Origin of the sequence: Enteroscipio rubneri (assembly GCF_963929405.1) — a bacterium.
Classification (GTDB): Bacteria; Actinomycetota; Coriobacteriia; order Coriobacteriales; family Eggerthellaceae; genus Enteroscipio; species Enteroscipio rubneri.
The window spans coordinates 456399-514069 of sequence record NZ_CAWVIN010000001.1; the positions used below are offsets into that span (position 1 = coordinate 456399).

At 63.4% G+C, this 57671-nt stretch carries 44 protein-coding genes and 1 tRNA gene (2 of these 45 cut by a window edge); 31 read left to right on the forward strand and 14 right to left on the reverse strand.

Annotated features, from left to right (window positions below):
• Positions 1–1078, forward strand: the 3' portion of a protein-coding gene (locus ABGT83_RS02035) for an NYN domain-containing protein (RefSeq protein WP_346685676.1). It extends 467 nt beyond the left edge of the window; the window shows 1078 of its 1545 coding nt (coding positions 468–1545); its start codon lies off the left edge, out of view; its stop codon occupies positions 1076–1078.
• A 196-nt stretch (positions 1079–1274) separates the two neighbouring features.
• Positions 1275–1853, forward strand: a complete 579-nt coding sequence (locus tag ABGT83_RS02040) for a DUF4230 domain-containing protein (protein WP_346685677.1) — start codon at positions 1275–1277, stop codon at positions 1851–1853.
• A 274-nt stretch (positions 1854–2127) separates the two neighbouring features.
• Here the strand turns inward: ABGT83_RS02040 and sstT are convergent, their stop codons facing one another.
• Positions 2128–3414 (reverse strand): serine/threonine transporter SstT, encoded by a 1287-nt coding sequence (gene sstT, locus ABGT83_RS02045; RefSeq protein ID WP_346685678.1) that lies wholly within the window; start codon positions 3412–3414, stop codon positions 2128–2130.
• Between the two features lie 264 nt (positions 3415–3678).
• On the opposite strand from sstT, the gene ABGT83_RS02050 reads away from it, so the two are divergent.
• A tRNA-Leu gene (locus tag ABGT83_RS02050) sits at positions 3679–3763 on the forward strand.
• Positions 3764–3912: 149 nt separating this feature from the next.
• Here the strand turns inward: ABGT83_RS02050 and ABGT83_RS02055 are convergent.
• Complete coding sequence (locus ABGT83_RS02055) at positions 3913–4275, reverse strand: hypothetical protein (RefSeq protein ID WP_103264824.1); 363 nt, start codon at positions 4273–4275, stop codon at positions 3913–3915.
• 467 nt (positions 4276–4742) lie between these two features.
• Between ABGT83_RS02055 and tig the strand changes: the two genes are divergently transcribed.
• The 7 genes from tig to thrS all read left to right on the forward strand — a co-directional run bounded on the left by tig (position 4743) and on the right by thrS (position 14990).
• The gene (gene tig, locus ABGT83_RS02060; protein WP_346685679.1) at positions 4743–6233 is read left to right on the forward strand and encodes a trigger factor; all 1491 of its coding nucleotides are present in this window, start codon (positions 4743–4745) and stop codon (positions 6231–6233) included.
• Between the two features lie 157 nt (positions 6234–6390).
• Positions 6391–7011, forward strand: a complete 621-nt coding sequence (locus ABGT83_RS02065; protein ID WP_103264827.1) for an ATP-dependent Clp protease proteolytic subunit — start codon at positions 6391–6393, stop codon at positions 7009–7011.
• 17 nt (positions 7012–7028) lie between these two features.
• The gene (gene clpX / locus ABGT83_RS02070; protein WP_103264828.1) at positions 7029–8408 is read left to right on the forward strand and encodes an ATP-dependent Clp protease ATP-binding subunit ClpX; all 1380 of its coding nucleotides are present in this window, start codon (positions 7029–7031) and stop codon (positions 8406–8408) included.
• Between the two features lie 107 nt (positions 8409–8515).
• Positions 8516–11182, forward strand: coding sequence for a valine--tRNA ligase (locus ABGT83_RS02075; protein WP_346685680.1), 2667 nt, complete (start codon positions 8516–8518; stop codon positions 11180–11182).
• Positions 11183–11377: 195 nt separating this feature from the next.
• Complete coding sequence (locus ABGT83_RS02080) at positions 11378–12046, forward strand: hypothetical protein (RefSeq protein WP_346685681.1); 669 nt, start codon at positions 11378–11380, stop codon at positions 12044–12046.
• A gap of 245 nt (positions 12047–12291) precedes the next feature.
• Positions 12292–12834, forward strand: a complete 543-nt coding sequence (locus ABGT83_RS02085; RefSeq protein WP_346685682.1) for a zinc ribbon domain-containing protein — start codon at positions 12292–12294, stop codon at positions 12832–12834.
• A gap of 242 nt (positions 12835–13076) precedes the next feature.
• Positions 13077–14990 (forward strand): threonine--tRNA ligase, encoded by a 1914-nt coding sequence (thrS, locus tag ABGT83_RS02090; RefSeq protein WP_346685683.1) that lies wholly within the window; start codon positions 13077–13079, stop codon positions 14988–14990.
• Between the two features lie 115 nt (positions 14991–15105).
• Here thrS and ABGT83_RS02095 read toward each other — a convergent pair whose 3' ends face one another.
• The gene (locus ABGT83_RS02095; RefSeq protein ID WP_346685684.1) at positions 15106–16749 is read right to left on the reverse strand and encodes a cation:proton antiporter; all 1644 of its coding nucleotides are present in this window, start codon (positions 16747–16749) and stop codon (positions 15106–15108) included.
• Between the two features lie 246 nt (positions 16750–16995).
• On the opposite strand from ABGT83_RS02095, the gene ABGT83_RS02100 reads away from it, so the two are divergent.
• Together ABGT83_RS02100 and ABGT83_RS02105 are read left to right on the forward strand one after the other, a co-directional pair.
• On the forward strand, positions 16996–17319 hold the full coding sequence (locus tag ABGT83_RS02100) for a heavy metal-binding domain-containing protein (protein ID WP_103264834.1): 324 nt from the start codon (positions 16996–16998) through the stop codon (positions 17317–17319).
• Positions 17320–17464: 145 nt separating this feature from the next.
• A complete protein-coding gene (locus tag ABGT83_RS02105) occupies positions 17465–18325 on the forward strand; it encodes an ion transporter (RefSeq protein WP_346685685.1) in 861 nt (286 codons plus the stop codon).
• A 19-nt stretch (positions 18326–18344) separates the two neighbouring features.
• Here ABGT83_RS02105 and ABGT83_RS02110 read toward each other — a convergent pair whose 3' ends face one another.
• A complete protein-coding gene (locus tag ABGT83_RS02110; protein WP_346685686.1) occupies positions 18345–20246 on the reverse strand; it encodes a sensor domain-containing diguanylate cyclase in 1902 nt (633 codons plus the stop codon).
• Positions 20247–20464: 218 nt separating this feature from the next.
• Positions 20465–21409: a patatin-like phospholipase family protein gene (locus tag ABGT83_RS02115; protein ID WP_346685687.1), complete on the reverse strand. Its 945-nt coding sequence runs from the start codon at positions 21407–21409 to the stop codon at positions 20465–20467.
• Positions 21410–21636: 227 nt separating this feature from the next.
• On the opposite strand from ABGT83_RS02115, the gene trxA reads away from it, so the two are divergent.
• Positions 21637–21945 (forward strand): thioredoxin, encoded by a 309-nt coding sequence (gene trxA / locus ABGT83_RS02120; protein ID WP_103264838.1) that lies wholly within the window; start codon positions 21637–21639, stop codon positions 21943–21945.
• Positions 21946–22160: 215 nt separating this feature from the next.
• On the opposite strand, the gene ABGT83_RS02125 is transcribed toward trxA, so the two are convergent.
• The gene (locus ABGT83_RS02125; RefSeq protein WP_103264839.1) at positions 22161–22769 is read right to left on the reverse strand and encodes a 4Fe-4S dicluster domain-containing protein; all 609 of its coding nucleotides are present in this window, start codon (positions 22767–22769) and stop codon (positions 22161–22163) included.
• A 13-nt stretch (positions 22770–22782) separates the two neighbouring features.
• On the reverse strand, positions 22783–25557 hold the full coding sequence (locus ABGT83_RS02130) for a molybdopterin-dependent oxidoreductase (protein WP_346685688.1): 2775 nt from the start codon (positions 25555–25557) through the stop codon (positions 22783–22785).
• Between the two features lie 251 nt (positions 25558–25808).
• Between ABGT83_RS02130 and ABGT83_RS02135 the strand changes: the two genes are divergently transcribed.
• The gene (locus ABGT83_RS02135; protein ID WP_346685689.1) at positions 25809–27311 is read left to right on the forward strand and encodes a helix-turn-helix transcriptional regulator; all 1503 of its coding nucleotides are present in this window, start codon (positions 25809–25811) and stop codon (positions 27309–27311) included.
• Positions 27312–27326: 15 nt separating this feature from the next.
• On the opposite strand, the gene ABGT83_RS02140 is transcribed toward ABGT83_RS02135, so the two are convergent.
• The gene (locus ABGT83_RS02140; RefSeq protein ID WP_346685690.1) at positions 27327–28106 is read right to left on the reverse strand and encodes a MerR family transcriptional regulator; all 780 of its coding nucleotides are present in this window, start codon (positions 28104–28106) and stop codon (positions 27327–27329) included.
• Between the two features lie 176 nt (positions 28107–28282).
• On the opposite strand from ABGT83_RS02140, the gene ABGT83_RS02145 reads away from it, so the two are divergent.
• A complete protein-coding gene (locus ABGT83_RS02145; RefSeq protein ID WP_346685691.1) occupies positions 28283–29623 on the forward strand; it encodes an MATE family efflux transporter in 1341 nt (446 codons plus the stop codon).
• Positions 29624–29723: 100 nt separating this feature from the next.
• On the opposite strand, the gene msrA is transcribed toward ABGT83_RS02145, so the two are convergent.
• Entirely contained in the window at positions 29724–30917 is a 1194-nt protein-coding gene (gene msrA / locus ABGT83_RS02150; protein WP_346685692.1) for a peptide-methionine (S)-S-oxide reductase MsrA, read from the reverse strand.
• Between the two features lie 321 nt (positions 30918–31238).
• Between msrA and trxB the strand changes: the two genes are divergently transcribed.
• The 4 genes from trxB (at position 31239) to ABGT83_RS02170 (ending at position 35666) form a co-directional block, all read left to right on the forward strand.
• Positions 31239–32195 carry a thioredoxin-disulfide reductase gene (trxB, locus tag ABGT83_RS02155; RefSeq protein WP_346685693.1) on the forward strand — a complete coding sequence of 319 codons (957 nt, stop codon included), beginning with the start codon at positions 31239–31241 and terminating at the stop codon, positions 32193–32195.
• A gap of 154 nt (positions 32196–32349) precedes the next feature.
• A complete protein-coding gene (gene prfA, locus ABGT83_RS02160) occupies positions 32350–33423 on the forward strand; it encodes a peptide chain release factor 1 (RefSeq protein ID WP_204600461.1) in 1074 nt (357 codons plus the stop codon).
• Between the two features lie 237 nt (positions 33424–33660).
• Positions 33661–34683, forward strand: coding sequence for a N5-glutamine methyltransferase family protein (locus ABGT83_RS02165; protein ID WP_346685694.1), 1023 nt, complete (start codon positions 33661–33663; stop codon positions 34681–34683).
• A gap of 149 nt (positions 34684–34832) precedes the next feature.
• Entirely contained in the window at positions 34833–35666 is an 834-nt protein-coding gene (locus tag ABGT83_RS02170; RefSeq protein WP_346685695.1) for a purine-nucleoside phosphorylase, read from the forward strand.
• 21 nt (positions 35667–35687) lie between these two features.
• On the opposite strand, the gene ABGT83_RS02175 is transcribed toward ABGT83_RS02170, so the two are convergent.
• Both ABGT83_RS02175 and ABGT83_RS02180 read right to left on the reverse strand, forming a co-directional pair.
• Positions 35688–36899 (reverse strand): DUF3825 domain-containing protein, encoded by a 1212-nt coding sequence (locus ABGT83_RS02175; protein WP_346685696.1) that lies wholly within the window; start codon positions 36897–36899, stop codon positions 35688–35690.
• Between the two features lie 155 nt (positions 36900–37054).
• The gene (locus tag ABGT83_RS02180) at positions 37055–38119 is read right to left on the reverse strand and encodes a PTS transporter subunit IIC (protein ID WP_346685697.1); all 1065 of its coding nucleotides are present in this window, start codon (positions 38117–38119) and stop codon (positions 37055–37057) included.
• 196 nt (positions 38120–38315) lie between these two features.
• Between ABGT83_RS02180 and ABGT83_RS02185 the strand changes: the two genes are divergently transcribed.
• Positions 38316–40952, forward strand: coding sequence for a cation-translocating P-type ATPase (locus tag ABGT83_RS02185; RefSeq protein WP_103264851.1), 2637 nt, complete (start codon positions 38316–38318; stop codon positions 40950–40952).
• A 230-nt stretch (positions 40953–41182) separates the two neighbouring features.
• The gene (locus ABGT83_RS02190; RefSeq protein ID WP_103264918.1) at positions 41183–41989 is read left to right on the forward strand and encodes an MBL fold metallo-hydrolase; all 807 of its coding nucleotides are present in this window, start codon (positions 41183–41185) and stop codon (positions 41987–41989) included.
• A gap of 28 nt (positions 41990–42017) precedes the next feature.
• Here the strand turns inward: ABGT83_RS02190 and cysK are convergent, their stop codons facing one another.
• The 3 genes from cysK to ABGT83_RS02205 all read right to left on the reverse strand — a co-directional run bounded on the left by cysK (position 42018) and on the right by ABGT83_RS02205 (position 44661).
• Positions 42018–43040, reverse strand: a complete 1023-nt coding sequence (gene cysK, locus ABGT83_RS02195) for a cysteine synthase A (protein ID WP_239926402.1) — start codon at positions 43038–43040, stop codon at positions 42018–42020.
• Positions 43041–43069: 29 nt separating this feature from the next.
• Complete coding sequence (locus tag ABGT83_RS02200; protein ID WP_346685698.1) at positions 43070–43627, reverse strand: gamma carbonic anhydrase family protein; 558 nt, start codon at positions 43625–43627, stop codon at positions 43070–43072.
• 134 nt (positions 43628–43761) lie between these two features.
• A complete protein-coding gene (locus ABGT83_RS02205; protein WP_346685699.1) occupies positions 43762–44661 on the reverse strand; it encodes a hypothetical protein in 900 nt (299 codons plus the stop codon).
• A 609-nt stretch (positions 44662–45270) separates the two neighbouring features.
• Between ABGT83_RS02205 and ABGT83_RS02210 the strand changes: the two genes are divergently transcribed.
• The 10 genes from ABGT83_RS02210 to serA all read left to right on the forward strand — a co-directional run.
• Positions 45271–46098: a cytochrome b/b6 domain-containing protein gene (locus ABGT83_RS02210; RefSeq protein ID WP_346685700.1), complete on the forward strand. Its 828-nt coding sequence runs from the start codon at positions 45271–45273 to the stop codon at positions 46096–46098.
• Entirely contained in the window at positions 46095–46616 is a 522-nt protein-coding gene (locus ABGT83_RS02215; protein ID WP_346685701.1) for a hypothetical protein, read from the forward strand. Before ABGT83_RS02210 ends, ABGT83_RS02215 begins: the two co-directional genes overlap by 4 nt.
• Entirely contained in the window at positions 46613–47401 is a 789-nt protein-coding gene (locus tag ABGT83_RS02220; protein ID WP_239926404.1) for a 4Fe-4S dicluster domain-containing protein, read from the forward strand. Before ABGT83_RS02215 ends, ABGT83_RS02220 begins: the two co-directional genes overlap by 4 nt.
• 18 nt (positions 47402–47419) lie before the next feature.
• Positions 47420–49489: an aldehyde ferredoxin oxidoreductase N-terminal domain-containing protein gene (locus ABGT83_RS02225; protein ID WP_346685702.1), complete on the forward strand. Its 2070-nt coding sequence runs from the start codon at positions 47420–47422 to the stop codon at positions 49487–49489.
• 8 nt (positions 49490–49497) lie between these two features.
• Positions 49498–50856 (forward strand): aminotransferase class V-fold PLP-dependent enzyme, encoded by a 1359-nt coding sequence (locus ABGT83_RS02230; RefSeq protein WP_346685703.1) that lies wholly within the window; start codon positions 49498–49500, stop codon positions 50854–50856.
• Positions 50857–51354: 498 nt separating this feature from the next.
• Positions 51355–53037 carry a dihydroxy-acid dehydratase gene (ilvD, locus tag ABGT83_RS02235; RefSeq protein WP_346685705.1) on the forward strand — a complete coding sequence of 561 codons (1683 nt, stop codon included), beginning with the start codon at positions 51355–51357 and terminating at the stop codon, positions 53035–53037.
• Positions 53034–54947: a biosynthetic-type acetolactate synthase large subunit gene (gene ilvB / locus ABGT83_RS02240; protein ID WP_346685707.1), complete on the forward strand. Its 1914-nt coding sequence runs from the start codon at positions 53034–53036 to the stop codon at positions 54945–54947. The genes ilvD and ilvB overlap by 4 nt, the downstream gene beginning before the upstream one ends.
• Entirely contained in the window at positions 54944–55429 is a 486-nt protein-coding gene (ilvN, locus tag ABGT83_RS02245) for an acetolactate synthase small subunit (protein WP_103264860.1), read from the forward strand. Before ilvB ends, ilvN begins: the two co-directional genes overlap by 4 nt.
• Before the next feature lie 129 nt (positions 55430–55558).
• Entirely contained in the window at positions 55559–56554 is a 996-nt protein-coding gene (gene ilvC / locus ABGT83_RS02250) for a ketol-acid reductoisomerase (protein ID WP_103264861.1), read from the forward strand.
• 319 nt (positions 56555–56873) lie between these two features.
• Positions 56874–57671, forward strand: the 5' portion of a protein-coding gene (gene serA / locus ABGT83_RS02255; RefSeq protein ID WP_103264862.1) for a phosphoglycerate dehydrogenase. Its footprint extends 786 nt past the window's final position; the window shows 798 of its 1584 coding nt (coding positions 1–798); it begins with the start codon at positions 56874–56876; the stop codon falls past the right edge of the window.

The window sequence follows — 57671 nt, forward strand, 5'->3', positions numbered from 1 at the left end:
CGGGCGCTCCAAAGGCGGTCGCTCGGAACAGTCCGGTGCAGGGAGCGTGCAGAATGCGGGCCCGTCGATCGAGGAGATCGAACAAGCCGTGGCGAACATCGTCACGGACAATCAGAACAACGGCAAATCCACGGGCCTCGGCGAGGTGGGCAGCCGCCTCTTGAAGCGCTATCCCGACTTCGACGTACGCAGCTACGGGACGAACCAGCTGAAGAAGCTCCTCGACGAGTTCGCCGGCATTGTTGTCATCAAGGATGGCAGCAACGTGTCTGTGGAGCTCGCCGAGGACAAGGACCAGACAAAGGACGCACGCGAGAAACGCATCGAATCGTCCGCACGCGATAAAGGCGAGCGCGATGCCGACCGGCGTTCGGAGCGCGAGCCCAGACCATTGCGGAACTCCCGAACTGTTGGGCGGGATGTGCCGAGGAGCGCACCGTTCGTACCGGATACGACGCAGACCGACGAGGACGCGCCCGATGATGCGTCGAAGGAGGATCTGCTGAAGCAAGGCGGCCAAAATGCGATCCCCGAAAGCACGGCTCCGGTTTCTCGGCCGTCGAAGGGAAGGCGCGCTCCGCGAGGCCGTTCCGCGCGCATCGAGCGAAAAGAAGAAGGAGCTCTCGAGCGCGAGCAGTCGGTGGAACCTGCTTTCGAGCAGGATACGGGATCTGAACAGCCTGAGCTTGCAGCTGAGCCTTCGACCTCGGCATCGCAGCACGGAGCGGTCGGGTCGAGCGAACAGCGCGCCGTTGACAATAGGCCGGGCCGAGCGGTTCGGAGAAAGACGGCGGCGAAGCGAGTTCCGCCTGCCGGCGAAGAAAGCGTCGCGGATCCTCAGAAGATGCTGCAGCCTGCCGTTTCCGACGGCCCTGAGAGTTTCATTCGCCAAATCGTTGACGATGCAGGTGAAGAGGGAGTGGAGCTTTCGGTGCTCGGCAAGCGGGTTCGCGGGAAGTTCCGCGCGTTCAAGCTGCGCGACCTCGGCTACACGCAGTTTCGCTCCTATGTCGGCGATTTGGATGGCATCGAACTCGACCAGCGTGGCAAAGTCTTTTTCGCTTGCGTCGCGCGCTGAAAACTTCCTGCTTGCCGGGCGGTTGAGGAACTCCGCCGAGCGTCTCGTTCGTTCAGCTGTTCGTTGATGTAGAGGGAAGGCGCAAAGCGAAAGGCCAGGTGGGATCCCTCCGAGCTGGTGTGAGCGTCGATCGGCGAAGTCGCCCCACCTTTGCCGTGCTATGCTGGCCCGGCAACCGAATCGATCGAGGAGGATCATGAAAAAGTTCGTCATGGGCATCTTTGCTGTCGCGCTTGTGGCGCTCGGCGCGTTGGGTGCGTTGGGCTTCCAGCGATTTTTCGAACCAAGCGTCGCATTGTCTTCGACGTCCATACAGGAGCAGCTTTCTAACTGCAGTGAGCTTGCTACGGCGAAGCTCGAATACCGAGGGCTTGTGCGCTACGAGGATGGCGACATCGATTTCATCAACAAGAAGCGCTTCTCGATGGTTTATGATGCCGAGGTGCGCGCCGGCGTCGATCTGTCTCAGGCGGACGTCGAAGTGAACGGACATAACGTTACCGTGACCCTGCCGGCGCCTCAGCTGTTCGGTATCGAGATCGATCCGAACTCCATCGAGTTCTACGACTCTTCGTTCGCTTTGTTCAATTGGGAGAACAAAGATGATACCGCGAAGGCCCTCGTTATCGCCCAGCAGGACGCCGAGGGCAAGGTGAGCCAGTCGAACTTGCTTTCCGAGGCACGTGGTCAGGCCCATGCGCTTGTGGAGAGCTTGCTCTCTCCGTTCGAGGAGGGCGACAACGTCTACGTCGTGAGCATCGTGGATGCTGCCTGATTCCCCGGCCTGCAAGTTGGCCGCTCCCTGCTCCCGGCTTTCCGCTGCGGCAGACTAACGGGTACGAACTTGCGGGTGGATAGCCGTTGCCGGCGCGATAGTGGCTCGTGGACGCGCCGATTTTGCGCAATGGGTCGTCTTCTGGACCGGTCCATCACGGTGCTTCGTGCGATCCATCAGCAAGAACGCCACCCGTACCTCGAAGGGGCGGATGGCGTTCTTGCAGGTTTGAAGATCCCTGCTCGCAGCGGAGGCAGGGGGTTTCGGTTGTTTGTTAGGCTAGCTCGTTCTCGCTGAAGGTGTCCTTTCCTAGCTTGAAGTCCTCGCCATCCGCGTTCATGCGGCGATATTCGGCTGTGGCGGTGAACAGCACGTCGGAGGACGAGTTGAGCGCTGTTTCGCACGAGTCCTGGATCACGCCGATGATAAAGCCGATGGCTACCACCTGCATGGCCACGTCGTTGCCGATGCCGAACAGCGAGCAGGCCAACGGGATGAGCAGCAGCGACCCCCCGGCGACGCCCGATGCCCCGCATGCCGACACCGCGGCGAGGACGCACAGGATGACGGCCGTGATCGGATCGACTGAAATGTCGAGCGTATGCGCGGCGGCCATGGTCATGACGGCAATGGTGACGGCCGCCCCAGCCATGTTGATGGTTGCGCCGAGCGGGATGGACACCGAGTAGTTGTCCTTGTCCAGACCCAGCTTGCGGCACAATTCCATGTTCACGGGGATGTTCGCGGCGGAGCTTCGGGTGAAGAAGGCGGTAAGGCCGCTATCCTTCAGACAGCGGAAGACGAGCGGGTAGGGGTTTTTCCGAACGCACGCAAACACGAGCAGCGGGTTCGTGATAAGCGCGATGACGAGCATGCAGCCTACGAGCAGCAGGATGAGCGAGCCGTACTCGGCGAATATCTCAGGACCGTTCTGCGATACCGACGTGTATACGAGTCCCAGGATGCCGAACGGCGCAAGGCTGATTACCCAGCGCACCACTTTCGACACGGCATCGGCCACATTGGTGAACACCTCTTTGGTGGATTCGCCGGCTGCTCTGAGCGCGATGCCCAGCACGAGCGCCCACGCCAAGATGCCGATGTAGTTCGCATTAATAAGGGCGTCGACTGGATTTGAGACGATATTCATGACGAGCGTGGTCAGCACGTCGGCCACGCCGGTGGGCGAAGATTGCTCGACTGCGGGTTCAACGAGCGTAATGGTCATGGGGAACAGGAAGCTGCCGATCACGGCGACGAGTGCCGCTATGAGCGTGCTCACTATGTAGAGCAGCACCACCGTCTTCATGGATCCGGCGGCTTTCGCGTTAGCAAGTGCGCTGATGACGAGGAAGAACACGAGGATAGGCGCCACCGCCTTCAGCGCCGAGACGAACAAAGTGCCCAAAAGCTCGACGAACTCGATTCCGGCTGGCGCGAATAGGCCCAGCGCGCCGCCGATGACGAGGCCGATCACGATTCGTTTAATCAGGCTGATGCTGTTCCATACTCGGCCGGCTCTCTTGACGAGCTCCCAAATCTTGTTCCCTTGATTCTCCATGCGGTCCTCGTTTCTCCTGTGCGCGGACGCTCGCGCGAGTATGCTCCGATCGAGAAGCGCGGTCGTGCGGGCGTGCATGCGTCGTTCTGCACTGCCTGGCTCATGGTAGCAGAAACTTTACGTTGTCGGGAGTCCGGCTGGGCAAAGCGGTCGGAGCGCACGGGCGATGCCGGTGAACGTTCATGGGGGCGACGGAGAGTTTTCGCGCTGTGCGTTCCCGTCTTTTTTGGTATGATGGTCGCCGCGTCGAACCGACGTGAGCGTGCGGGCGTGGCGGAATTGGCAGACGCGCCAGATTTAGGTTCTGGTACCGAGAGGTGTGAAGGTTCAAGTCCTTTCGCCCGCACCATGAAAAAAACGAGGCCGGGATCGTGTAAAGCGTCCTGGCTTTTTTACGTCTTGCTGCCTGGATCCGGCCGCGCCTCCGTGGCGATCCGCGCAGGTTCGCCTGCCCTCGAATTATCCGAATCGGAGAGCGGCGAGGTGCGCCCGTGCGCCTTAGGCGACGAACCGCCCGAGAAGGAAGCCCGCGACGGTGCAGGCGGCGGCGAACAGCGCTGACAGTGCGACGAGGCGCGCATCGCGGCGCTGTTCGCGCAGGCGCTCTGCTTCTGCGCGTCTCAGCTCGGGAAAATACGAACGGCCGTCGGAGGTTATGGTCACCACGACCCCTCGTTTGTCGTCCTGCTTTGCGGCAAGGGCTCCGTTCTCGATGAGCTCGCGTTGCAGGTCGTCATCGGGCCGGTAAGGGAAGGCGCAGCGGTACACCAGCTCGCCGCCGACGCTGCACGTGGCGTGCTCGTAGTCAAGCAGACGCGCCAACTCGCGTTCCTGCAGTAAGTTGAGGGACAGATTCGACATGACATCCTTCGTTTGAGCTTCGTTTTTTGTCGACCTTCATGATACCGTGACTCGCCGATCAATGGTAGCGGGAAAACCAATATCTACGAGGCGGCCTGCCGATGGGAAAGGACGAACGGTCGTACGCCCGGATGCCGCTCTTGCAGCCGGCGCGATGCCATGCATGCTGCCCGTACCGTGCGGCTGGCGCTGCCTTGTAGCAGCCCGTCGCGTTCGACGGACCTCGGGCCCTCGGCTTTCGGCCGGAAAGAGTTATTCGAGGCATCCCGAAGGGCGTGATCCGTTCGTCAGTTCTTCGTGAACGATCTTCCTCATCCGTACTATATATGCGATAATTCCGTTTTGGTGTGCTCAGAGCGCGATCCGGCAGTCGAGTCTGCGGGCCGCTGCGGGCCGCGCATCCGAGCGGGGGCGAGCGCGCCGCAAGATGCCGAAAGGCGACCATAGAAACGATGGAGGATAGTTACGTGGAAACAAAAGTTGAGGCATTGCAGGATAACCGCACGAAAGTGACCGTTACTGTCGATGCCAAGGATATCGACGCCCGCATCAAGAAGACCTACAAAGATTTCGCGCACAAGTACAATTTCCCCGGGTTCCGCAAAGGCAAGGCCCCGCGCCCGATCATCGACAACGCCCTGGGCAAGGATGCTGTCCTTGCGACGGTGACCGACGACCTCGTCAACGGATCTTATCCTCTCGCCATCGACGACTGCGGCCTGTACCCTGTGTCCAAGCCTGAATTCGACGAGACCGACCTCGTCGAGGGCGGCAAGCCTTTCTCGTTCTCCTTCACCGTGGCTGTCAAGCCGGAGCTTGAACTGTCCGGCTACGATCCGGTCGAGATCAAGCTGCCCGCCGAGGGCGCATCCGATAAGGACGTTGAAGATCAGATCGACGCGCTGCGCGAGCACTACTACTCGTTCGAGGACTGCTCGGCCGCTACGAAGGTGAAGGCCGACAGCCATATCGATCTGGCTATGAAGGCGACAGACGACAAGGGCGAGGAGATCCCCTCGCTCACGACCGAGAACCGTCCCTACAGCCTGGGCGGCAACCTGTTTCCGCCCGAGTTCGACGAGCAGCTCGTCGGCCTGAAAAAGGGCCAGACGACGACGTTCTCCATCGATATGCCCGACGATCCTCCCATCATGCTGGCGGCTCTCTCCGGCAAGACCTCGAAGATCGATTTCGAGGTCGAGGTGAAGGTTGTCAAGAAGAAGATCCTTCCTGAAGTTACCGACGAGTGGGTGAAGGAGACGATCGGCTTCGACGATGTCGCGTCCATGCGCTCCACCATCGCCGATTCCATCGCCCAGCAGAAGTCCGCCATGATGCCGCGCATCAAGGAGAACGCGGTCCTGGTAGCGGTTGCCGAACGCCTCGAAGGGGAGGCCCCCGAGAGCATGCGCGAGGAGGCCGAATCCACGCTCATCCAGGACTTCTTCCAGCAGCTTCAGAGTCAGAACATGTCCTTCGATCTGTACCTAGCCCAGCAAGGTATGACGCCTGACCAGTTCAAAGAGGATGTTAAGCTCCAGGCGGCCGATATTGCCGCCCAGGATCTTGCGCTCGACGCCTGGGCTCGTCACTTCGGTCTGGAAGCCACGGAGGAGGACGTGCTTGCGGAGTTTGCCAAGAGCGGCGCGGAGAAGCCCGAGGCTCTCAAGGCGGAGTGGCGCGAGAACGGCCAGCTGCATCTGGTACGTCAAGGCGTGAGCCGCACGAAAGCGGTCATGGACCTGATGGAGAAGGCCGTTGTCACGGAGGTCGAGCCCGGAGCCCAAGACGAAAAAAAGAAGCCCGCGAAAAAGGCTTCTTCCAAGAAAGCCGCGAAGGCCGACGAGGCCCAGGATAACGGCGACAAGAAACCTGCTGCGAAGAAGGCCTCCTCGAAGAAGGCTACGGAGAAGAAACAGCCCGAAAAGCAGGAGGAGGGCTCCGAAGCCGCAGAATAGCATCTGCACCACGCCTGTCCCCGACGCGCCTTCTCCGGCGCGTCGGGGACAGGTAACGATACGGTTCCCGGGCCTTGCGCAGCGCGACGTTTAACCGCACTATGACAGAGATGCAAGCAGGCCGCCGAGCGGCCGCAAGAGATAAGCGAGGCATACCATGTTTGACACGAAATCAGCATTGATTCCCTACGTCATCGAGCAGTCGCCGCGCGGCGAGCGCAGTTACGACATCTATTCTCGCCTGCTCAACGATCGTATCGTGTTCCTCGGCGAGGCTATCGACGACCATGTCGCCAACTCGGTGGTAGCACAGCTGCTGCACCTGGAGAGCGCCGACCCCGATAAGGACATTTCTCTTTATATCAACTCGCCGGGCGGCTCGGTCACGGCGGGGCTCGCCATCCTCGACACCATGGACTTCATCAAGTGCGACGTGTCCACGATCTGCTTGGGCGAGTGCGCTTCCATGGCTGCGGTGCTGTTGTCCAACGGTGCCAAGGGCAAGCGCTTGTGTCTGCCGAACTCGATGGTGCTCATCCATCAGCCGTCGGGCGGCGCCCAGGGCCAGCAGACCGAGATCGCCATCGTGGCCGACTTCATGCTGAAGACCCGCAACCGCCTGAACAAGATCTTGGCGGACAATACCGGCCAGACGCTCGAGACCATCCAGAACGACACCGAGCGCGACAACTACATGACCGCAGAAGAGGCCGTCGCCTACGGATTGGTCGATCGCATCACTTCTTCGCGCGCTCTCACTGCTAGCTCCAACGAGTAGAGAAACGAATAGGATACATGAACGATAGACGCGACGAGTTCGGAAGCCGAGGCGACGAAATCGTCTGCGCCTTCTGCGGCAAGCAGCCGCACCAGGTGGCGGCGATGATATCGGGGCCGAACGGCATATTCATCTGCGACGAGTGCATATCGGTGTGCGCCGACGCCATGATGCGCGACTTGGGGCTGAGCGTGCCCGGCTCCGACGATGGGGATGCAGGGCAGGATGCGCGGTCCGAGGCGGGGCGCCATGCGCGCGGGTACGCAGCCGAAGCCGCATCGACGGCGGAGCCTGCGCCGGAGGACGTACTGGCCGAGCTTCCTACGCCGCACGAGTTATACGCCGAGCTCTCCGAGCATGTGGTGGGCCAGGAGCAGGCCAAGCGCGCGCTCTCCGTGGCCGTATACAACCACTACAAGCGCATCAGCCTGGGTGCAGATGCCGAGGACGGCGACGTAGAGTTGGCCAAGAGCAACATCATGCTCTTGGGTCCCACGGGTTCCGGCAAGACGCTTTTGGCCCAAACACTTGCGCGCACGCTGAAAGTCCCGTTTGCCATCGCCGATGCAACGACGCTCACCGAGGCCGGCTACGTGGGTGAGGACGTTGAGAACATCCTGCTCAAGCTCATGACGGCGGCCGACTTCGACATCCCGCGCGCCGAGATAGGCATCATCTACATCGACGAGATCGACAAGGTGGCACGCAAGGCCGAGAACCTGTCCATCACGCGCGACGTGTCGGGCGAAGGCGTGCAGCAAGCGCTGCTCAAGATCGTCGAGGGTGCGGAGGCGAGCGTCCCGCCGCAAGGCGGCCGCAAGCATCCCCAGCAGGAGCTGCTGCACATCGACACCACGAACATCCTGTTCATTCTTGGCGGCGCCTTCGTGGGATTAGCCGATATCATCGCCGCACGCGTCGGCAAGAGTGGTCTCGGCTTCACCGCCGAGCTGCCGGAAAGCCAGAAGCAGGCCGAAGCGGAACTGCTCGCTCAAGTGCTGCCGGAGGATCTCAACAAGTACGGTATGATTCCCGAGTTTGTGGGCCGCATCCCCGTGGTAACGTCGCTGAACGAGCTGTCGGAGGAGGATCTTGTGCGTATCCTCACCGAGCCGAGGAACGCGCTCGTGAAGCAGTACACGAAGATGTTCGAGTTCGAAGATTCTGAGCTTTCCTTCGAACCCGATGCTCTGCGCGCCATTGCACACGAGGCAGTGGAGCACGGCACGGGTGCGCGCGGCTTGCGCTCGATCTGCGAACGCGTTCTCATGGATGTGATGTACGACTTACCGGAACACGAGGGCGCAACCGTCGTCACGGTGCGGGCGAGCGACATCGAGGGCGAGACGCAGCCGGAAATCGTTTCGGCGGAGGAGAGCGTGAACAAGAGCGCATAGCGGGCTTCACGCAGTTGGGCAGAAGGCAGGATTTCGCAGGGCGCTCTTTCATGAGCGCCCGTTCGCGCATAAGCGCAAAGCAGGCAAGCGAGACGAGAGAGCGGACCATGGCAGAAAAGAAGATCGACTATGATTTCGCGGCGCACGAGCGGCCGCTGTTCGACGCGTGGAAGGACGCCGGCTACTTCCAGCGCGGCGAGGGCTTCGGCGCCAAGAAGGGGCAGCCCTACACCATCGTCATCCCGCCGCCGAACATCACGGGCGTGCTGCACATGGGCCACGCCCTCAACGACACCATCCAGGACACGTGCATCCGCCGAGCCCGCATGCAGGGCCGTCCCACGCGCTGGATCCTCGGCACCGACCACGCCGGCATATCCACGCAGACGAAGGTGGACAAGAAGCTGGCCGACCAGGGCATCAGCCGTTTGGAGATCGGTCGCGAGGCGTTCATCGAGGCGTGCTACGACTGGTACAAGGAGTACGGCACCACCATCGTGAACCAGATCAAGGGCATGGGCTGCTCGTGCGACTACGACGACGAGCACTTCACGCTGGAGCCGTCCTACGTGCGTGCCGTGCGCAAGCTCTTCGTGGACTGGTACCGCGACGATCTCATCTACAAGGGCAAGCGCATCGTGAACTGGTGCCCCCACTGCACGACGTCCATCTCCGACGACGAGGCCGAGTACGTGGACGAGGCGGGGCACCTGTGGTACCTGCGCTACCCGCTGACCGAGCCCGAGGACGGCCTGGAGTACCTCGTGGTGGCCACGACGCGCCCCGAGACGATGCTCGGAGACACGGGCGTGGCGGTGAACCCGAAGGACGAGCGCTTCAAGCACCTCGTGGGCAAGACGGTGAAGCTGCCGCTCGTCGACCGCGAGATCCCCATCTTCGCCGACTGGCACGTGGACAGGGAGTTCGGCACCGGCTGCGTGAAGACCACGCCCGCGCACGACCCGAACGACTGGGCCATGGGCGAGCGCAACGGCCTCGAGCGCATCAACATCTTCGACGAGACGGCGCACGTGGTGGAGGGCTACGGGAAGTTCTCGGGCATGGACCGCGACGAGGCCCGCGAGGCCGTCGTGGCGGCGTTTGACGAGCTCGGGCTGCTCGACCACGTGGAGGACCACGATCACTCCGTCATGACGTGCTACCGCTGCCACACGAAGCTCGAGCCCTGGGAGTCCGAGCAGTGGTTCGTGGCCGTGGACGGCCTCAAGAAGGATGCGGCGCGCGTGGTGGAGGACGGCTCCATCCAGTTCCATCCCGAGCGTTGGAAGCAGGTCTACCTCGACTGGCTCGAGAACCTGAAAGACTGGTGCATCTCGCGCCAGCTGTGGTGGGGGCACCGCATTCCCATGTTCTACTGCGATGCGTGCGGCTGGGAGGATGCTTCGGTGGAGGACGTCGAGACGTGCCCCGTGTGCGGGGCTCCGGTGCGCCAAGACGAGGACGTGCTGGACACGTGGTTCTCGTCGCAGCTGTGGCCGTTCGCCACGATGGGCTGGACCGAGGAGGGGGTGGACGCGCCTGAGATGCGCGCCGCGTACCCCACGCAGGTGCTGTCCACCGCGCGCGACATCATGGGGCTGTGGGTGGCGCGCATGGTGATGGCGTCCATGTACTGCACGGACCAGATCCCGTTCGAGCACGTCATCATCCATCCGACGGTGATGGCGGCCGACGGCAAGCCCATGTCCAAGAGCCGCGGCAACGGCGTGGACCCGCTGCGCCTCATGGAGGACTACGGGGCCGACGGCATGCGCTTCGGCCTGCTCATGCAGGTGACGGGCGCGCAGGACCTCAAGTTCAACGAGGCGAAGCTGGAAAGCTCGCGCAACTTCGCGAACAAGATCCGCAACGCCGCGCGCTTCGTCATGATGAACCTGGACGGCTACGAGCCGGGCGAACCCGCGCCCTCGACGCCGGCCGACCGCTGGATCTTCTCGCGCTTGGCGGGCCTCGTGGCGCGCCTGGACGCGGCGTTCGACGGCTTCGAGTTCGGCGAGGCCACGCGCGAGCTGTACGCGTTCTTCTGGAACGAGTTCTGCGACTGGTACATCGAGTTCTCGAAGGCGCGCCTGGGCGCTGGGGCCGACCCGGCGGACCGCCTGGCGTGCCAGCGCAACCTCGTGTTCGTGCTCGACCAGGCGCTGCGGCTGCTACATCCCATCATGCCGTTCGTGACCGAGGAGATCTACCAGGAGCTGCCCATCGACCGCGAGCGCGCGCCGTACCTCATCGGCGCCGCGTGGCCGGACGCGCAGGAGCTGGCGATGTACGCGGATCCGGAGGCCGAGCGCGCCATCGAGATGGTGTGCGAGACGGTGTCGGCCATCCGCTCGACGCGCGCCCGCTACGGCATCTCGCCGAAGTCCCAGCTGGCCGTGGTCGTGAAGGCCGACGGGGCGGACGCGGCCTTGCTCGAGGCCCAGCGGGGGCTCATAGAGGGCATGGGCAACACGGCGTCGCTCGCCATCGGCGCGCAGGTGGAGAAGCCGGCCGAGTCCAGCGCCGTGCTGGGCGCGGGGCTTGAGGTGTACCTGGTGCTGTCGGGCCTCGTGGACCTCGACGCCGAGCGCGAGCGCCTCGCGAAGGAGCAGGCCAAGCTCGCTGCCGATGCGGGCAAGTTGGAGAAGAAGCTCTCCAACCCGGGCTTCCTGGCCAAGGCCGCGCCCGAGATCGTGGAGAAGGACCGTGCCAAGCACGCCGAGCTCGCCGACAAGCTTGCCCGCGTGGAGGCCCAGCTGGCGGAGTTGGGGTAGGCGTCCCTTTCGATGGTTGCGGGCCCCGTCTCTGTTTGGAGGCGAGGCCCGCGGCGTTTTCGGGGTGTGGTGGCAAGCTGCATGTTCGGATGGCGGCATCCTTCCGCTTGTTTTCTCGCCGTATACATTGCATAGCTCCTCGGTAGAAGATAGGATGAGCATATTGATTCGATTTTACGCGAGAAAGGGTGAACCGTGGCGAAAATCAGCATGTTGATCTACGACCTCACCGGCAAGACCGAGGAGGAGATCCGCATGAGGGAACAGTACAGCTTCCTTCAGAAGATGGCCAGCGCGAAGTCGGAGACATTCGAGAACCGACTTAAGCTCATGCTGAGCAATAAAGAATCGGTGGGCGAGCTGGAGATCGTGGGCGACAAGGCCTTCGAGTACCACAACGGGCAGCACGTCAACATCTCGCGAACATGCGACGATGCCATCATGGGGGTGATCGACGAGTACTTTAAGGGCGGCAAGGAGATCAAAGCGGCCTTTCAGAAGCTTGTCAAACAGGGTCTTTCCGGTTTGATCCGCGACACGTCCATCGGCGAGACCGAGGAGAAGCTGGTATTCGTGTACCCGGAGAACTACTCCATCGTGCGTGTGGATGTGATGGCATACAAGTACACGTTCTCGTCGAAGGGTGTGCTCGCGAAAGACGTGGAGAACCTGTTCGTATACACCATGGCGAAATCCATCGTCGACCACAGGAAGGTGGGGATCGACTTCCTCATGCACGCCGTGGTGGACATGATGCGCGGCGGTTTCGACGAGGAACCGTCGCTTGACGAGGTGATGCCGCTCATCAAGGGCTTGCAGATGTGCTGGAAATTACTCGACGCGGGTCCGGTGTCGTTTCGATGACGGAGGCTCATCGGGTATTTCTTTGCGGATCGATCACATGTTCCTGAGATGGGTCTGAACCTCCATGGTGGACCGGGTACTCTTAATTAGCCTCCCGCAATTTCTACAGCTTGAGGAAATTGCCTGCTAATTCATACGCTCCCGCGCTTCTTTGCTATAATCTTTGATCGTGTGCATGATGGAAGTCGTCCGCTGGCGGCTTACGTGCGCAAAGCTCGAAGCTTACACTAGAAAACGAGGTTATCATGAGCGAACTGCTGGCCCAGTTATGGACCCCCGAGCTGCAAGCCGCTTTCACGGCAGTCATTGTGCTGCTCGTCATTCTGTACGTGCTGTCCATCGTCTGGGTGGTTCGCGATGCGTATCTGCGCGGATCGTATTGGTATGTCTGGGCGATCGTCTCGCTCGTCCCACTGGTTGGCGTCATAGCATACTGCTTGCTGCGTCCGCCTCTGCTGCAGATCGATCGCGACGAGCAGGAGCTCGAAATCGCACTTAAACAGCGTGAGCTCATGAAGTTCGGCGAATGCGCAAACTGCGGCTATCCTGTGGAAGCCGACTTCGTGCTGTGCCCGAACTGTCATCAGCGCCTGAAGAACCTCTGCGGCACCTGCAACCATGCGCTCGATCCCACCTGGACCGTCTGCCCCTACTGCGCCACGCCCGTTACGGCGGCGGGATCGCGTCCGCGCCGCGCCCCCCAGCGTGGTCGAACGCAGCAGCCGCAACCGCCGGCGGCTCAGCAGAAGAGGCAGGCTCGCGGCGCGCAGCCCGATCGCGCCCAATAGCATCGTTTTCATGCAAAGCCGCCGAAAGGCGGCTTTTTTGCGTTCGGATATGGGGTCACGGAGTGGGGTCGGCCTTCGCATAAGCCTAAACTGCGAACTCGGTCTAGCATTTTGTTGAAACCGTGTGCACGTGCGGCACTGTAGTCGTTCGTGTCATACTTGACAACGGTCGCGCACTCAAGACGCGGCCATACCGATCGTGCAGGCGCTTTGTGCGCGCCCGGCACAGGAAAGGAACCATCATGAACATCGTACTTCCCGACGGTTCGACCAAAGATCTCGCCGAAGGCGCCACCGTCGCCGATGTGGCCGCCTCCATCGGCGCGGGCCTGGCGAAGGCCGCGCTCGGCGGTAAGATCGACGGCGCATTCGCCGATCTCGACACCCCGGTGCACGACGGCGCCACGGTGGAGATCATCACCGCCAAGAGCCCCGAGGCGCTCGGCATCATGCGCCACTCGACGGCGCACGTCATGGCCGAGGCTGTGCAGCTGCTCTTTCCCGGCGCGCAGATCGCGTTCGGCCCGCAGACCGATGACGGCTTCTTCTACGACTTCGAGCTGTCCCGCTCGCTCACGCCTGAGGATTTCGCCGCCATCGAAGCGAAGATGGCCGAGATCATCGCGCGTGACGAGCCGTTCGTCCGCGAGGTCGTCTCACGCGAGGAGGCCGAGGTCATCTTCGCCGATCAGCGCTTCAAGCTGGAGCACATCCGCGAACTTCCAGCCGACGAGGACATCATCATCCGCCGTCACGGCGACTTCGTCGATTTGTGCAGCGGCCCGCACATGCCCTCCGCAGGCAAGATCGGCGCGTTCAAGCTCATGAAGCTGGCCGGTGCCTACTGGAAGGGCGATGCGGAGCGAGAGATGCTGCAGCGCGTCTATGGCACCGCGTTCTTCAAGCAGAAGGAGCTTGACGAGTATCTGCACAACCTGGCCGAGGCCGAGAAGCGTGACCATCGCAAGCTCGGCCGCGAGCTGGGCATCTACATGATGGATCCCATGGCGGGCGTGGGCCTGCCCATGTATCTGCCGAAGGGCGCGCGCGTCATCCGCACCATGCAGGAGTGGCTGCGTCGCGACCTGTACGAGCGCGGCTACGAAGAGGTCATCACCCCGCACATCTACAACGCCGACGTGTGGAAGACTTCGGGGCACTACGGCTTCTACAAGGAGAACATGTACTTCTTCGAGATCAACGAGGGAGACGACGAGAACCCGCGCATGAGCGAGTATGGCGTGAAGCCCATGAACTGCCCGGGCCACGTCATGCTGTACAAGAACGAGCTGCACTCCTACCGCGACCTGCCGCTGCGCTACTTCGAGTTCGGCACGGTGTATCGCCACGAGATGTCGGGCGTGGTGCACGGCCTGCTGCGCGCCCGCGGCTTCACCCAGGACGACGCGCACGTGTTCTGCACGAAAGACCAGGTCGTCGACGAGGTGGTGGCTATCCTCGACCTCGTGGACCACATCATGTCCACCTTCGGCTTCCAGTACGAGGCCGAGATCTCCACGCGTCCCGAGAAGTCCATCGGCACCGACGAGATGTGGGACCATGCCACGAACTCGCTCAAGCAAGCCTGCGAGCGCCATGGCCTCGCTTACGAGATCAACGAGGGCGACGGCGCGTTCTACGGCCCGAAGATCGACATCAAGGTGAAGGACGCCATCGGCCGCACCTGGCAGTGCTCCACCGTGCAGGTCGACTTCAACATGCCCGAGCGCTTCGAGCTGACCTACCGCACCGAGGACAACACCGAGGAGCGCCCCTGGATGCTCCACCGCGCCATCTTCGGCTCCATCGAGCGCTTCCTGGGCATCCTCATCGAGCACTACGCCGGCGCGCTGCCGCTGTGGCTGGCTCCCGTGCAGGTGGCCGTGCTGCCGCTGGCCGACCGCCACAACGACGCCGCGGCTGGGCTGGCCGCGCAGATCAAGGCCGCGGGCGGGCGCGTGGAGGTGTACGATCAGAACGAGCCCATGCGCGTGAAGATCGCGAAAGCCCAGAGCCAGAAGATCCCGTACATGGTGGTGCTGGGCGACAAGGAGATCGAGAACGGCACCGTGTCCGTGCGCGACCGCCACGAGGGCGACCTGGGCGCCTGGCCGATTGACCAGCTGCTCGAGAAGATCCGCGAAGCTGCGCTGTAGGACGCTCCGGCATATCCGGCATTGCGATGACGACCCCGGCCTGCAGCACCGGGGTCGTCATCGCCAAGCGTCGCGCAAACGAAGGCAAGGGGAGTCTGAACGCGATCGGCTCCGACTAGTGTCGTCGCTCCTTGCGAGCATCCTCGAACATCCGTCGCGCGTCCTCCTCGTCGAGTCCCATGCGTTCGGCGACCCGTCCCATCTCCGTCATGCGGCGGCGGTACTCGCGCACGACATGCTCGGCCACGCGGCGGCGGCGATCCTCGCGGTGTTGCTGGGCCTGCGAAAGCAGCGGTCCATCGCCGTCGGGATCGGCATCGGGGGCGGGGTGGCGGCGCGCCATCTCCTGCGCCGCTAAGTCGAGCGCCTCGTCGAAAGCGCGCTTGCGGGCCGAGCGCCGCTGCAAGATCGCAGCACGATCCTGCCAGTCCAAGTCGTCGAAGCTCCGGCCCACACGCCGCGCCGCCAGCCGTTCGAGGGCCTCCTTGCGGGTGAGCATCCGCTCGAGCTCCCAGTGCTCGCGCAGGATGTCGCCGATATCGCGCGGATTGTGAACGATCTCGCGCGCAGCCTCGATAGGCTTCGCGTCGGCCACGCGATAGGTGAGCATGCCCAATAGCGGCATGAGGAACACGGTAATGGCACCGGCAGCCACCAGCACGCTGGCCGTCTCCTGCGGCATGGCCCCCGAGCTCACGGCCACCGACGTCACGGCCACGATGATGGGCAGCGCCGTCGTGCAGTACAGCGCGACGGTCAAGCGGTTGTGCGTGGAGATATCGCGTGTGTCTTTGCCCGTGGAAAGCGCGATGAAGATGGGAACCGCTCGAACAAGCAGCAAAAGCACGATAAAGCCTACGAGCATGGCGGGCTGTGCGAACACGGCCAGAAGATCGATCTTCGCACCGGACACCGTGAAAAATATGGGAATGAGGAACCCGTAGGCCACGCCGTCGAGCTTATGCTCAAGCGCATGGTCTCCTTCGGGCACAATATAGCGTAGGACGAAGCCCGCTGCGAAGGCGCCGAGTACGATGTCGAGATCGAACACCGCCGAGACGGCTACGAGCCCCACGAGCAGGAGTACCACGCAGCGCATCATGGTCTGCGAGGTGCCCTCGGCGTTCTCGGTGAGGAAACGGAACAGCCGATGCCCCGCCCTCTTCGCCTTGGCAGGTACGATGGCCATGATCACGCACAGGGCGACGAAGGCAATGAGGATAAGCGCGGTTTGCCATTCGGCACGCGTCGAAAGCAGGAGTGCCATGGCCAGCACCGGGCACAATTCGCCCCAGGTGCCGTAAGCGAGGATCGAGTCTCCCACGCGCGTGCCCATGAGCTCGCGTTCTTTCATGATGGGCATGAGCGTGCCAAGCGCCGTTGTGGTGAGCGCGATGGCCACGGCCACGGCTTCGAGCTCGTTGGTTTTCATGAGCCCGGCTGCGATGACGACCGCGAACGCGAGCGCGATGGACACGGCCCAGGTGGCAAGACCTCGCTTGCCCTGAGAGCCCGTGAGGCTCTTCGGGTTTATCTCGTAACCTGCGAGTAAGAACAAAAAGCCGAGACCCAGATCCGACAGAAGACCAACCGAGTCGGTAAGATCGATCACGCCGAACAGGTTTGGCCCAAGCACCGCACCGGCGATGAGCAAGAACACCGTCTCAGGGACGAGTTTGTTGGGGATGAGCTTTGCGACGATAGGGCTAACCGCCGCGACGAGGGCGATGATGGCGAGCGAAACGAGATCGACGGTCATAGAAGCCTTTCGGACGTGCGGTTTCTCTCGAACAAACCGTATCATTGTATACCTTTGCTTTGAACGCTTAGGCGTTTCGCGCGATAACTCCCGGCCAATTCCAGCACTTCTGGCCTCGTTTGAACCTGTGCTTGAACCAGCGCCTTGCATCGATGCGGGTTGGAATCGGCTCGTCATGGTAGACTGTGCAGAAGGCGTGTTTCGGTTGCCCTGCACGCCTCCTGCAAAACGGAAGGAGCATGTACCATGATCATCACCACGACGCCCACCGTCGACGGATACTGTGTATCGGGCTATTACGGCATCGTATTCGGTGAGGTTATAACCGGCATCAACCTTGTCCGCGATTTTGGCGCCGGCATACGCAACCTGGTGGGCGGACGAAGCGCCGGCTACGAGGAAGAGCTCCTGCAAGCGCGCTCCGAAGCGCTAGCCGAGATGGAGCAGCGTGCGCAAGAGCTGGGCGCGCATGCTGTTATCGGCGTCGATTTGGACTACGAGGTGCTCGGCCAGGGCAATATGCTCATGGTGACGGCTTCCGGCACCGCCGTAACCCTTGAACAGGCGTAGAAAAGCGCGTTCTTGCGGAGTTCAAGGAGCCATGCCGTCATGCGCATGGTGCTTTCGGCTATGATGCGGCCCTTATGCGTTCGCCGGATCGCCTGGCCGATCGCGAGCGTGCCAGCCGAGGTGCGGAAACAGCGGAAGGTACGGTATGACCGGTAGGGAAGAGAGCGGGATGGGGCGGGTTTCGGCCGGCAAGCGCCGGACGTATCTCGCGCTCGAGGACGTGCGCTGCGCGCACGGGGCGGCGCGGGCGGTGAGCATCGCGCTGTTCATCCTCATCGTTGCAAATGCGCTGCTCGTTTATGCGGAGCCTCAAATCAACGCGTCGTCGGCCTTGGCTGCGGGATTCGTGACGTTCGGTCTTGCTTCGAGCGTCGCGTTCGGCGTCGAATACGTCGCCCGCCTGTGGATAGCCGATCTCGTATACCCCGGTCGTTCGCCCTTGCGCGCGCGCCTTCGCTACATGTTCTCGCCCATGGGCATCGTCGACCTGCTCGCATTCTTGCCAGGCCTACTTGTGCTCGTGGTCCCAGTCTCGCCGTCCGCGCTCAACGCTGCTCGCGTCATCCGGCTCGTGCGGCTCTTCAAGCTATCGCGCTACATGCGCGGGCTGCACTCCATTGCGCGCGTGTTCGAGAAGCGCCGGCCGGAGATCGTCGCAGCGTTCGCAGTGCTCGCGCTGCTCACCGTTACGGCGAGCGTGCTCATGTACGAGATGGAGCATCCTGTACAGCCCGACAAGTTCGACAGCGTGCTCACGGGCATGTACTGGGCCATGACCACCATCACCACCACGGGCTACGGCGACCTCGTGCCGGTGACGGCTGCGGGACGGCTCATCGGCTTCGCCACCATGCTACTGTCTATCGCCGTGGTTGCCATACCGGCCGGCATCTTCTCGGCCGGCTTCGTGGCGGAATTCCGCGCCCAGGATGCTCGCGTGCAGGCGCATTCGAAAGGCTCTGAAAGCCTGGAAAGCGAAACCTCAGACGCGAGCCCAGGCGAGTGAGCGCGGACGACCCTGGTCTCTAAGCGCCGTCTACGGCGTAGCGATTCTTGCCGCAGGCTTTGGCATGGTAGAGCGCCCGGTCCGCGCGTCGGTACAGCGTTTCGAAATCGCGCCCGCTTTCGGGGGCGAACGCCACGCCCACGCTAGCTGACAAGCTGCACGTTCCCGCATCGGTTTCGACATCCATGCGCAGGGCCTCGACGAGATCGGCGGCCTTCTTCTCGGCGGATGCGGCGTCGTCCATGGGCAGGAACACCACGAATTCGTCGCCGCCTATGCGCCCGACGACGTCCTCGCGGCGGAAATGCCCTTCCACCGTCTGGGCGAACCGGGCGAGCACCGTATCCCCCGCGCTGTGACCGAAACAGTCGTTGACCGCTTTGAAATTGTCGATATCGAGAATGAGGAATGCGAATGACGCTTCAGGAGCCGAGGCTAGCTTCGCGCGTATGTGCTCCTGAGTCGCCGCCTTGTTGTACAGGCCGGTGAGCGAGTCGCGTTGCATCTGCTCGATCAGGGCATGCTCGCGACGTTTCTCTTCGTCGATGTTCTGTCGGTAGACCAGCATGCGCACCGACCCGTCCTGGCTCCATGTGAACAGGTGCGCATTGATCCTCATCCAGGTATACGTCTTGCCGTCCACCGTGCTCATGAAGTCGTACGTCAGCTCGTCCTTGCCGCGTGCGTACGCTTCGAGCACCGACGCGGGGGTGAACATCTCGAGATAGCGCTGGCGGAATTCATCCTTGATCTGCTTCTCGGCAATGATGGAAAGCGCCTTGACGAACGGTGTGCCCGGCGGCGCGCCCAGACTTCTGAAGTACTGCTCGGTCTCCTCGCTCGCAGCGCGGTTGTGTGTGACGTCGATCTCGTAGATGTTGTCGTAGACCTGCTCGGCCGCCTCCTGGAACATGGATTTGCGCTCCTGTTCGGCCGCGGTCGCCTGCATCGCGATGAGCCTGTTGTAGCGTCGGAAGATACTCGTCGTGGCCAGCAGCACGAGGACGATCACGATCGCTATGACGACGACGGCCAACGCGAATTGGAATGCGATCTGGGCGTCCAGTTCTGACGTGTCGTGATCGACGACAAGGAACCAGTCGAGGTGGGGGATGAACTGCGTCACGAGGTAGCCGGATCCGCCTGATGACGAGTACCAAAGGCTGCTCGGATCATCTCGATCGCGAAGCGCCTGGCTCTCCAATCCGTCGAGCGCCCCTGCGTCGAACAGATCTGCACGGCCGTCCTGGGCGCTATCGGCGGAAACCTCGATCATTCCTTCGCTGTCGACAAGGTATGCGCTCGTGCCAGTCTGCTCCTCGTATTCGGCGAACATCTCGCGCAGGTCGTCGATCCGAAATCCGACGCCCACGATGCCAAGGGTCTCGCCTTCGTCGTCGAGTATGCGGCCGTTTATGAAGACGGTGATCTCATTATCGGTGGCTTCGTCGTTGTCGATGTTGATCGAATATTCCTCGCTGCTCTCAAGGAAGGCGTAAAACCAGTCGTTCTCCGGGTTGTCGGCCTCGAGCATGCGGTCGATGCCGTTGAAATGATAGTAACGGTTTGTCGCGGCGGAAGCGAGGAAGACGGAATCGTAACCGTACTTCTCGCGGTAGGCGTCCAGGTATGAGCGCAGCGATTCCTCGTAAGCGCCTTCGTCGAAACGGTCGAGTTCCGAGTCGAGGCGTTCTTTGAGCAGGCTGTCATTGGCCATCGTGAGCGACACGTCGATAGGCTGCGTGAACCGCGCATCGATATCGCGCGCTATGCTATCTGACGTGAGCATAGACACGCGCTCGGCATCCTCTTCGAACGCCTCGCGATTAGAATGGTAGCTGATATAGGAGGTGAGCGCGAAGCCCAGCACGATGATGGCACAGATCAACGCATTCGCATGCCAGGTGATTCGCTTGCTCATACGTCTCTTTTCCTGAAGCAGGTTCCCGTGTAGCGCGAACCTGGGCATCACGTCGTGCTTCGAACGAATACTATGATAGCATGCCCGCTTTCTTGAGTTCAGGTGTTAAACGGACGGTTGACCGTGCCGGGCTCCATCGCCGCGAAATCGCGCGCGGCTCTCCTCTAGCGCTTCGTCTCCACCGAGTTTGCACGGGCCGTGCCTCGCGGTATGGTGGCTCACTCAGAAAGGTATCGTTCGAGGGCTGGCCACATGCGCGCAGCTTCGGCGTAGCCCTGCTCGTAGAGGGCGAACAGCTTGCCGGGATCCTTTTCCATGCTGCCGACGGTCACCGGTTCAGGCGGGCGGATGAGGAACAGCCGGCTTTCGTCGTGAAGGCTCGGCAGCGCGCGGTACAGGCGATTGTATTCGTAATGGCGATGCTGGAGCCGCTCGAGATAGAAGGGGTAGTCGCCATAGCGTTGGCGCAGAAGGGCCATGAGCTTGTTGGGACCCTTCACGTAGTCTGCTGCTTGAGTGAGCACCACGATGTGCTTCTTCGCGCCGGTCAGCCACGAATGCACGATGGGCACGCTGTCGCACGTGCCGCCGTCGAGCAGATGCTTGCCGTCCACGTCGACGATCTGGCTGACGAGGGGCATGGAGGACGATGCGATGAGATAGGGAAGGTCGGCGACGGAATCCGACACGTCGTGGTAGTCTGCCTCTCCGGTCACGAGGTTGCTCGAAACCGCCACGAGCTTCATAGGCGATTCATCGAAAGCGCGGTAGTTGAACGGCTCGAGCGCGTTAGGCACCTCGTCGAAGGCGAAGTCGCGCCCGAAGGCGTTTCCCGTGCGTACAAAGCTCTTCAAAGACAGGTAGCGCCAATCGGCGCTGTACTTCGTGTTGACATAGCAGGTGCGTCCGTCTTCGCCGGCAACATAGTTGTACCCGCAGAGCGCTCCCGCGGATACGCCGATGACAAGCTCACAGAACAGCTTGCGATCCATGAAGCAGTCGAGGACGCCCGCCGTAAACTGACCGCGCATCGCGCCGCCTTCGAGCACGAGGTTTGCCGGATATGCGTCGTGACCGTTCCAGGCAGGTTCGTGGAAGCTCGTTTCAGGTGCAGTCGATCCGATGGGGTTCGAAGCGCCTTGCGTGCGAAATACCGTGCTCATGCGGAGATCCTTTCTTCGATCGTCGTCAATTATAGCCTTCGGAGTGGAATGCCTCCTCGCAGAATATGTCGGCTTTTTCTAGATTTATCTCCTTTTTGGTAACATTTGATGCAGGCGCTCGCGAGAGCGGGTACAATAGCCCGAGAAAAAGCAGGCCGACATTGTGAACCGGCTTCGTGGCGTCCGGCCCATCTCGGTTCCGGGTGCACTGTCAAAGGAGGCAGCACATGAGCGAGATCGTAACCTCTTCGGATTTTCAGTCCAAAGTGCTCGACGCGCAAGGCCCCGTGCTTGTGGACTTCTTCGCAACATGGTGCGGACCATGCAAAATGCTCGCTCCGACCATCGACGAGGTGGCCGGCGAGACGGCGGGCAAAGCGGCCGTGTACAAGCTCGATATCGACCAGAGCCCCGACATTGCTCAGCGCTACGGCGTGATGAGCGTGCCGACTCTGATGGTGTTCGAGAATGGCCAGGTGAAGAAGCAGGCCGTGGGCGTGCAACCCAAGCAGAACATCCTCTCGATGTTGGCGTAGCGCGCACGCGCTCGAAAGCCTGCAAGAGCGCACGAGTTTGCAGGAAGAAGCCGGTCGCGGTGGCGCCGGCTTCTTCTATGCTCGAGGGCTGTGCCGGCCTTTCATCGGCGGGATTTCGGCAGACGAAACGCCGGGGATCGAGTGATCCCCGGCGTCGGGAGGGGGCGATGCCGCTGCCGGGCATGCGGCCCGGCAGCTGGTTGGGGGGGCGGCCGTTAGGCTTTTACCACCGGCAGGTAGAAGACGCGCGGAGAGTTTCCGCTTTCGGGAAGGTAGACGTCGCCGCCCCGCTTCTCCACCATCTTCTTGATCTCGTCCAAGTCGCCGAACACGCGCGCCTCAGCCATGCAGGCCCGCACGCACGCCGGCTGGTCGTTTCCGGCTTCGCGATACTTGACGCACAGGTCGCACTTATCGACGCATTTCTCGGGCATGTCGGCGTAGGCCACCTGCTCGTACTCGTTCAGCTCGTCGCCGAAGTAGCCTCGCTTATCCTCGACAGCATAGCGGGCGCCATAGGGGCAGGCTTCCACGCAGAGTTTGCAGCCGATGCATTTCTCCTTGTCGATCACCACGATGCCGTCCTCTTCGCGACGGTAGGTGGCGCCTTCCTGAGGGCACGCTTCGACGCAGGAGGGGTTCTCGCACATCATGCACAGCATGGGGCGGATGGTGCGAACCGCATTGGGATAGGTGCCTTCGCTGCCGCGCTCCACATGGGACCGCGTGACGCCGGGAGGCGTGCCATTAGCCTGCTTGCAAGCCACCGAGCAGCCGTGGCAACCGACGCATTTCTCCAGATCGATAACGAATCCGTAATCCATGGATACCAGCCTCCTAGCCGATCTTCTCAAGCTTGCAGCGGACACACTGTTCCACGCCGGAGCACAGATGGTCCATGCGCTCGGGGACGCCGGCGGGGACGAGATGGTTCACAGCCGTGCCCTTGCTCTTGCCGATGGGCTGGAACTCGCTCTTCGCGTTGAGGTGCCCGCCCACGGAAGCGACGCATTCGGGATGCACGAGCCCGGTGACCACGGCGATGCCCTCAACCGTGGCGCCTTCGCGGTTGGACAGACGCACCTTATCACCGGATGCGATGCCCTTTGCGGCGGCCGTCTGTTCGTTGATCTCGAGCAGATAGGTGGTGTCGTCCATCTCGTTGATCTCGTTGATCCAGGCGTTCTCCACCTGCCAAGTGTCGGTGTTGATGGCGTTGGTCCAGTACACCGGGAACATGTCGAAACCCTCTTCTTCGACCTCGTGGTCGATGCAGGCCTTCCACTCCGGTAGCGGTACGTAGTCGTCGGTCTCCCAGGGGATGCCGAGCTTGGCAACTTCAGCCTCCACCTTCTCCTTCGCTTCGAACATGAAGTCAAAGTACAGCGGAATGCGGCCTTCCTGGCCGGCGGCGAATACGTACACCTCCTCGGGGGTGCGCTCGCGCGTCAGCACGCCGTGCTCGCGGAACCACTCGACGCCGCGGCCTTCGCCGGCTAGCGACTTGAGGGCGGCGTCGCACACCTTTTCGGCGGTGATCTGCTCGGATTCGCTCAGCTTGTTCTCGTCGGTGAGGCGGTAGTAGTCGTTGAGTGCGCCGGCGAACGCTGCGGTCGAACCGGACTTTTCGGCCATTGCACCGAACGAATCGAGCGCGGAGGGGCAGTCGTCCTTCGCCTCGACAATGGGCATGCGGCCGGCCACGATGTAGGGAACCTCGAGCGCGCCAGGTACGCGGTGGTTGTTGAACGACAGCGGCAGGGGATCGAAACGCTCCAGATAGCATGGCTCCGGGATGATGAGGTCGTAGTAGTACGACGAGTCGTTCAGGTAGATGTCCATGGCGAAGATCCAGTTGAACGATTCGAGCACCTTGGCCTGGTAATCATGGTTGCACCAGTTCTTCAGCGGGTTCGACGCCATGCAGAACGCCACTTCGGAAGGCTTGGTCTTGTAAATGTCGGGCTGCACTTGGGATATGTAGCCGAAATGCTGGTCCATGGTGAGGGGCTGCAGCTCCTCGAGCGCCAGGGTGGTGGGCGTGTAGCTCATCTCGCGGACCTTCTTGTAGTGCGAGCCCTGGTCGGGATACCCATGCGCCATACCAAGCTCTTCGATGAGGCCGTCTTCCTCCCACACGGAGAACTCCCAGGAGTGGACGTTGTCGCCCTCGTAGAAGCCGTGGGCGTTCTTGGTGTAGTAGCCCAGGTAGCCGCCGCGCGAGAACGTGGAGCCCACGAGCGTGTTCAGCTGCAGGATGGCCCAGTGGGACAGAAAGCCGTGCTTGTGGCGGGCGATGCCGGAGAACGTGTCCACCGCGACAGGGCGGTAGGGCACGGTCAATCCGTCGACCTCGACCGTCTCGCCGATGCAAGCGGCCTCACCGAACTCCTTGGCCAGGCGACGGATGGTGTCGGCCGGGACCGTGGATACCTGCTCGGCGTATTCGGGCGTGTAGGTGGCGACATGCTCCTTGAACACGCTGAAAGCGGTGCGGGCCTTCTTGCCGTCAACGTCGAACTCGCCTTCCAGGGCCGGTGCGGCGGCTTTGTCGTAGGTTGCGGGAGCGTTCGCATCGCCATCCCAGTACAGAGCCTTGTTGCCATTGGCGGCGTCGCGCATGACGCGACCGGTGTCCGGGTCGATGAGCGAGGGGGCGTTCGTGCGGTTCGTCAGGAACTCGGCGTCGTAGATGCCGTACTCGTTGACGAGCAGGTTCGCCATGGCGAGCGCTACCGCGGCGTCCGTGCCGGGGCGGATGGGCACCCATTCGTCGGCTTTCTCCGCCGAGCCCGACATATGCGGGTCGAAGTTCACGAGCTTGCAGCCGTTCTTGCGGCTCTCGGCGAAGATCTTGGCGGTGATGCTCGTCCCGTGGCGCGTGGCCACGCCGGCCTGCGTGCCGAACTGCATGAGGTACTTGCAGCTGCCGTAGTCGGGCATGGCGTTACCGCAGCCTGTGAGCAGCGACGAGATGGTGTGCGTGGGCGCGCCGCAGATGTCGGCCTTGAACGGCACGGGGATGTTGCCCCGGCTGCCGAGCCAGTTCATGGAGTCGATCCACGAGATAATGCTCGTGATGAGGGCGAACACGATAACGGGGTTGCCCTTCTCCTTCTGCTCGTCGAGCTTCTCGTTGATGAGGTCGTACGCCTCGTCCCAGCTGATCTCCTCCCAGCCGGGATCGATGCCGACGCCCTTTTCGGGATTGGTGCGCTTGAGTGGCTTGGTGATGCGGTTCTCATCGTAGAGCTGCATGATGCCCGCGGTTCCCTTGCCGCACAGGTGGCCCCAGCCAGCCGGGCTGCGGTCGTCGCCCTTGATCTCCACGAGCTTGCCGTCGACGACGTGCCCGAGAATGCTGCAAGCGTTGAAGCACATGTTGCACTGCGACGGCAGCCATTCGCCTTCGTCAGCCGTTTTATCGGTACCGGCTTTGCCGGACTCCTCCGACGCGCAGGCGCCGAGCGTTCCTGCAACGCCGAGCGCGCCGACGCTCAGTGCGCCGGCTTTGACGAAGCTGCGGCGGCTGAGGTTGGCGTGTCCCTGTGCGCGCTCCGCCGCCGCGTTCTCCGCGTCGGCGATCACGTGCGTGCTGCTCTCTTTGCTCATATCCTCTCCTCTTTGATCGAAGTGCTCTTCTCTCGTCCTTGCCCCTGCATCGGCCTTTGGGCACCACCTCCCCCGCGTATCGCAGCCCTTGTCCGATGCTCGAAGACTAGCATCTTGCGCGGCACGGTTTCGAATACGCAGGGATGATTCGGTGAAATCATCCTTCTGGGATGATGCCCCTCAGATGCGCTATCCTGTGTTTGCGATTACAATGGGCGAGCCAGGGGGGCCGCCAAAGGGGGGTGGGAGCCGTGCCCGTGCTTCAGAAAGTCAAGAAGATGTTCGACTTCGACGTGCGTCCAGCCATCGTCGTCGGCCTTGCTCTGCACTGGTCGTGGATTTGGATACTTTTCTGGAGCTCGTCGTTCTACCCCGTGTTCGAGTCTGCGGGATTGCAGCACGGCGGCGCGCTACTCGTAGACCCGCTGTGGTTCTTCTCGCTTCTGTCGAACTTCGCGACGCCTATCGTGTTGTTTTTCCTCGGCAAGCGCCTTGGCTCGGTTGGGTGGAGGGTGCCGCTTATGGTGGCCGCCGCCGTACTCACATCGCTGGGCACGTTTATGGTGGCCTATCCCGATGCATTGTTCGCGCCGGGCGCACGATTCGCGGGCTATGTGGCAGGCGCGGTGCTCACCGGAGCAGGATCGGCTATTGAGTTTGTGCTCTGGGGCGAACTGCTCGCCATCCTCGGAATGCGCCAAACGGTGGTGTACGGCGTGGCGGCCACCATCGTCGGCGGCCTTTTCTATATGGTTTCGATATTCTTCGCCCCTTCGGTCGTACAGTTCGCGGTGGCGTTGTTCCCTCTGTTGGAAATGGGCCTGTTCTGGTTCCAGCGCGACGTCGTCCTCCGCTACCGCGCGGGCACGTCCCAGCTTGCGCGTGAGGAGCCGGGCTCGGTGGGCAAGCCGGCGCGCGTCAAGTACCGCAAGGATCTGATCGGGCTTATCGTGATCTCGATGTTCTTCGCTACATCGTACGGCGTGATGAAGGGCATGTTCGTCTTCGCGGGTGCTGATCTGCTGGCGTTGCGCGACATCATCAACATCGTTGCTCTCGTCTTGGGGGCGCTGACCATCCTGCTGACCATGAGCGTGTTCAAGATGGACTTCAACCATCTGACCTACCAGGTGGCGTTGCCTCTCATGGCCATGGGCTTCGTTTGCGTGGCGTTGCCCGGATCGTTCGAGGTTCTGGGATTCTTCTTCCACCAGCTGGGCTACGAGTATTTCTATATCATCCTTTGGGCGCTTTGGCCCGCGCTCGCGCGCAAGAACAAACATGTGCCCGCCATGAAGTTTTGCGCTGCAGGCATCGCCTCCATCCAGGCGGGCCAGCTCGTGGGCTCGACCATCGGCGCTTCGCTCATGGAAGCCGCTGCCAGCCGCTACGAGGTGGCGATGATATCGGTGGTCGCGGTGTTCGTCATTCTCCTCGTTGCGCTGTTCGCGTTCGGCAATTCGCTGTCCCAGATGGGATGGGGCGTGTTGCGACCGTGGGGCGATGTGGTGGCGCCAGAATCCAAGTTCCGTAAGGTGTGTGACGCCATTGCCTCGACGCGCGGCCTGTCGCCGCGCGAGGCGGAAGTATTCCACCTGCTGGCCAAGGGACGCAACTGCGAGTACATCAGCACCCAGCTCGTTGTGACCGAGGCGACTACCAAGACGCATATCCGCAAGGTGTACCGCAAGCTTGGCGTGCACTCTCAGCAGGCGCTGCTCGACATCATCGAATACGAACGCAAGAACATGTGACGTGCGAAGGAAAGCTCAGCAGCTCGCCGTTGGTTGCGTGCACATTCCTCCAATCCATGCGCGATAGAAGTCCCAGCGGCCTTCATCATCGGTCGCGGTGAGAAGATAGGTGCCCGCGACGTTTTCCGGCTCAACTCCGCTGGCGCGCGCCCGGTCTAGGAGCTCGTCGACGTTGCTTGCATCCATGGAAGGTGCAACCTTGAGCAGGCATTCGAGGCAGCCCGTATTGTGCTCAGCCTCGATGCGTTGCCAAAGAACGGTTTCTTTGCCGGGGCGGGCGTCGGCCACTGCTTCGTGCACGAGGGCGGGATTACGCGCGTCGATGAACACACCGTAGCGCCAGGGCTCCTCGACAAGAACCTTCCAAGGCTCGGGAGCATCGTAGTCGATGGCGCTGAGGCGGGCGATGGCGGGTCGGGCAGGGCGCATGCCCGAGCGCCGCAGCTGCTCAGCGGCGGCGTTGAGCGCGCGCTGCTGGGCAAGCCTGGCGCGCATGGCTTCCAGCTCGGCAATACGCTGCTCGATGTTCGCCTCGGTAAGGGCGAGCGCGGCATCGAGGCCCTTCGCGCTCAGTGTGTGATAGGATTCGAGCTCCTTCGCAGGAACGCCGAGTTTGCGGTAGAATGCGATCTCGCTCGCATGGATGAGGTCGTGAACCGTATACCGGCGGTAATCGTTCGCCGCGTTGCGCCCGGCGCTTATCAAGCCGCGGCTCTCCCAGTACCGCAGCGTGGAAGGAGCGACGCCAAGATAGCGCGCCGCGTCTTTGATGTCGTAGAACCTGGGCTCTCCCATGGGCGCTCCTGATGCGAGGGGCTGTGATCCGGAAAGCCCTTTCCTGATCGCACCCGTCCTCTTTTTGAAGATTAGAAGAAGGATCGGATAGGACATCTTTACCTTCAAGCGACTTTAAGGTTTAGAGTACCATCCGGTCGAATCAAGGGCAAGGTTCAAGACGGAGTCGAATACTTATGATCAAGAGAAGCATGCTTAAAGAGTACCTGCGCTACATCCTGCCCACGATGCTCACGTTCACGCTGGCAAGCGTCTACAGCATCGTGGACGGCATGTTCGTGGGGCACGCGGTGGGTGACGCGGGCGTCGCCGGCATCAATGTGGCGTTCCCGCTCGTGGCCTTCGTGATGGCCGTGGGCACGGGCATCGGCATGGGCGGCGGCGTGATCTCGTCCATCGCGCGCGGCGCGGGCGACGAGGCGAAGTCGCGGCGCGCCGTGGGCACGACGTTCGTCATGCTGCTCTTGGCGGCGCTGCCCGTCATGGCGTTGCTGCTGTTCGCGGCCGAGCCTATCTGCCGACTCCTGGGAGGCCAGGGCGGCACGCTCGCGCAGGCTGTGGCGTACACGAGTGTCATCGCGTGGGGCGTCCCGTTCCAGATATTCGTCACGGGCTGTACGCCCCTCATCCGCAACCAGGGGCGCGTGGGCTTCGCCATGGCGGTGCAGGTGTTCGCGGGCCTGATGAACGTGGCATTGGACTATGCGTTCGTCATGCTGCTGGGCTGGGGCACAGCCGGCGCCGCCGCGGCCACGGCGGTGTCGCAGGCTGCGGCGTTCGTGCCGGTGCTCGCGTTCTTCCTGCTGAAGAAGAACCGCATTGCGCGGGCCGACCTGCGTCCCGACGGCAAAATCGCAGCCCATGCGCTGAAGCTGGGCATGGCGCCGTTCGGCCTGACGCTTTTGCCCGAGGCCACGGTCGTGGCCATCAATATCAACCTGTCGATCTACGGCGGCGAGACGGCTCTCGCGGCCTACGCCGTGGTGTCCTACACCGCCTGCGTCATCCAGATGCTCATCCAGGGCGTGGGCGACGGCTCGCAACCGCTCATCTCCAAGCACTACGGCGCGGGCGACGCCGACGGCGTGCGGCGGTTTAGGAACACGAACTACCTCATTACCATCAGCTTGGGCGCGCTGGGGCTCTTGGCCATGTACCTGCTGCGCAACCAAGTGCCGCTTCTGTTCGGCTCGTCGGCGGAGACGGCCGCCATCGTGGCCTGGGCGCTGCCGATTTTCTCTACGGCCTATGTGTTTTACGGTTTTACGCATGCATCCACCTCGTACTTCTATGCGGTGGACGATGCGAAGGCCTCGAGCGCCATCGTGTACGGTGAGGCGGTGCTCGTCGTGCTGGTGGTGTTCGGTATCGCCCAGGTGGCCGGCGTGGACGGCATCTGGCTCTCCGTGACCATCGTGCAGACGGTGCTGGCCTGCGCGGCTGGCGCGCTTCTGCGCTTCCGCCATCGCCGTAGGGCTGCCGCGACGGCTCCTCGTCCTGCGGGCGAGGCCTGCTAGCTCCGAGCGTTCGAAGCGGAGCCGTCGAGCATCGGCTTCAGCCTCCGTTGCGTGCGGGATGGCGCAACGGGATAGAGGGGGCCCTCCATCTGCTCACGCGTCAGCGCATGACGGGCTCCTGCTCCACGAGAGGCTTCAGATATCCGTAGCCCTCTTCGTCCATGCGCGCGAGCGGCACGAATCGCAGTGCGGCACCGTTGATGCAGTAGCGCAGACCGCCCGCATCGGCGGGACCGTCGGTGAAAACATGGCCCAGGTGGGCGTCTCCCGCACGGCTGCGCACTTCGGTGCGCAGCGTGCCGAAGCTGCGGTCGAGGCGTTCGGCCACCACGTCGGATGCGATAGGGCGTGAAAACGCGGGCCAGCCGCAGCCCGAATCGTACTTGTCGGAGCTTGCAAACAGCGGCTCGCCGCTCGTGACGTCCACGTAAATGCCCGGCTCGAACAGGCGGTCGTAAGGGCTTGAGAAGGGGCGCTCGGTGGCGTTTTCGCGCACGACGCGGTACTGCTGGTCGCTCAGCGAACGGCGGAGTTCGGCGTCGTCGGGCGCCGCGTAGACGCGCGAGGCAATGGCCGCGGCCGCTTCCTCGGCAGTGGTCGCCGCTGCGGGCTCCTTGGCGCCCGCCGGCATCGCAGCCCCGTCCGAACGGCTGCTCGGATGCTCGGATTCCGCTGGGTGCAGACCGCCGTCGACGGCTTCGCAGAGCCCGTCGTATTGTACGCAGGCGCGTCCCTCGGCAAGGCCCATGCGCTTGACGAATGCATCGGCTGCGCGCATGTCGATATGACAGTATCCCCCAGGGTTCTTCGTGAGGTAATCCTGATGGTATTCTTCGGCCGGGTAAAATCCGTCGAGCGGCTCCACTTCGGTCACGACGGGGTCAGTGTAGCGCGCCTGCTGCCGGCGCACGGCCGATTCGATGGCAGGTAGGTCGGTCTCGTCCTGCCAGAAGATGCCGCTGCGGTACTGCGTGCCGCAATCGTTGCCCTGGCGATTGACACTCGTGGGATCGATGGTTTCGAAAAAGCCATCGAGGAGCATTTCGGTGGGCATGATGCGACGGTCGTAGGTGACCGCGACCGTTTCGGCGTGCCCGGTGTTCCATCGGCACACGTCCCGGTAGGTGGGATTCTCGGTCGATCCGTTTGCGTAGCCGACTATTGTCTCACGGACGCCGGGCAGCCGCCTCAAGAAGGCTTCAAGCCCCCAGAAGCAGCCGCCGGCCAGGTAGATGGTATGCAGGTCGGCGCCTTTCGCGCCGTCGCGCCGTTCGGCGTCGTTGGCAGGGTCCATGGTTGAGCTCCTTTCGATGGGGACATCGTACCGCGCAAAGCGCTATCCGCCTTCCCCTCATCCGATCCGTCACGTGCGCGTTGTCGGTTTGCCCTGCGCGCTCGTACTCCTCTGGCGTGCGGCGGAGGCAAGCGCGCGAGCCGGGCGAGGTGGCGTCTTCAAGCTCGAGGGTTCAGCTCGGTATCGGCTCGTCGCCCTTTTGCTGCTTTTCCGGTAACCTTTTCCCGAAGATTCTGCGCAGAATAGCAGCGGCGACCTACGCACGGCTCCATGCGCCCTATACTGCGACGAAACATCGGGCTTTCACAGGAGGCTTGCACCATGGATACTGCACACCAGCAGGCTGCGACAGACGGACAGGACCCCGTCATCGATCTTGCTGTCATCGGCGCAGGGCCGGCGGGTATGACTGCAGGGCTCTACGCTGCGCGGGCGGGACTCGAGGTCGTGCTGTTCGAGCGCATATCGCCGGGCGGGCAACTTGCTCAGACCGAGCACATGGAGAACTATCCCGGCTTTCCCGACGGCGCGAACGGCTTCGAATTGGCGTTCTCGATGAAGCAGCAGGCCGATCGCTTCGGATGCCGTCATATCGGCGAGGAGGTGCTCTCCGTCGATTTCACCGTGAATCCCAAGGTGCTCAGGACCGCGTTCGGCGAATACCGGGCGAAAAGTGTCATTATCGCCACGGGCGCCCGCCCGCGCAAACTGGGCCTCGAATTGGAAGAAGAGCTGCAGGGCCGCGGCGTTTCGTACTGCGCCACCTGCGACGGCAACTTCTTCCGCGACAAGACGGCCATGGTGGTGGGCGGCGGTAACACGGCTGCAGGCGATGCCATCTACCTGTCGCGCATCTGCAAGAAGGTGTACCTCGTGCATCGGCGCGACAAGCTGCGCGCCACCGCCATCTATCACAAGCGCCTGGAGGATCTGCCAAACCTCGAGTTCGTATGGAACGCCGTTCCGCGCAAGCTCGTGGCCGAAGAGGGCGCGCTCGCTGGCGTGCGGGTGGAAATGCTTGCGACGGGCGAGGAACGCGACATCGCGGTTGACGGCCTGTTCGTTGCCGTGGGCACCGAGCCTAATACCGAGTTTCTGGACGACGCTCTCATGCGCGATGAGACCGGCTACATCGTGGCTGATGAGTCGGGTGCGACCGAGGTGCCCGGCGTGTACGCCGCCGGCGACGTGCGCACGAAGAGCCTGCGCCAGGTGGTCACCGCCGTGGCCGATGGCGCGCTGTGCGCCGAGGAGGCGGCCGAGTACTTGGCCATCTAGGGGACGTTTCCTGGCGGGATGCTGCGCGGCGTCATTCGATCTGGTATCATATTCCGGTTAACAGCACGAGCGCCCATTTGCGCGAGCAGAGTGGGCGCTCTCCGCGCACTCGGCCTGCCGAGTGCGCGGCCACGTGGTGAAGGGCAGCATGCACATGCAAGAAACCGATATGCGAGAAAAGCTTATCAAGATCATCCAGGCCTACGAGGACCTGCAGGGGCGTATGGGCGATCCCGCCGTGCTCGCAGACCAGAAGGAATACAACCGCCTGGCAAAGGAGTATGCGAGCCAGGGGCCGCTCGCGCACAAGGCGTCCGAGTACGTGCAGGCAGCCGACGATTTGGCTGCGGCAAAGGAGATGCTCGCCGACGCGGACATGAAGGAGTTCGCGCAGGAGGAAATCGCCGAGATCGAGGCTAAGCTGCCTGCGCTCGAAGAGGATATCAAGTTCATGCTCATTCCGGCCGACCCAGCCGACGACAAGGACATCATCGTGGAGATCCGCGCAGCAGCCGGCGGCGACGAGGCAGCCCTCTTTGCAGGCGACCTCTACAAGATGTACGAACGTTTCGCAGGCGCGCAGGGCTGGAAGACCGAGACGATGGACGTGTCGCCTTCCGAAGCCGGCGGCTTCAAGGAGATCCAGTTCAAAGTCAAGGGCGACAAGGTGTACTCGGTCATGAAATTCGAGAGCGGCGTGCACCGCGTGCAGCGCGTACCGAAAACCGAGAGCCAGGGCCGCATCCACACGTCCACGGCAACGGTGGCCGTGCTGCCCGAAGCGGACGAGGTGGAGGTCGACATCAACGAGAACGACCTGCGCATCGACGTGTACCGCGCCGGCGGCCCGGGCGGCCAGTGCGTGAACACCACCGACTCGGCCGTGCGCATCACGCACCTGCCGAGCGGGCTGGTGGTGCAGTCGCAGGACCAGAAGTCGCAGCTGCAGAACAAGATCGCGGCCATGGCCGTGCTGCGCGCGCGCCTGTACGAGAAGATGCTCGCCGAGCAGCAGGCCGCCGAAGGCGCCAAGCGCCTCGCGCAGATCGGCTCGGGCGACCGCTCGGAGAAGATCCGCACGTACAACGGTCCGCAGGACCGCGTGACCGACCACCGCATCGGCTTCAACGGCACCTACAACGGCGTGCTGCTGGGCGACGGTCTGGGCGACGTCATCACCGCCCTGCAAGCAGCCGATCGCGCGCAGAAGCTGGAAGCGGCCGTGTAACTCCGTATATTTCGTCGATCGGCCCCGGGGTGGTCGGCATACGGCCAAAACTGTGACTTTGAAGTACGAAAAGTCGAAGGCTCGTGCCGGAGAGGTCTTGGTCGCGCCCCTTTTCGCACCTGCGAGATGCGTCGGTCCGAAGATGACAGGCTTCGCCTTGTGGAAGTGCGCGAACAGGCATGGGCGCGGGAGTGCCGAATCCGTCGTCTCGTGCGGGCGGTTTGCAGAGGAAGCGATATGGAAAACGATATCTGGACCATTCAGGCCGCCCTCGATTGGACGGTGGGCTATCTTGAGCGCAAGGGCGACGAGAACCCGCGCCTCTCCGCGCAGTGGCTGCTGTCCGAGGCAACAGGCCTTTCTCGCATCGAGCTGTATGCAAACTTCGAGCGTCCGCTGTCGATGGACGAACGCGATGTACTGCGCGGCTACGTCGCCCGCCGCGGCACGGGCGAGCCGTTGCAGTACATCACGGGCGATGTGGGATTTCGGCACATCACGCTGCGCGTGCGTACAGGCGTGCTCATTCCGCGTCCCGAAACCGAGGTGCTGGTGAGCGAGGCTTTGACGCTCCTGCCGCCCGTGCCGAAGCGGATTGCGATGGATTCCGCCCCCGAGGCGTCACCGGAGGATGCGCTCGGAGCCCAACGTCCCTTGCGAGCGCCCGATCGGGGTGAGGTTCAGCCTGCCACCGAGGTTCAGCTGGCACCTGCGTCCTCCATGCCTTCCGAGTTATCCGGGCCGCTTCGTGTGGCCGATCTCTGTACGGGCTCGGGCTGCATCGCCTGTTCGATCGCCTACGAGCATCCGCTCGTGCATGTCATTGCCACTGACATCGAGCCTGAGGCCATCGCCCTTGCCCGCGAGAACGTTGCCGCCCTCAACCTGGATAAGCGCGTACAGGTAGTTCAGTGCGACTTGGGGGAGGGTATCGACGCCAAGCTTATGGGCACCTTCGACCTCGTGGTGTCGAATCCTCCTTACGTGCCGACGTCGGTGCTGGCCGAGCTTCCGCGCGCTGTGGCCGACTTCGAGCCGACGCTCGCGCTCGACGGCGGTGCGGATGGCCTGGATGTGCTGCGCCGCCTGCTGCCCTGGTGCGCCCGCGCCCTTAAGTCCGACGGCGCCTTCGCCTTCGAGCTGCATGAAACCTGCCTGGGCGAGGCTGCGGCCCTCGCCCGCGATGCCGGCTTCACGGATATCCGCATCGAACATGACCTCGCCGGACGTCCCCGCATTCTGACGGCGCGCCGCCCGTAGGCGCGCCGTCCCGCGTCGCTTCGCGTCGGCGCGGGTCAAAAACGGCAATCGCAGACGCCGGTTTCACGTTCCGCGGCGAACCTTGGGGCCATGCGGGGCACGGAGGGGTTCGCTATAATGAGGTGAACGCGCGAACAAGGGAGGGCCCTATGCTGGAACGCAACATCCTTGATGACAATCTCACACTTTCGGCGTACACCATGCGCCAGCGCCTGGATGGCCGCGATCCGAGGATCGGTCTGGTGCTGGGTTCGGGTTTGAATCCGCTCGCGAATGAGATCGAAGATGCCGTGCGCATACCCTATGTGGAGATTCCGCGCATGAACATGTCGACGGCCGAGGGGCATGTGGGCCGCTTCGTGTGCGGCACGCTCGGCGGCAAATGCGTGCTGGCCATGCAGGGCCGCCTGCACGCCTACGAGGGCAACAGCGCGCAGGAGGTGGCGTACCCCGTGTGGCTCATGGAGCGCCTCGGCGTGCGCACGCTCATCACCACGAACGCAGCCGGCGCGCTCAATCCGAACTACGAGGTAGGCGACTTCTGCATCATGAGCGACCAGATCAACTTCACGGGGCGCAACCCCATCGCCGCGCCCGACCCGGCGAACCTGTCCGACCGCTTCTTCTCCATGGCGGACGCGTTCGACCCCGAGCTGCGCGCCATCGCGCACGACGTTGCCGCCGAGCGCGGCGTGCGCGTGCAGGAGGGCGTGTACCTCGGGGCGCTCGGCCCCAGCTTCGAGACGCCGGCCGAGATCCGCATGTTCCGCTCGTGGGGTGCCGACACGGTGGCCATGAGCGTCTGCGAGGAGGTCATCGCCGCGCGGCACGTGGGGATGCGCGTGCTGGGCATCTCGCTCGTGTCGAACATGGGCTGCGGCATCGAGGGCGCGAGCCCCACCGGCCTCGAGGTGCTCGACGTGGCGAAGACGCGCGAGGTGGACTTCGCGCGTCTAATCACGGGTATCGTCGAGCAGCTGTAGGCGCGTCCGTCGGCCTGCGCTTCAGAGAAGTGGGGTGAGCCAGTCGCTATCCGGGCGGCAGATAAGACGCGCATTCATGTACGCCTGCTCCATCGTCAGGACGGTTTGCCCCTGGTAGTTGCCCGATTCGACAAGCTGCACGACAAGGGCGGCGTCCACCCGATCGTCGTCGGTAAGGCACAGGGGGAGCAGCAGGCTCATCGCATTCGCGCGCGGGTAGTATGACGGGATGGCCGTCTTGAAGTTCCAACGCACGCGCTTGCGCGCCATGTCGACGGCGTCCTTCAGACGGGAGCGTAGTCGGCGGAACAGTCGCGCATCGTTCTCGACGATGCGACCCACCCGTTCGAAGCAGGCCGCCCGCTCGGTCGGGTCTGCCGCCCGTGCCGTTTCGAGCAGAGTCTGTGCCTCGTCGTTGCCATGGAGTTCGTCTTCGAGGAAGTCCATGGGGAGCCGTGCCAGGTTGTCGACGAGCACGTGATCGAAGTCGATGATCAGCTCCCTCTCCGCATCGAATAGCAGATCCTCCTTGCGTTCGAAGTAGGAGGCGGGTTCGGGCAGTGGGTTGAACAAGCTTACGAGCCGCTTGCCGAGGCCGCGCGAACCACGCGTGCAGAACCCGGTAAAGCGCCATGGAATGCCGCTCGTGCTCGGCTCGAAGCAGGCGAAGATATCGTCGTAGCGCCTATCGACAAGGCCGGTGTTGAACGCGGCGAATCCGGCTTCCGCATCGACGAACACCTTGCCCTCGAGTTTCAGCCGATAGAACGTTGTGCAGATGTAGCTTTTCAAGATCACGTTGCGATGTCCGTTCGGATCCGGCGTGCCGAAGTCCCAGGACTCGGGCAATGCAAGTGATGCGAGCTTGGGCAAAAAGACGTCCCAAGGTCCTAGCCAGGCGAATCGCTCGAGTTCTTTGCTTGGCGCAACGGGGCGTGGGGAGAGGGTGGGCTTGCTGCTGGCGGCTGTCCAGCCGTCGCGCTCCACGATGGTGACGAGGCGCTGAGGAACGCCGTTGGCCACAATGTCCGTGAAGGTGAGGAAGCTGCCAAGGTCGGATAGGAACGTCTTGAGCTTCGAGTACCCGTAATCCTCTTTGTCGATGCCCGCGCTCAGAAGCGCGGCGCCCACCTTCGCCATGGGAACGTCGGTTGCAAACCCGAATTCATCGACGAGGACGCGGTAGACGAGCTGTCTGGTTTCAAGAGGGATGCCTGTTTCGGAAGGGGCCATGAGCTGTCACCTGCTTTCTGCTTCGGCGATCCAGTATAGCCGAACGCGCGGTTCGTCGGCAGTGCCCGGTTATCGATGGACCGCGCTATGCGCCCTCGATAGACTGCTTATCTTGTGCGATCCGTCGACAGGCATTCCATCGCCTCGCCGCGGGGCTAGTCTTCCAGCTTCAGGTCTCCCTCGTCGATGGCGCCCGCTTTTCGCATGAGCGCGCAGACGGCCCAGCTGATGGCAGCCGGCAGGATGAAGCAGATCGCGATCAGCCCGATCCACTCGAACGCGCCCGGTCCGGCGGCGCCTGCCGCCGCGTCTGCAACCCATCCGGTGTACACGCCGATAGGGCCGACAAGCCCGCATGTTCCCATGCCCGAGGCGATGGCGGGGCCGTTTTGCTGCAGCTGGAACAGGCACGTGGCCACGGGGCCGGTGACGGCCGAGGCGACGATGGGCGGGATCCAGACCAGCGGCTTGCGCATGATGTTGCTCATCTGGAGCATCGACGTGCCTATGCCCTGCGACAGGACGCCGCCCCAGCCGTTCTCGCGGAAGCTCATCACGGCAAACCCTACCATCTGGGCGCAGCAGCCGGCCAGGGCTGCACCGCCTGCCAGGCCCGTGAGTCCGAGCGCTGCGCAGATGGCGGCCGACGATATGGGCAGCGTGAGGGCGATGCCTACAACGACGGAGACGATGATGCCCATGAACAGTGGCTGAAGCTCGGTCGCCCACATGATGAACCCCCCAATGGACGAGGCGACCGCCCCGATCCACGGTGCAAGAGCCAGCGAGAGCCCGCAGCCGCACATAATGGTGACGGCCGGGGTGACGATGATATCGACTTTCGTCTCCTTCGAAACGGCTTTGCCCAACTCGGAAGCGACGATGGCGATGACGAGCACGGCCAGAGGACCGCCTGCCCCGCCAGCGTCGTTGGCGGCGTAGCCCACTGCGGCGAGCGAGAACAGCACGAGCGGCGGGGTTTTCAAGGCGTAGCCGATGGCGATAGCCATGGCCGGTCCGGCCACGCTCTTGGCGAATGCGCCGATCTCGCCGAAAAAGGCGATGCCTGAAAGATCGCCCGCAGTTCCGAATATGGTACCGATCAAAAGCGATGCGAACAGGCCTTGCGCCATGGCCGCCAGCGCGTCGATGGCGTAGCGCTGAAACGATATCACGATATCCTTGCGCTGCAAAAAGCTAGAAAACGACCCTGCCCCCATGATGTCTCCCCTGCATCGGTCTTCTCGTTGAGCCACTTATGATAGCGGAAACGGGTCGCGAGGGGATGAACTGCTCGGCAAACGTCGGTGAATCGGGAGCGGTGCCGCGTGACGGCAGGGTAACGGTGTTCCATGCCCTTGAGCGACGCGTGATTAAATGAGGGTGCGAACGTGGGCTTTCAGGAAGGGGCGGGCGATGGAAGGAAAGGCGTACAGCTTGACGGCTGAGGAGGCGCTGGCCAAGTTGCATGCGGATAGGCAGGGTCTTACGGCCGCGGAGGCGGCTGCGCGGCTCGAACGCGACGGCGCGAACGAGCTGGAGGACTCCGGTCGCAAGAGCGTCGCCGCTGTTTTTCTCAGCCAGTTCAAGGACCTGCTTGTGGCTATTCTTGCCGTTGCCGCGCTGGTCTCGGCCGTCTCGGGCAACGTTGAGAGCACGGTCGTCATCCTGGTCGTCCTCGTGCTGAACGCCGTGCTGGGCACGGTGCAGACGGTGAAGGCGGAGCAGTCGCTGGCCAGCCTCAAGGCCATGAGCGCACCCGTAGCCAAGGTGCGCCGCGATGGCGAGCTGGTCGAGGTGCCCGCGCGCGATGTGGTGCCGGGTGACATCCTTGTGCTGGAGGCGGGCGACCTCGTGCCGGCCGATGGACGCGTGCTGGAGAGCTTTTCGCTCAAAGTGAACGAGAGCGCGCTGACGGGGGAGAGCGAGGCGGTGGAGAAGTCCGCCGACGCCATCGAGGAGGGCCAGGTGGGCATCGGCGATCAGGCGAACATGGTGTTTTCGGGGTCGCTCGTCACGTACGGGCGCGCCGAGGCGGTGGTTGCGGCCACGGGCATGAGAACTGAGATCGGCCGCATTGCGTCGCTCATGAACGAGACCGAGCAGCGTAAGACCCCGCTCCAGATAAGCCTTGACGAATTCTCGAAAAAACTCGCGGTGGGCGTCATGGCCGTTTGCGTGCTCGTGTTCGTGCTGTCGGTGGTTCGCAGCGGCACGGGCGTGCTCGATGCGCTCATGTTCGCCGTGGCGCTGGCGGTGGCGGCCATCCCTGAGGCGCTCAGCTCCATCGTGACCATCGTGCTGGCCATCGGCACGCAGAAAATGGCACGCCAGCATGCCATCATCAAGGACCTCAAAGCCGTCGAATCGCTCGGCAGCGTGTCGGTGATCTGCTCGGACAAGACCGGTACCCTCACGCAGAACCGCATGACCGTGCAGAAGCTCTATGCGGCTGGCAGGTTGGTGGATACAGCGGATGTCGATTACGGCGACGGCCCGCAGCACGAGCTCGTTCGCATTGGCCTTCTGGCCAGCGACGCGATCACCGACGAGAACGCGGGCACGTCCATCGGAGACCCCACCGAGGTGGCGCTCGTGCAGATAGGCGACGCCCTCGGCATCGACGAGGTGTCTTACCGCTCGGAGCATCCTCGAACGAGCGAGCTTGCGTTTGATTCCGATCGCAAGCTCATGAGCACGCTGCACGTGCTCGACGGCGTGCCCACCATGCTCACCAAAGGCGCGCTCGACGTGCTACTCGACCGCTCGGACGCGGTGCTCTCGGATGCGGGCCCTGTCCCTCTGGACGAGACTGCGAAAAAAGCCGTTCTACGCGTGAACGAGCGTCTGTCCGAGGAAGGACTGCGCGTGCTCGCCTTCGCGAAGCGGGAGCTTGCCGAAGCGCGTCCGCTCACGCTCGACGACGAGTACGGCTTCACATTCGTCGGGCTCGCGGCGATGATGGACCCGCCTCGGCCTGAATCGGTGCAGGCGGTTGCGGATGCGAAGGAGGGAGGCATCCGTACCATCATGATCACAGGGGACCATAAGGTCACGGCCACCGCCATTGCGCGCCAGATCGGCATCTTCGAGGAGGGGGATCGCGCCATCGCTGGCGTGGAGCTCGACGAGATGGACGATGCGGAGCTCGATCGGATTCTGCCGAACGTCTCGGTGTACGCGCGCGTGTCGCCTGAGCATAAAATACGCATCGTGGACGCGTGGCAGCGCCGCGGTTGCATCGTGTCGATGACAGGCGACGGCGTGAACGACGCGCCTGCGCTCAAAAAGGCCGACATCGGAGTTGCCATGGGCATCACCGGAACCGAGGTCAGCAAAGATGCGGCTTCGATGATCCTCGCGGACGACAACTTCGCCACCATCGTGAAGGCCGTCGTGAACGGTCGCAGCGTGTACGCCAATATCAAGAACACCGTGCACTTTCTGCTGTCGGGCAACATGGCAGGCATCATGTGTGTGCTGTTCGCCTCGATCGCGGGATTGGCTGCGCCCTTTGCGCCGGTGCATCTGCTGTTCATCAACCTGCTCACCGACAGTCTGCCCGCTGTGGCTATCGGCATGGAGCCCGCGCGCCACGATCTTCTGCGCCAGAAGCCGCGCGATCCGAAAGCGCCGCTGCTCGACCGGCGGTTGATCGGGCAGATCGTCGTCGAAGGTGCGCTCATCGCCGTGCCCACGATGGCCGCGTTCTTTATTGGGCAACGCGACGCGGGTCTTCCGCTTGCCATGACCATGGCGTTCGCCACGCTCTCGCTTGCGCGGCTGTTCCACGGGTTCAACTGCCGCGCCGATGCGCCGCTTCCCAAACTGGGATTGTTCACGAACCGCTTTACGCTCCTTGCCTTCGCCGGCGGTGCTGCGCTGCTGGCGGCGGTTCTATTCGTCCCCGCATTGCATCCTCTGCTGCTAGTGGCCGACGTAACGCTTGCGCATGCGGGCCAGATCGTCCTGCTCGCCTTCGCGCCGACGCTCGTCATCCAGTTGTACCGGATCGTGCGAGATCGGGTACACAAGGCTGCCGTCCTGTCGTAGCGAGTATCGGCGGACGTCGAAGGAGTTGCGTCGTTCTTGGCGAACGGCCCGATTTCGCACCCGCTTTCGGGTACAATCGAAGCCGCATCGAGAAGCGGCGAAAGACGGGGTGGAGCGTGCAGCTTTCCTTTGAAGGGACGGTATCACGAGAAGCGGTGGTCGCTTGCAGACGGGCGGACGCCTGCGCGGCGGCATGGACGGAGGCCGACGGCGCCGACGGCTCCTGCGCCATGGGCGCCGGCGGCTTGCGCCTGCATGTGCTGGCCAGCGGCAGCCGCGGCAATGCGGCCATCGTGGAAAACACCGTCACGGGTGCGGGCGTGCTTGTGGACTGCGGTATCTGCAAGCGCGATTTCCTTGCCCGCTGCGACGAGGCGGGCTTCGATCCTGCCAAGCTTGCGGCTATTCTCGTCACGCACGACCACACCGATCACACCAAGGGCGTTGGTGTGGTGCTCCGGGGCTTGGCGAAGCAGGGCGTCGAGCCGACGGTGTACGTAGACGATGCCGTGCGGGCCGCCAGCAAGGAGATCGAATCTGTTGAAGACGCCTGCGATCTGCGAGCCCTGCCCATTGGCGGCATGCTTTCGGTGGCCGGCATGGCGGTGCACGTATTCGGTACCTCGCACGACGCTGCATCATCGTGCGGCTTCCGCTTCGAAGGCGGTGACGACGCGGTAGGGTTCATGACCGACACCGGTAGGGTGACGGGCGCGGCTCATGAGGCTCTCACGAACGTGCGCATACTCGCGCTCGAGAGCAACCACGACGTGCAGATGCTCGCCGACGGTCCGTATCCCTACCCGGTCAAGCGTCGAGTGGGATCGGATGCAGGGCACCTGTCAAACGATCAGGCTGCCGCCGAGCTGGAGACGCTGCTGTCGGACCGCCTCGAGCAGGTGGTGGCTATGCACATCTCGCAGAACAACAACACCTATCGCCTTCCCGTCGATGCGCTGGCTGCGGCGTGCGCCCGGATGAGCCACGGCGCGCGCGTGCAGGCGGCCTATCAGTCCATGCTCGTGAGCATTCGGTAGTTCACGCTCGGCTACGCGCTGCCCTCCGCTATTCGCCGTCGAACAGCGCGGTCGAAAAGTAGCGCTCGCCGGTGTCGGGCAGCAGCGTGACCACCGTCTTGCCAGGACCGAGTGTGCGCGCCAGACGGCGTGCGGCCGCCACGTTCGTGCCGCTTGATACGCCGCAGAGCAGGCCCTCCTCGCGTGCGAGCGCACGAGCAGTGTCAATGGCCTCCTCGTCGGAGACGATGCAGATGTCGTCATAGATATGCTGATCGAGTATGTCAGGGATCAGGCCATCGCCGATGCCCATCTGCAAATGCGTTCCGATGCCCCCTCCCGAGAGAATGGCTGCATTCTCGGGTTCGACGGCCCATATGCGCACCTCGGGGTACAGGCGCTTGAGAATCTGGCCGACGCCCGAGATGGTGCCTCCCGTGCCGATGCCCGAGCAGAATCCGTGTACTGGACCCTCCACGTCCTCCACGATCTCGAGAGCCGTGTGGTATTTGTGGGCGAACAGGTTGTCTTCGTTCTCGAATTGCTGGGGCACGTAGACGTGCGGATCCTCGGCCGCCATACGTTCGGCGATGGCGATGCATTCGGCGATGCACTTGCCGATGTCGCCGTCGTCGTGCACGATGACCACCTCCGCGCCGTAATGCTGCACGAGCTTGCGACGCTCGACCGATACGCTATCGGGCATGATGATGCGCGCGCGGTAGCCGCGCACCGCGCATACGAGCGCCAGGCCGATGCCCTGGTTGCCGCTCGTCGGTTCGACGATGATGCTGTCCGGGCCGATCTCGCCGCGCTTTTCGGCCTCTTCGATCATCTGAAAAGCCGTACGGGTCTTCACCGATCCGCCCACGTTCACGCCTTCGAACTTCACCAGTATCTCGGCGGCGCCGGGTTCGGCGAGGCGGTTAAGGCGGATGAGGGGCGTGCGCCCCATGGCTTCCAGCACATTGTTGTAGATCACGGTCGCATCCTCGTTCTCGCTTGCGGTATCCCCCTGGTCGCGGCCGCAGCCGACAGGCCCCAGCGCGCAAAACGCAACGTATTGTAGCATGCGCCCGCTTGCTCGGGGCCGGCGACGGGCTACCTGATGGCGATGGTCATGCTTGTGGTCGGCAGGTTCGCTCCGCTGAAGATGATGCCGTTCTCGGCGAGGTTGATTCCGTCGTCAACGTAGCCTTCAGCCGAACGGCGGTTGGCTGCGATCTCCTGATCGGTGAGCATGCGACGCGGTTTGGCCGGCATGCCAACCACGAGCGTTCCATCGGGGATGCTCATACCATTGGGAACGAGGGCGCCCGCGCCGATGAGGCAGTTGTCGCCTACCACCGCGTCGTTCATGACGATGGCGCCCATGCCTACAAGCGTGTTGTCGCCGATCGTGCAGCCGTGCAGGATGGCGCCGTGACCCACGGTCGTTCCCCGGCCGACGGTGAGGGTGCGGCCGTATTCGATGTGCAGGCAGCATTGCTCCTGGATGTTTGTTCCTTCGCCAACCACGATACGCCCTCCCTTTTCGGCGCGCAGCGTGGCGTTGAACAGAATGGTTACGTCCCTTTCAAGCGCGATATCGCCCACGAGGGTGGCGTTGGGCGCGATGCGCGCTTCGGGATCGATGCTCAGCCGGTAGTAGTCCTCCATGCTCTCTCCTCCGTGGATGATGGCGCGCCGTGACGATCGGTCGCGGGTTTTCGACGAAGGCCATTATAGGGGCATCGCGCCGATGAGAAAGGCGAGGAACGGCGCGAGCGCGCGCACTGCGCGGTGCGGCGGGCCTAGGAGGCTTGATAGCACCACAGGGCTTTCGACTGCGAGCAGATCTCTTCGAACGACCAATGGCGACTCGAGCGCTCGCTGCTCAGGGGGTCGTGAACGATGAGCATGCCATGCTCGTCGATGTCGGCAAGCACGATATAGGTGCCTTCGTCCCCGAAAGCACCGGGCCCGACTGCGGCGATGACGGGCCGGCCTCCCACAAGAGCGTGCCGGATGGAAGACTCGCTTGCCTCCACCGGTTCGACGGCCAAGCCCAGTTCAGCGGCCCCGTCGGTGAGGAGCGGTGCCGCATCGGACGAGTCGGCGAATCCGCTGCGCTGGGAGAAGGAAGCCACTTCGACCGGATCGGTCTGGACGTCCCCGGTCGATTCGATATACACCATGGCCAGGCATAACGGTGCAGCGCCTGCCGAAGCGACCGTGCCCGAACCATACGGGCGATCAGCCCACTGCGGGTCGTCCTGGTAAAGCGTGGGAACCGATCCCTTCTTCCAGGTTGACTGGGATTCGCTGAGGCTTGCGGCTCTCGTGGCATTGTCGTTGCCATAGGGATTGGCCTCTCCGCCGCCTACGAATCCGGTGATGGCCCGCGCGGCGAAGACGCCGGCGAACGCGCACGCAAGGGCGAAGAGGACGATGGCCGCAATGGCTGCGAGCGCGCGCTTGGGATTTACGCGCTCGAGCTCGAGTTCACCGCGAGAATCCGGCTCCGTTGCAAGAGGCCTTACCGTTTCGGAGGGCGTGAATGTGGCGATGCTCGGCTTGCGACGAGGGGTGGACGAGTAGCGGATGCCATGCGTGCTGCTGGGGAGGCGGCGGTGCTCGCTCGCGTACAGGTCGACGCGGCTGTTGTAGTCGGCTTTTTGGGTGACGATGTAGGGTAGGCCCCGGTACGGCACGGACGCCTCCTTCCGCTCATTCGATTATCGGTACGGTGTCGAGGCTTCGGCCCCAGAGGGGAAAGAAGCCGTTGGTTTGCATTACGTGAGTGTAGGGCGACGTGCGCTGCGCGCTCGCGGCCCCTTCGAGCCGTTTCCCCCTGTAGAGCGAGCGGTCAGGAAGCCGAAACGTTGTCGCGGGTCTGTCGGAAACCCGGCATCGACCGGAAAGGCTCCGGCGGAGTGCAGAGACGGCATCGCCATGCGGCGGCGCGGCGAATCCGCTCGGAGAGCCTCGCATCGCGCGCGCCGACGTGGAAGGCGGCGCGCGCATGGTGGACCGCATGCCGGTGTGGACGAGCTTGTCGGGCTGCGGCTCTATCGAACGTGCGGAGAGAAAAAATCATTTGTCCAAGCGGCCGGCCGGGAAACCGAGGTGAACGGCATCATGACAAACACCAGTAGTCTCCGTTTGTCATCCGCTTACGGAAAAATCCTCAAAAAATTCACCGTTCATCATCCGATGACGTGCCGATCAACTTCGCAAGCCTGCTAAAGAAAATCGCAGGATCGCATCATGGTCGCAGAGAAGCCGATGATCAAACGTCGGTCCGAAGGGAAGGAGCAGCTATGCCTTGGTTCGACCAACTGCCGTGGCTCGTGGCATTGGCGCCGTTCGCGGGCTTTTTCTGCGCGGCGCTCGTCAAGCGGCGCGATCCGATGATTGCGGGGGATCGGGTCTACCGACACGACCCGCCGGCTCGCGTCTCGCACTGGACCCATGCACTGGGCGTTGCCGTGTGCCTCATCTCCGGCATCGTCCTGGGTCTTCGGTTTACGCCCGCGTTCGTGACCGACGGCCCCGAGGCCGTCCTTTGGATGAACGTGCACTTCGTGGCTGCCGTATCGTTTCTGTTCGGGACGTTCTTCTACCTGGGCAACACAGTCATTTCGAGTCATCGCTTCAAGGAGCACCTTCCCACGCGCGATGCCGTGGTCACCACCATCCACCACTATGGGCGCAAACTGGGCTTCAAGAAGCTCTCGCCCGTCGAGGAGGACAAGTACTTCGAGAGCGAGAAGATCGCCTACCTCATGGCGCTGGGTTGCTCGGTGCTGCTGGTGGTGTCCGGCTTAGTGAAGGCGCTCGCGCATGTGGTGCTCACGCTGCCCGATCCGTTCATGAACGTCATCACGTGGACTCACGATGTCGCTGCCGCGCTCATGCTTCTGTTCTTCCTGGCGCACGTGTTCTTCGCAGCCGTGGTGCCCTTCTCATGGAAGACGTTCCCTTCGATGATATTCGGCTGGATGCCGCGCGAGGAGGCCGAGCGCGAGCATAAGATCTGGGTGCGCCGCCTCAAGGAGTCCGGCCGCGTCATCGAGGATCCGCAGGGTGCCGAGGCGCCTGCCGCGCCCGCCGTGAACACGCCCATCGAGGACGGAGGTGCACGATGAACACTGAGGATGCAACGGTTCCGGCCGTGGACGAGACCGGCCTGGGCGAGGATGCTTTCGAGGTTCCCGAAGCCGACCGCTTGTTCGCCCCGCCCACGCCCGAGGAGGCGGAGCATGCTTTGCGCGACCTCGTCTGGGGCGAGCATTTCGTGTGCACTCGCATGGCGGCGGCCCGTGGAAACTCGACGATGTACCTGTACAGTCTGCGCGAGGCGGCAGCGTTCCTTCTCGACGGCAACAGCGGCAGCGCGAGCTTGGGCTCGTCGGGGTCGTTCGCGTGGGTGGAGTTCGACCGGTTCGTCGCGTGGCTGCGCGACGTTCTTGGAGACACCGCGTTCGCGAACGTGCTCGAGGAGCGCCTGGGTGGGTGCGAGACCTACAACGACAAGATAGAAGTGCTGCGCCAACTGCTCGACCTGCGCATGACGCAGTATCGGCCCTACCTGCCTTCCGACGAAGGCGAGGGCGCGGGCGACGAAGGTGCGGACGAGGACGAAAACGAGGAGGAGCAAGCATGACGAACACCGAACAGAGCGCGACCGAGGGCATGCCGCAGCCGCCCTCTCCCCAGATCGAGCCGAGCGGTCTTTCCCGCCGCCAGTTCCTCGTCGGACTGGGCGGTTTGGGCATCGGCGCCGTCATCGGCGGCAGCATCGTGGGCCTGCTGCTGCCCGACGGCGTGTACGCCATCGAGGCGTCCGATGGCTACCTGCTTGTCGACACGAAAAAATGCGCCGGCTGCCAAAGCTGCATGCTGGCCTGCTCGCTCGTGCACAGCGGCAAGGAGAACCTATCGCTGTCGCGCATCCAGGTGAGCAAGAACGTTCTGAAGGGCTTCGGCGAGGACATCTTCCAGTACCAATGCCGTCAGTGTCCCGAGCCGTCGTGCGTAAACGCCTGCCCGACGGGCGCCATGCACGTCGATCCCGATACGAACGTCCGCACCGTGAACGAGGGCAAGTGCATCGGATGCGAGCGCTGTGTGGAGGCGTGTCCGTTCACCCCTTCGCGCGTTCAGTGGAACTTCGAGGAGCGGCACGCACAGAAGTGCGACCTGTGCAAGAACACGCCGTTCTGGAACCACGAGGGCGGCCCGAAGGGCGAGCAGGCGTGTGTGAAGGTGTGCCCCATGGACGCCATCAAGTTCACCAACGATATTCCCGTGCAAACCGACCAGGGCTATGACGTGAACCTACGCACCGTTCACTATGCGAGGATGGCGTTCCCTGTCGACGACGAGGCGAAGATTCCCGCCCAAGTGTACATCGACTCGATCACGCCGAGTCCGCAACCTCAGGCCTAACGGGAAGGAAGGACCACGATGTCTGATACGAAATACGGTTACGCGGGGGGCATCCTCGTCATCAACCTCGCCGACGAGAGTTACGAGATCGTCGACAGCGCCCCCTACGTCGACGAGTGGATAGGCGGGCACGGCCTGTGCTCGAAGCTGTTCTGGGACTATTGCGAGGACAAGAGCGTGCAGGCCTACGACCCGAAGAACGTCATCGTCTTCTCGTGCAACCCCTTCTCCGGCACGCTCGTCCCGGCGTCCTCGGCCCGCATCGAAATGACGGGGCTCGGGCCCTTCGCGTATCCTGAATGGTACACGCGATCGAGCATTGGCGGGCGCATCGCAGGCTCGATGAAGGCCGCCGGCTTCGACGCGTGCGTCGTCCTCGGCAAAGCCGAGCGGCGCATATGGGTGAGCGTGGTGAACGACGAGGTGACCTTCCACGATGCCGAAGGGCTCTGGGGCAAGGGCACATGGGAAACCCAGGAGCTGATCTGGAGCGAGGTGACGCACCAGACTCCCGACGGCGGCTGGTTCGAGTTCACCCGCAGCCGCGACGGCGGCCGCTCGACGGATAGGCCCTCGGTTCTGGCCATCGGGCCGGCTGGCGAGAATCTCGTGCGCACGGCCACCATCACGCACGACGCCGGCCACGTGGCCGGCCAAAGCGGCTTCGGTGCTGTGTGGGGCGCGAAGAACCTGAAGGCGATCAGCTTCCTCGGATCGAAGAGCTTCGAGGTGGCCGATCCTGCGACCCTCATCGACCTGCGCATCGAACTGCAGCGCGATTATGGCTACCATGTGGACAACCCCACTGCCGAGCTGGCGAGCCTGTCGTTCGGCGCCATGGGCGAGATCATCCGTCAGCCCGGTTTCAGCACGTTCAACCTGACCCTCAAGGACACCACGGGCCGTCCCGAAGGATGCCTCGGCTGCTTCCGCAACTGCCGCATCAACGTAGCGGGCCGCGTCGGCAATGAAGCCACGTGCAACTCCAGCCTGTACTACACTGCGAGCGGTAAGACGGAGGATCAGCTGTACGTGAACACGATCCTGAACGACCTGGGCATCGACGCGTTCGAGGTCGATTTCCTCCCGTATCTGCGCAACCTCAACAAGATGGGCGTTTTGGGCGAGGGTATGGAAATAGACACCGATCTACCCTTCGACCGGTTCGATAACGTGGTCTTTCCCGATACGCTGATCAAGCGCATCGCGTACCGCGAAGAGATCGGCGACGATCTGGCCGAAGGCTTGGCGCGCGCGGCCATGAAGTGGGGACGCTGGGAGGAGGATACCGCTACGGGGCTGCTCGAGCGCCCGTACTGGGGCTACTGCATGCACTACGACCCGCGCGTCGAGGCGGAGTGGGGCTACGCCACCATCCTGAACGAGCGCGACATCAACGAGCACGGCCTCAACTGGATCATCCATTGGACGCCCATGCTGTGGAAGGGCCTGGGAGGCGACTGGCTCTCCGCCGAGGATTTCGTGTCCGAGATCACGGGACTCGTGGGGCTTTCGGATCCGAAGTGCCTCGATTTCAGCGAGGAGGGCATGTACTCCGACCTCATGGTGGAGACTACCGAATGGTACCGCTACCACGGACGTTTCTGGATCCAGAGCATGGGCATGTGCGATTGGGCCTGGCCGAACCTCGTGAACTTCGTGAACTTCAGCCCGGACGATTACGGCGGCGCATCCCCGCGCTTCGAGCTGGGATTCTTCAAGGCGGTCACCGGGCGAGAGCTGACATACGAGGAGAGCTTGGACTACGGCCGCAAGTTTCTCCTCCTCGACCGCGCCATCTGGATCGAGCAGGGCCGCGAGCGGGAGGACGAGCAGTTCGCGAAGTACATCTACGATGTGCCCACGAGCACGCCGTACTTCATGCCCGCCGTCGAGAACGGCGAGTGGGTGTACAGCACGAACATGGGCCGCACGCTCGACCGCGACAAGTTCGAAGAGGTGAAGACGAAGCTCTACGCCCATGACGGCCTGAACGAGAAAGGCTATCCGAAGAAGTCAGAGCTTGAGAAATATGGGCTCGACAACGTGGCGCAGCGCCTGCAAGAGCTCGGCAAGCTCGGAGAATAGGGGAGAGGATGGGACTTCCCACCAACCACAACACCTTCCCCGAGAGGAGCTCGGCGCCGCGCCCGGCGGCGAGCTCCGCCTCGGGGGGCGCGGGCTCGCTCGACGTGGCGGCCGTGCGCGCGCAGTTTCCGCTCGTGGAGGCGGGGCAGCAGCTCAAGCGGCCGCTCGCGTATTTGGACAACGCCGCCACTACGCACAAGCCCGAATGCGTTCTGTCGTCGCAGGAGTACTTCTACCGGTGTGCGAACGCGAACGCCTCGCGTGGCGTATACTCGCTGGCGAAGACGTCGACGAAGCTCTACGAGAAGGCGCGACGCATGGCGGCCGCCTTCATCGGCGCGGCCGACGATGAGATCATATTTACGTCGGGAGCGACAGCGGGGCTCAACCTCGTGGCCTTCTCGTACGGCGCGAACCGCCTGGCGCCGGGCGACGAGGTGGCCATCACCATGGCCGAGCACCACAGCAACCTCCTGCCCTGGCAGGCCGTGGCGAAGCTCACGGGAGCGAAGCTCGTGTACCTGCTGCCCGACGAGGAGGGCCGCATCTCGGACGAGGAGATTGCGGAAAAGGTGGGCCCGCGGACGAGGATCGCGGCCGTGGCCCACGTGTCGAACGTGCTGGGAAGCGTGCAGCCTGTGCGGCGCATCGCCGACGCCGTGCATGCGGTGGGCGGCGTGCTGGTGGCGGATTGTGCGCAGAGCGTGGCGCATCTGCCGGTCGACGTCTCCGCGCTCGGGGCCGACTTCCTGGCTTTTTCCGCGCATAAGATGTTCGGGCCTCTGGGTACGGGAGTGCTGTACGGCCGTCGCGAGCTCTTTGAGGGCATGGAGCCCTTGCTGCGAGGAGGCGGCATGATCGAGAGCGTGTTCGAGCAGGACGCCGCGTTCGCGCTCGCTCCCGCGCGATTCGAGGCCGGCACGCCGAACATCGCTGGAGCCGTGGGCCTGGCCGAGGCCATGCGGTTCATGCTGGAGCTGGGCTACGATGCGGTGCGCGACCATGAGCGGCGCCTGCTCGAGCGCCTGCTCTCGGGCCTCGCGGCCGTTCCGGGCGTGCGCGTGCATGGCGCGACGCGGGCGGACGGAACGTTCGAGGACGACGAGCCTCTGCGTTGCGGCGTCGTTTCGTTCAACGTCAGCGGCGTGGACGCGAACGACGTGGCCGCCGCGCTCGCGCGCGACAACGTCGCCGTCCGTGCGGGGGCGCACTGCGCCGAGCCCCTCGTGCGCTTCCTCGGCGAGCGGGCCACCTGTCGCGCGAGCCTGGCGCTGTACAACACCGACGAGGACGTTGACCGCTTTCTTGAGTCGGTGGAGGGTGCCAAGGCTGCCGTCGCCATCATGATCATGGCCAGCATGCACTGACCTTCTCGCTCGCATCTTCTCAGGGACGCCGCCTGAGTCCGATCGTGGGCCGACGGCGTTTTTTCTCATCGACCGCGGCCATGTGGATTTGCTGCGGGAATCCTTCGATCGTCGAAGTTTTGCTTGCGGCTGCTCGAACGAGAGGTATACTGGCTTCCAACAACCTCATAGATCGAAATGCGATGACGAGGACCAGTAGGGACGAATCCATCTTCCAGAGAGCCGGCGGAAAGCTGCGAGCCGGCGGTGGACGGTCCGAAAGCCCCCTCCGAGCAGTTCGGCATGAACGTTTCGCGCGCGGATGGACGATCTCCGGTCCGGTGCGCGGGGCAAGTAGGGCTGAACCGGCGACAACCGTTACTTGTCTAAGCGTGCGCTGCGGCTAGACCGTCGTGCATCCTTTCTCGCAACCGTGGTCCTGGTGCAGCTCGTTGCTTGCAGCAGGATTTTTTTATGGGCGGAACCCGGAACCGGGCATCCAGAGAGAAGGGATCGGACATGCAGCTACGCAGCGATGCCGTACGATGCGGCACGGCGCGCGCCCCTCACCGCAGCCTGCTCAAGGCCGACGGGATCACCGACGAGGAGCTGGAGCGGCCGCTCGTCGCCGTCTTCAACTCCCGAAACGACATCATCCCGGGGCACAACAACCTCGACAAGATCGCCGAGGCCGTGAAGGCCGGCATCTACATGGCCGGCGGCGTGCCGTTCGAGATATCAACCATCGGCGTGTGCGACGGCATCGCCATGAACCACGACGGCATGCACTACTCCCTCGTGTCGCGCGAGGCCATCGCCGACTCGCTGGAGTGCGCGGTGCAGGGTCACGCCTTCGACGCGCTCGTGTGCATCCCAAACTGCGACAAGATCGTGCCGGGCATGCTGCTGGGCGCGCTGCGCGTGAACATTCCCACGGTGTTCGTGTCGGGCGGCCCGATGCTGGCTGGCACCCATCCGGGCGGCTGCGGCCCCTCCACCGACCTCAACACGCTGTTCGACGGGGCGGCACGCGTGCTCAACGGCACGATGACCGAAGACGAGCTCAAATCGTACGAGGACACGGCGTGCCCCACCTGTGGCAGCTGCTCGGGCATGTTCACGGCGAACTCCATGAACTGCCTGTGCGAGGCGCTCGGCATCGCGCTTCCCGGCAACGGCACCATCCCCGCGGTGTACTCCGAGCGCATCCGCTTGGCGAAGCATGCGGGCATGAAGGTGATGGAGCTCTTGGAGCAGGGGGTCTGCGCGCGCGACATCGTGAGCGAGGCCGCCATCCATAACGCCATGGAGTGCGACATGGCTTTCGGCGGCTCCACCAACACGGTGCTGCACCTCACGGCCGTCGCCCGCGAGGCGGGCCATCCCATCACGATGGACGATTGGGACGCGGCGAGCGCACGCACGCCGCACCTCGTGAAGCTCGCGCCCTCGGGCCCGCGCCCGCTCACCGACCTGTACGAGGTGGGAGGCGTGCCCGTGGTCATGGCGGAGCTCGACCGCTTAGGGCTCATCGACCGCAACGCGCTCACCTGCACGGGCCCGATGGGGGACTACCTCGACTACATGGCCGAGCACTGCGCCGGCGCGGACGGCGAGGTGGTGCGCGCGCACGACAACCCCTTCTCCCCAGTGGGCGCGCTCAAGGTGCTGCACGGCAACATCGCTCCCGATGGCGCCATCGTGAAGAAGTCGGCCGTCGATCCCTCGATGATGACGCATACCGGCCCCGCGCGCTGCTTCGACAGCGAGGAGGAGGCCTGCGCCGCCATCAACGCCGGGAAGATCGTGGCGGGCGACGTGGTGGTCATCCGCTACGAGGGGCCGAAGGGCGGCCCGGGCATGCGCGAGATGCTGACGCCCACCTCGTCCATCGTGGGGATGGGCCTGTCCACGAGCGTGGCGCTCATCACCGACGGGCGCTTCTCGGGCGCGACGAAGGGCCCGGCCGTGGGACACGTGAGCCCCGAAGCGGCCGCGGGCGGCCCCATCGCGCTCATCGAGGAGGGCGACCAGGTGACGGTGGACATCGAGGGCGGCGCGCTCACGCTGCGCGTGGACGATGCCGAGCTCGAACGCCGCCGCGCGGTCTGGACGCCGCCGGCGCCGAAGCACGACCATGGCGTGCTCGCGAAGTACGCGAGACTGGTCTCATCAGCGGACAAGGGGGCGTATGTGTCATGACGAATACACGCAAGCAATCGGAGGGCGCCGAGACCGCCGCGTCTGAGGGCCGCGAGCAGCCGGCCGCGCGGCCTGGCGCGACGGCGGCGGCCAAGGGCGCGCCGCGAGGGCTTGGCAGCAAGAATCCCAAACAGGGCATGACGATGACGGGAGCTCAGGCGGTCGTCGCCTCGCTCGAGGCCGAGGGTGTCGACCTCGTATTTGGCTACCCGGGCGGGCAGGCCATCAAGATCTACGACGCGCTGTACGACTCCGACCGGATCAGGCACGTACTGTCGCGCCACGAGCAGGGCGCCGTGCACGAGGCCGACGGCTATGCGCGCGCCACGGGCAACGTGGGCGTGGCCATCGTCACGAGCGGCCCGGGCGCCACGAACACGGTGACGGGCATCGCGACGGCCTATATGGACAGCGTGCCGCTCGTGGTGATCACGGGCCAGGTGCCGCGCGGCGTCATCGGCACTGACTCGTTCCAGGAATCCGACATCGTGGGCATCACCATGCCGGTGGTGAAGCACAGCTACCTGCTGCAATCCACCGACGAGCTGACGGCTACGTTCCGGGAGGCGTTCCATATCGCCAAGACCGGGCGTCCCGGCCCCGTGCTCATCGACGTGCCGAGCGACCTCGCCAGTGAGGAGCTGGTGTTCGAGTATCCCGACGAGGTGAGCCTGCCCTCATACAAGCCCACCTACCGCGGCAACGCCAAGCAGGTCAGGCAGGCGGTCGCTCGCATCCGCCGCGCCGAGCGGCCCGTTCTCTACGTGGGCGGCGGCGTGGTGTCCTCCGGCGCCTCGGAAGAACTCAGGGCGCTTGCCGAACTTATGCGCATCCCGGTGGTCACCACGCTTATGGGCAAAGGCGCGTTCCCTGCGTCGCATGAGCTGAACCTCGGACCTGTGGGCATGCATGGTTCGAAGTACGCGAACCTCGCCATGACGGAAAGCGATCTCATCATCGCGGCAGGTGCTCGTTTCTCCGATCGTGTGACAGGGCGACTCGACGAGTTCGCGCCGCATGCCGAGGTCATCCATATCGATATCGACCCGGCCGAGATCGGCAAAGTGCGCGAGGCGCAGATCCCTATCGTGGGCGACCTCAAAGGCGTTCTCGCGAACGTCGTTGCCCAGCTCGTGAAAGAGAACGCCCAACCTCGAACGGCCGAGTGGCTCGCGCAGATCGCCGAATGGCGCTTTCGCCACCCGTTCTACCATCCGAACGTCGGCGACGCTCCGGATGAGATCGTGCCCGAGGTGGTGATGGAGAAGCTCTCCGCTGCGCTCGATCCTGAGCAGAGCATCGTCGTGACCGAGGTGGGACAGCACCAGATGTGGGCCGCCCAGCACATCGCTCGCGAATGCCCGCGCTCGTTCATCTCGTCGGGCGGCCTGGGCACGATGGGCTTCGGCTTCCCGGCGTCCATCGGAGCCGCCATCGGGTGTCCCGACAAGACGGTGGTGTGCGTGGCTGGCGACGGGTCGTTCCAGATGAACAGCCAGGAAATGGCCACGGCGGGCATTCACGGCGTGCCGGTGAAGGTGCTCGTCATGGACAACCGCTGCCTGGGGATGGTGCACCAGTGGCAGCACCTGTTCTACGGCGAGCGCTACTCGTCGACGCTGCTCGACGCCAACCCCGACTTCGTGAAGCTGGCCGACGCGTACGGTTGGCGGGCCGCGCGTGTCGAGGGCCCCGACGAGCTGGACGCCGCCTTGGCAGCGATGCTGGCGGCCAAGGGGCCGTACCTGCTGGACGTGGCCATCTCGCGCGACCAGAACGTATTCCCCATGGTGGCGCCCGGCCGTGCGCTCGATGACGTTATTGGAGCCATTGATGCGGCAGTGGGGGCCGTGCGCACGGACGTGCCCGAGGCGGACGGCGCTGCGGGCGGGAAAGGGGGCACCCGATGAGGCACATTCTATCCGTTTTGGTGGAGAACAAGCCGGGCGTGCTCTCGCGCGTGACGGGGCTCATTTCGCGGCGCGGCTTCAACATCGAGTCGCTGTCGGTGGGCCCCACCGAGGACCCCACCATGTCGCGCGTCACAGCCATCGTGAACGCCGACGAGGTGGCTTACGAGCAGATCACCAAGCAGCTGCACAAGCTGATCAGCGTGCACAAGATCAACGACCTCACCGACGAGGGCGCCATCGAGCGCGAGCTCGTGCTGTTCAAGGTGAACGCCACGCCCGAGCGCAGAAGCGAGATCATCGAGATCGCCAATGTCTTTCGCGCGAAGATCGTCGACGTGGGGAAGAGCTCCCTCACCATCGAGGCGACCGGGGACGAGAGCAAGCTTAAAGGTATGGAAGACCTTTTTCGCGCCTACGGCATCAAGGAGATCATTCGCACCGGCAAGATCGCCATGTCCCGCAACAGCAAGGACGTATGAGATTCCGCCGTTCCCCGCGGGGTAGCGCAAAGCGCACGTGCCGAACGGCGGAACGGGCCGATGCTCCTCGCTGACATTGCCGGACCAGTTTGACCTTAGCAACCTCAGCCAACAGAAAGGAAACCAACCATGGCTGTTACGATCTACCACGAGAACGACGCGAACCCCCAGCTCATCCAAGACAAGAAGGTGGCCATCATCGGGTATGGAAGCCAGGGCCACGCCCACGCGCTCAACCTGAAGGACTCGGGGGTCGACGTGCGCGTGGGCCTGCGCGATGGCTCGAAGTCGCGCGCGGCCGCCGAGGAGGCGGGCCTCAAGGTGATGGGCGTCGCCGAGGCCGCCGAGGAAGCCGACCTCATCATGATCCTCACGCCCGACGAGACCCAGGCCGCCACCTACGAGGCCGACATCGCTCCGCACCTCAAGGCGGGGGACACCCTCGCGTTCGCGCACGGCTTCAACATCCACTTCGGCTACATCGAGCCGCCCGCGGACGTGGACGTCGTCATGATCGCGCCGAAGGGCCCGGGCCACATGGTGCGCCGCGTGTTCACCGAGGGCGCGGGCGTGCCGTGCCTCATCTGCGTGAGCCAAGACGCGTCGGGCGCAGCCAAGGACGTGGCGCTGTCCTACGCGTGGGGCATCGGCGGCGCGCGCGCCGGCGTCATCGAGACCACGTTCAAGAACGAGACGGAAACCGACCTGTTCGGCGAGCAGGCGGTGCTCTGCGGCGGCGTGACGGCCCTCATCAACGCCGGCTTCGAGACGCTCGTCGAGGCGGGCTACCCGCCCGAGATGGCCTACTTCGAGTGCTTCCACGAGATGAAGCTCATCGTGGACCTCATGTACGAGGGCGGCATGTCGAACATGCGCTACTCCATCTCGAACACGGCCGAGTATGGCGACTACTACGCCGGTCCCCAGGTGATCACCGACGAGGCGAAGGCTGCGATGAAGACCATCCTCGAGCGCATCCAGGATGGCAGCTTCGCCCACGAGTTCATGGAGGACTCCGAGAACGGCCAGGCATGGCTGAAGGAGCAGCGCGATGAGCACGCCCAGGCCCCGATCGAGCAGGTGGGCGAGAGTATTCGCTCCATGTTCTCCTTCGTGCGGAGGTAGGCCGGGACGCATGTTGCCCGACGTGCCGTCCGACAGGGATGTGCTGCGCGCCGCGCTCGGGTTGCGTGCCACCCGGAAAGCAGAGCGATCTTCGGGATGCCGACTTCCGCGAGCGATGATCGCTTTCTGGGCGTTGCGGAAGCCCGACGCGTACCGGTGAGGCGATCATATCGCTCTGCCGAACGCGCCGCCGCTGTCGGCAGGTGCCGGCAGCGGCGTTTTCTCATGTCGTTCGTTATATTCTGTGTCGAGTGCGCTGTACGCGCGGTAGAATATCGAGCCGGTGGAATCGTCGTCGGCAGGATGGGAGCGTATTGGTATGGCAGCAAAAAAAGTGCTCGTGACCGAGAAGGTAGCTGACGCCGGACTCGAGGCTCTGCGCGACAGAGGGCTTGAGGTCGACGTCAGGCTGGACATGACGCCAGAGGAGCTTATAGCGACCATCCCCGACTACGATGCGCTCGTTATCAGGTCGGCTACGAAGGTTTCGCGCGACGTTATCGAAGCCGCCGAGAAGCTGCGCGTCATCGGGCGCGCGGGCGTGGTGGTCGACAGCGTGGACCTGGATGCCGCCACTGAGCGCGGGATCATCGTATGCAATGCTCCCACTTCCAACCTCGTGTCGGCGGCCGAGCATACGATGGCGCTTATGCTGGCCTGCGCGCGCAACATCGCGCAGGCGAATGCTTCCATGCATGAGGGCAAATGGGAGCGCAACCGCTTCGTCGGCACCGAGCTGTACGAGAAGACGCTCGCCATTTTCGGCCTGGGCCGCATCGGCGGGCTCGTGGCGGAGCGGGCCAAAGCGTTCGGTATGAAGCTTATCGGCTACGACCCGTACTGCAGCCCTGGTCGCGCGGAGCAGCTGGGCGTAACGCTGTACGACGACGTGGAGGCGATTCTGCCGCTTGCAGACTTCGTCACGGTGCACCTTCCCAAGACGAAGGAGACCATAGGCATGTTCGGTCCCGATCAGTTTGCCCGTATGAAAGACGGCGTCATCCTGATCAATACGGCTCGGGCCGGCATCTACAACGTTGACTCGCTTGCCGATTTCCTGGCTGCCGGCAAGATAGGCGCGGTCGGTTTGGACGTCTTCCAGGACGAGCCCTGTGCG

Bases quoted from the DNA above. Each gene is read 5' to 3' on its own strand.
- ABGT83_RS02200 (WP_346685698.1), bottom strand. From the start codon at position 43,627: ATGGAGGACTACTACCGGCTGAGCATCGATCCCGAAGCGCGCATCGCG.
- ABGT83_RS02220 (WP_239926404.1), top strand. From the start codon at position 46,613: ATGACGAACACCGAACAGAGCGCGACCGAGGGCATGCCGCAGCCGCCC.
- trxB (WP_346685693.1), top strand. From the start codon at position 31,239: ATGGATACTGCACACCAGCAGGCTGCGACAGACGGACAGGACCCCGTC.
- ABGT83_RS02125 (WP_103264839.1), bottom strand. From the start codon at position 22,769: ATGGATTACGGATTCGTTATCGATCTGGAGAAATGCGTCGGTTGCCAC.
- ABGT83_RS02180 (WP_346685697.1), bottom strand. From the start codon at position 38,119: ATGGGGGCAGGGTCGTTTTCTAGCTTTTTGCAGCGCAAGGATATCGTG.
- ABGT83_RS02190 (WP_103264918.1), top strand. From the start codon at position 41,183: ATGGGCGCCGGCGGCTTGCGCCTGCATGTGCTGGCCAGCGGCAGCCGC.
- trxA (WP_103264838.1), top strand. From the start codon at position 21,637: ATGAGCGAGATCGTAACCTCTTCGGATTTTCAGTCCAAAGTGCTCGAC.
- ABGT83_RS02085 (WP_346685682.1), top strand. From the start codon at position 12,292: ATGAGCGAACTGCTGGCCCAGTTATGGACCCCCGAGCTGCAAGCCGCT.
- msrA (WP_346685692.1), bottom strand. From the start codon at position 30,917: ATGGACCCTGCCAACGACGCCGAACGGCGCGACGGCGCGAAAGGCGCC.
- ABGT83_RS02165 (WP_346685694.1), top strand. From the start codon at position 33,661: ATGGAAAACGATATCTGGACCATTCAGGCCGCCCTCGATTGGACGGTG.
- clpX (WP_103264828.1), top strand. From the start codon at position 7,029: ATGAACGATAGACGCGACGAGTTCGGAAGCCGAGGCGACGAAATCGTC.
- ABGT83_RS02130 (WP_346685688.1), bottom strand. From the start codon at position 25,557: ATGAGCAAAGAGAGCAGCACGCACGTGATCGCCGACGCGGAGAACGCG.
- prfA (WP_204600461.1), top strand. From the start codon at position 32,350: ATGCAAGAAACCGATATGCGAGAAAAGCTTATCAAGATCATCCAGGCC.
- ABGT83_RS02140 (WP_346685690.1), bottom strand. From the start codon at position 28,106: ATGGGAGAGCCCAGGTTCTACGACATCAAAGACGCGGCGCGCTATCTT.
- ABGT83_RS02185 (WP_103264851.1), top strand. From the start codon at position 38,316: ATGGAAGGAAAGGCGTACAGCTTGACGGCTGAGGAGGCGCTGGCCAAG.
- ilvB (WP_346685707.1), top strand. From the start codon at position 53,034: ATGACGAATACACGCAAGCAATCGGAGGGCGCCGAGACCGCCGCGTCT.
- ABGT83_RS02110 (WP_346685686.1), bottom strand. From the start codon at position 20,246: ATGAGCAAGCGAATCACCTGGCATGCGAATGCGTTGATCTGTGCCATC.
- ABGT83_RS02100 (WP_103264834.1), top strand. From the start codon at position 16,996: ATGATCATCACCACGACGCCCACCGTCGACGGATACTGTGTATCGGGC.
- ABGT83_RS02105 (WP_346685685.1), top strand. From the start codon at position 17,465: ATGACCGGTAGGGAAGAGAGCGGGATGGGGCGGGTTTCGGCCGGCAAG.
- ABGT83_RS02145 (WP_346685691.1), top strand. From the start codon at position 28,283: ATGATCAAGAGAAGCATGCTTAAAGAGTACCTGCGCTACATCCTGCCC.
- cysK (WP_239926402.1), bottom strand. From the start codon at position 43,040: ATGCTACAATACGTTGCGTTTTGCGCGCTGGGGCCTGTCGGCTGCGGC.
- ilvC (WP_103264861.1), top strand. From the start codon at position 55,559: ATGGCTGTTACGATCTACCACGAGAACGACGCGAACCCCCAGCTCATC.
- ilvN (WP_103264860.1), top strand. From the start codon at position 54,944: ATGAGGCACATTCTATCCGTTTTGGTGGAGAACAAGCCGGGCGTGCTC.
- ABGT83_RS02095 (WP_346685684.1), bottom strand. From the start codon at position 16,749: ATGACCGTCGATCTCGTTTCGCTCGCCATCATCGCCCTCGTCGCGGCG.
- ABGT83_RS02055 (WP_103264824.1), bottom strand. From the start codon at position 4,275: ATGTCGAATCTGTCCCTCAACTTACTGCAGGAACGCGAGTTGGCGCGT.
- ABGT83_RS02075 (WP_346685680.1), top strand. From the start codon at position 8,516: ATGGCAGAAAAGAAGATCGACTATGATTTCGCGGCGCACGAGCGGCCG.
- ilvD (WP_346685705.1), top strand. From the start codon at position 51,355: ATGCAGCTACGCAGCGATGCCGTACGATGCGGCACGGCGCGCGCCCCT.
- ABGT83_RS02230 (WP_346685703.1), top strand. From the start codon at position 49,498: ATGGGACTTCCCACCAACCACAACACCTTCCCCGAGAGGAGCTCGGCG.
- sstT (WP_346685678.1), bottom strand. From the start codon at position 3,414: ATGGAGAATCAAGGGAACAAGATTTGGGAGCTCGTCAAGAGAGCCGGC.
- thrS (WP_346685683.1), top strand. From the start codon at position 13,077: ATGAACATCGTACTTCCCGACGGTTCGACCAAAGATCTCGCCGAAGGC.
- ABGT83_RS02210 (WP_346685700.1), top strand. From the start codon at position 45,271: ATGCCTTGGTTCGACCAACTGCCGTGGCTCGTGGCATTGGCGCCGTTC.
- ABGT83_RS02175 (WP_346685696.1), bottom strand. From the start codon at position 36,899: ATGGCCCCTTCCGAAACAGGCATCCCTCTTGAAACCAGACAGCTCGTC.
- ABGT83_RS02040 (WP_346685677.1), top strand. From the start codon at position 1,275: ATGAAAAAGTTCGTCATGGGCATCTTTGCTGTCGCGCTTGTGGCGCTC.
- ABGT83_RS02215 (WP_346685701.1), top strand. From the start codon at position 46,095: ATGAACACTGAGGATGCAACGGTTCCGGCCGTGGACGAGACCGGCCTG.
- ABGT83_RS02225 (WP_346685702.1), top strand. From the start codon at position 47,420: ATGTCTGATACGAAATACGGTTACGCGGGGGGCATCCTCGTCATCAAC.
- ABGT83_RS02065 (WP_103264827.1), top strand. From the start codon at position 6,391: ATGTTTGACACGAAATCAGCATTGATTCCCTACGTCATCGAGCAGTCG.
- ABGT83_RS02115 (WP_346685687.1), bottom strand. From the start codon at position 21,409: ATGAGCACGGTATTTCGCACGCAAGGCGCTTCGAACCCCATCGGATCG.
- ABGT83_RS02170 (WP_346685695.1), top strand. From the start codon at position 34,833: ATGCTGGAACGCAACATCCTTGATGACAATCTCACACTTTCGGCGTAC.